The organism is Paucibacter aquatile, from assembly GCF_002885975.1.
Lineage (GTDB): Bacteria > Pseudomonadota > Gammaproteobacteria > Burkholderiales > Burkholderiaceae_C > Paucibacter_A > Paucibacter_A aquatilis.
This window is the reverse complement of record NZ_POSP01000003.1, coordinates 2,558,069-2,615,234: the sequence shown is the minus strand read 5'-3', so window position 1 is coordinate 2,615,234 and position 57,166 is coordinate 2,558,069. Positions and strand designations below refer to the sequence as shown.

The following is a 57,166-nucleotide window of genomic DNA, read 5'->3' as shown; positions in this document are numbered from 1 at the left end:
CAGGCGGCCAGCCTTGCGCTTGTCGGTGTCCACCGGGCGAGCCAGTGGATCACGAACGCCGACAAAGTTGTACGGCGGGCCCCAGCAACCAATTTCGGTAAACGCGGTGTTGATGTCAGCGACCGGCGGGCACTTCAGTGACTCGGCATTGCCGGCACGCGCGCCAGTGGTGCTCAGGCGCTGGTTCTCCGTGGTGCCCACCAATGCGGACACCGTCAGGTTGTCGGTCAGGTAGGCTGTGGCCTTACCGATCACGACCTTGCCGCCCTGTGTCTGCTCGCTGGCCTGCGCGGTGCCGTCCAAGCTCGTGGAGTATGGGCGAGCGCTCTGATAGTCGAGGAGCTCGAATCGTTCTTTGTTGCTGATGGCAGTCAGTTCAAAGTTGAACATCTCGCTCGGTGCGAAGTCCACTTTGATCATGCCGTTGGGTTTGTTCGACACCGTGCGCGTGCCGCGTGTAGCTTCAAAATTGGTGGTGACGTCCTCACGGCCCTCAACCAATGCAAAGACAAACAGCTTGTCCTTGATGATGGGGCCGCCTGTGAAGACGTTGTAACTGAGCAAGTCACGCGTGTCGTCACGCTGGAACAAGGTGTAGCCCTCGGGGGGTAGGTTGGGCCCAGCGGGCTCCTTGTTCAAGACGTTCTGTCCCTTGGAGCGAAGTTGGGACGGGGAGAAGTACACCGCGCCGCCCGACTTCCACTCATTGCTGCCACGCTTGGTGACGAGCGACACCACGCCGCCCAGAGAGCGACCGTACTCTGCACCATAGCCGCCGGACTTCACCTGCTGCTCGGCAATTGCCTCGAAGGGCAGATTGGCATAGGACAGGAAGTTGCGGATGTTGGTGACATCAAAACCATTGATGTAGTAACCGTTCTCACCCACGGAGGCGCCCGCAAAGGACGGCAGCTTGCCGTCGCCGAGGCCATCGTCACCCTGCACGACGCCGGGAGCCAGGTAGGCCACGGCATTGACATTGCGCGACACCGGCAAAGCTGCAATCTGTTGTGCACTGAACACGGAATTGACCTCGGAAGTGTTGAGGTCAATCTTGGTGCGGGACGCACGTCCCTGAATCGTCACGGTCTCCAACTGGGTCGAGTCGGCCAGGCTCACTTGTGTGCCCGAACCGATTTGCACCACCACTTCACGCGTCACGCCATTGGCTGTGACGACATAGCGACCTGGAGCCAGCTTGGAAAAGTTGAATGCGCCCTTGTTGTCGGCCTTGACGGTCCGCGACTGGTTGGTGTCCAGATTCTTGACGACCACCGGCGATTCGGCCTTGGCTGTACCGTAGATGGAGCCTTCTGAGCTCTGTGCCATTGCCACAGAAGCCATCAGCAAGGTAGTTGCTGCGGCGATTGCGGAACGAGTGGTCAAGCGCAGTGCGCTTGTGCGATTGTGTTTTCCCATGGACGACCCTTGCTTTCTGAAATTACGACGCAGTCATGGACGGGTGCTCGGGGCACTCCAGTCGTGGACTGTGTAGAGAGTTTTGCGGTTTGTGCGATTGCCGGAATCTAGGGCTATGCCTAATGGCATGTGTCGATGGTGATAGGTAGAAAGTGAAAAAGTACCAATCTGGTTGATTTACCCAAGAGTCGCGCGCGTTTCGGCGCTGCATGCCCAGTCAGCGCGGGGGTGTTTTCTTCGTTCTTTGGACGACTTGTGTGGCGAAAACCCCCTCATTCGGTGGCTGGATGCTGCCTCATGTCCCGACCTTTGGCAGCTCTGGTTGCTGTTGAGTCGGACATCTAAGCCAACTCGGTCCGGACACTTGGCCGTTCGCAGCCAAAAACGCACCCATCGCACAAGTACGCGTTTACCCCTGAATGTTGCTGCTTCGCTTCGGGGGTAGTTCCGCATTCTTGAAATGAAATGCTCTACCCAGAATTCGCCCCAGCGCCCTGTAGAGCGTGACTTTCAACACTGGGCCAAAAGTCGAGTGTTTCAACCGTTTCGAGCAATCGATAGAAAGAGGGATACACATGTCGAATACTTCATTCCGCTCCATGGGGCGTCTGAGCCTCATCGCGATCGCAGCAAGCATGGCCCTGGGCACGGGTGTCGTGCACGCTCAGTCCAACACCACGGGTCAGGTGTATGGCGTGTTGACGCAAACGCAAGGTGCGTCCGTGCTGTTGGAAAACGTTGCAACTGGTGCCAAACGGACCATCACGCCCGGAGCCGATGGCCGCATCGTGGCCGCCAACTTGGCCCCCGGCGTTTACAAGGCCAGTCTGTTGCAAGACGGCAAGGTGATCAACGTTTTGTCCAATGTGGAAGTGCGTATTGGTCAAGGTACGGCGCTGGACTTCGGAAATCGCCTGGAGACCGTGACCGTGACCGGCACCCGCAAAGTGATCGACACGTCGACTGCCGATATCGGTACCTCTTTCAACGCACAACAACTGGCCGCCTTGCCGGTGGCTCGTAACTTGAATGCCATCATCCTGATGGCGCCGGGCACCACGGAAGCTGACTCGCGCTACTCTGGCGGTATCAGCATCGGCGGCGGCGCTCCGTCGGAAAATGCGTATTACATCAACGGCTTTCCCGCGACCAATCCGTTGACACAGCTGGGCTCGGCTGAACTGCCTTTTGGTGCAATTGCTGATGCGCAGGTGCTGATCGGCGGTTTCGGCTCGGAATATGGCCGTTCGGTGGGCGGCGTGATGAACGTCATCACCAAGTCGGGTACCAACCAATGGGAAGCTGGTGCGCAATATTCGATCACGCCAAACAGCTTCCGCAACAAGCCGGTGGATTTGTACTTTGGTAATACCGGCAAGAACCCTGCCACTGATGGAACTCTGCGCCTGCGTCGCGCTGAGAACAATCGCACAGAGTACAACTACGGTGGTTATGTAGGCGGCCCGCTGATCAAGGACAAATTGTTCTTGTTTGCCGCTGTTGAAAAGCGTGAGCTCCGGGCTGAGTCCGTCAATCAAACTCGCAACGCAAGTGCTGGCAACCTGAATCTGACTGGCTTTGCCGAAGACAAGGCCACGACCTTGCGAGCCTTGGCTAAGTTGGATTTCAACATCACCGACCAGCATCGCGTGGATGTGACCCTGATCCGCGACAAGCCAGAAATCACGCGTGATTACTACAGCTACAGCTATGCGACGGGCGAAGTTGGTGCGAACAAGAACTTCTCGGCCAATTACACCAACGTCGACAACCAGACGGCGCAAGGTGCCGATATGGGTATCCTGCGTTACTCTGGCGAACTGACCGATAACTTGACCGTCACCAGCTTGTACGGCAAGAGCAAGACCAAGCACCTCAACATCTTCACAGGTGGTGGCACCGAGGTGAAGGGCGTGCAGTTCAGCCCGTCGGCGGCTGGTGCTACACCTCCGGGCTTGACGATCCCCATCAAGAACCCGATTGGCGGTCAAAATGTCTTGAGTCCGAATTCCAAGGACAGCGTTGAAAGCTTCCGTTTCGACCTGGAATACCGCTTGGGCAAGCACACCATCAAGGCGGGTATCGACAACAACAAGCTGACATCGAACAACGCCGGTGTTCAGTTGGTCGGTGGATCGACCATCCAGTATTTCAAGACCACCGCCGCGAACGCCGCTGACCCCAACTACCAACCTCTGGGTGGTACGAGCGATAAGGTGTGGTTGGCGAACCCTGCTTACGGTCCGTATGCTGCACAAGGCTATTTCGGTCGCGAGCAGATTTTCACCACGACCACGGACGCTTACTCCAATCAGTCCGCTCAGTACATCGAAGACAAATACCAGCCGACCAAGAACCTGGCTTTGTCCTTCGGTCTGCGTCGTGAATCCTATGAAAACCTGAATGGTGACAAGCAGGTCTTCCTGGAGATGAAGAACCAGTACAACCCGCGCTTCTCCGCCGTGTGGGATCCTGTTGGTGACGCTTCGACCAAGGTGTACGGTAGTGCTGGCCGCTACTCGATCCAGATCCCGACGCACATTGCTGTTCGTGGTGCCAGCCGTTCGACCTTCACCCGTGAGTTGTTCATCTACACCGGCGTGGATGCCAACGGCATGCCGACCGGTCGCGTGAACATCGCCAAGCCTTATTCGGCCAATAACGAATATGGCCAGTCGAAGGACAACAAGGTTGTTGCAGCCATCGACATGAAGCCGTCCTACCAGGATGAGTTGACCTTGGGTATTGAGAAGGCACTGTTCCAAGACTACAAGGGCAGCGTCAAGTTCACCTATCGCAAGCTCAAGAGCACGATTGATGACACCTGCGATGCCGTGCCTTTCGAGAAGTGGGCCAAGGACAACAAGGTCGACACATCGGAATGGGATGGTTTCGGTTGCGCCAGCTTCAACCCGGGCGAGACCAACAAGTTCCTGGTGGACTTCAAGAATGCCGGCCCGAACGCTCGCAAGCAGTACACCGAAGTGACTTTGACTGCGGCTGATTTCAATCTGCCCAAGACCAATCGCACCTACACCGCCTTGGACTTCAGCTTGGAGCATCCGCTGCGCAATGGTTGGTACGGTAAGGTGACTTACACCTGGTCCAAGAACAAGGGCAATACCGAAGGCCAGACGCTGTCTGATGTCGCCCAAACCGATGTGGCTGCCACGCAGGTATGGGACCATTGGGAACTGATGGAGTACGCCAATGGCTACCTGCCGGGTGACCGTCGCCACATGATTCGCGCCAATGGCTTCGTTGAGGTCAACCCTCAGTGGAGCGTGGGTGGCAATCTGTCGGTGATGTCGGGCCGTCCCATCAACTGCTTGGGCCTCTACGGTGCAGCCCAGAACGATCCGGTGGGCTATGGTTCGTCCTACCACTACTGCAACGGTGTGCCTTCACCGCGTGGCACGGCGGGTCGTCTGCCCTGGACGCAGCGTCTGGATCTGCGCTTGACTCACAAGCCCGAGTTGCTGAAGGGTCTGGAGCTGTCGGTGGACGTCTTCAACGTCACCAACCAGCAAGTGACCCAAAACGTGATCGAGACCTACAACGGTGCTGACAAGTCGGCCATCAGTCCGGACTACATGCGCACGATCAGCACGTCGGCTCCTCGCCGCGTTCAGTTCACTGCGGTGTACAACAAGAAGTTCTGATCAAACCTGATAGGACCTCAGCGTCTTGAGTGGCGCTGGTTCAGATCGTTACTTAGGCCCGCTACCGAAAGGTAGTGGGCCTTTTTCGTGGCAGGGAGACCTGCCTCGAGACCTCGTGCTGAATAGAATGCGAATCCTCTCTTGAAGCCCTGCTGATGATTCACTCTGGCGCCGTTGGCGTAAGCCATACCCATGTTTCCTTGCTTCCGCCCGCTGCGTCGAACGCGCTGCCGGCGGCTTGCTCCATCCTCATCATCGGCGCCGGCCCCGCCGGCAGTGCCTGCGCGCGGGTGCTGGCGCAAGCCGGCCTGGACGTGGTGCTGGTGGACCAGCAGCCGCAGGGGCGGGACAAGATTTGCGGGGATGGCTTGATTCCGGACAGCCATGCGGCGCTCAAGCGACTGGGGCTGCTGGATCAGGTGATGGCGCGGGCCCAGCCAGTGCAGCATGTGGCATGCATCGGGCCGCGCGGGGGGCGCATCGAGGTGCCGGGCACGCTGGCGGTGCTGCCGCGGCGTGAGCTCGATGAAATGCTGTGCCAGGCGGCGCAGGATGCGGGCGCGCGCTTTCTGGCGCCGGCGCGCTTCGAGGCGCCGCTGGAGGATGAGCAGGGCCGGGTCTGCGGGGCGCGGCTCAAGATCGGCGATCAGTTGCACGAGATTCGCGCGGACTGGGTGATTCTGGCCACCGGTGCCGTGCCCAAGGCCTTGACCGCGGCCGGCCTGTGCGAGCGCCACACACCCAGTGGCGTGGCTCTGCGCGGTTATGTGCGCGCACCCTCGATGGTGGGGCGCATCAAGGCCATGGATGTGGTCTGGCATGAGTCGGTGCGCCCGGGCTATGGCTGGATATTCCCGGCGCCCGATGGTTGCTTCAACATCGGCGTCGGTGTGACCGACAGCCACAAGGCCGTCGGCGGCAAGGGCGAGAAGAAAGAGCTCAATCTGCGCGCCATCTTCGACGCCTTCGTCGCCCACTACCCACCGGCCGCCGAGCTGATGCGCGAGGGTGAATTGGTGGGCGAGCTCAAGGGCGCGCCGCTGCGCTGCACCCTCAACGGCGCGCGCTGGAGCCGCCCGGGCTTGCTGGTCACCGGCGAAGCGGCCGGCAGCACCTACTCCTTCACCGGTGAAGGCATTGGCAAGGCCATGGAGACCGGCATGCTGGCGGCCGACGCCGTGCTGCTGGGCCGCAGCCGCGATTGGCAGGATGCCCAGGTCCGTGCGGCCTACGAGGAAAGCCTGCGCGCGCTCAAGCCCAAATTCGATCTGTACGAGCGGGCCAACCGTGTCAACGCCCACCCCTGGCTGGTCGATCTTCTGATCTGGCGCGCCAAACGCAGCCCGCGCCTGGTGCAACGCATGAGCGGGGTCTTGAATGAAACCAGCAACCCGGGCAATCTGATCAGCCTGCGCGGCTTCAAGCGATTGTTTTTGGAGTGAGTGGAGCGAGGTGAACAAGTGAACCGGTGAATGAGTGAACAAGTGAGTACGCCTCACTCACTGGCATCCCAACCTCAGTTCACGCCTTCACCTGTTGACTCCTTCACTTCATTCACCCGTTCACCCGTTCACCAAACTCCAACCATGTGCCAACTCCTCGGCATGAATGCCAATGTGCCGACCGATGTGATGTTCAGCTTCACCGGCCTGGCCAACCGCGCCGATGAGCACAAGGACGGCTTCGGCATTGCCTTTTTCGAAGGCCGCGGCCTGCGCCATTTTGTCGACCACCACAGCGCCCGGGTCTCGCCCCTGGCCGAGCTGGTGCAGCGCTACCCGATCCGCAGCGACAACGTCATTGCCCACATCCGCAAGGCGACGCAAGGCCAGGTCTCGCTGGAGAACACCCATCCTTTCGTGCGCGAGCTCTGGGGCCGCTACTGGGTCTTCGCCCACAACGGCAACCTCAAGGATTTCCAGCCGCGCCTGCATGCCGCCTTCCGCCCCGTGGGCCAGACCGACAGCGAGCTGGCCTTTTGCTGGCTGATGCAGGAGCTGGCCAAGGCCCACTGCACCGTGCCCAGCATTGCCGAGCTGAGCCTGACTCTGGCCGAGCTGATGCCGCAGCTGAACGTCTACGGCACCTTCAATATGCTGCTGTCCAATGGCCAGGCGCTCTGGGCCCATGGCTCCACCCACCTGCACTACCTGCTGCGCCGCCATCCCTTTGGCCGCGTGCATTTGCAGGATGAAGACCTGAGTGTCGATTTCGCGCCCCAGACCACCGAGCAGGACCGCGTGGCCATGATCGCCACCCAGCCGCTCACCCGCGACGAGCCCTGGGTGGCCTTCCAGCCCGGCGAGCTCAAGGTCTTTGTGGGCGGCGAGCTGCTCACTTGATCCGTCGCCGCCCTCGGGCCGCCCGCCATTCGCCGCAGGATCCTGCCATTCGCCGCCTGAGCCCGGCCTCGCCGTTCGGCCTCGCCTAGACTGCCGCCCATGCAGCAAGCGCCGTCATCCCGGGATCACCCCGCCCATCTCGCGCTGGACTGGACCCAATGGGTCTGGCCCGGTCCGCGTCGCGTCTTCAGCGAGGAGGAGCTGGCGCGTGCCGGCCAGCAGCCCTGGCCGGTGTCGATCGATCTGTATGTGCTCAGCAATGTGCTGGTGCTGCTGGCCATCAATGTTCCGGAGTTGCCGCGTCAATGGGCGGGCTGGATCAGTGCCGGCGTGCTCGCCGTCCTGGCTCTGGTGCTGGGACTGGCGCGCACCCTGTGGCGCCGGCCCAGCCGGCGGCGCCTGAACCTCATCAGCTATGCCGCGGTGCTGGCCTTCGTGCTGGCCACCCTCCCGATCTCGCACCCCGAGCTGGCCTCGCCCGAGTGGATCGCTAGACTCAAGGCGCACCGCGAGGCCGTGACGTTCTTGGCCATGTTCGGCATGTCGGCCTTCCTGGTCACCTACACCTCTTTCCTGTTTCTCACCGTCATGCGGGCGCAGCAAATTGAAGCGCGCCTGCGCGAACTCGACGAGCAGGCCCATGCGCTCAAGCTGGCCCGCCGTCTGGCCTCGGCGCAGATGCAGCCGCATTTCCTGTTCAACACCCTGGCTTCGGTGCAGCACTGGGTGGACACGCAGGACCCACGCGCCGGCAGCACCTTGCGCGCCTTCACCCAGTATCTGCGGGCCACCCTGCCCATGTTCGAGCGTGAGAGCCTCAGCCTGGCCGAAGAGCTGCAGATCGTGCGCAGCTATCTGGAGGTGATGCAGGCGCGCCTGGGCGAGCGCCTGCGCTGGGCGCTGGAGATCGAGCCCGGCCTGGACGAGGTAGTGGTGCCGCCGGGCCTGCTGCTGACCCTGGCCGAGAACGCCATCGGCCATGGCATCGAGCCGGCCCTGCGCGGCGGCCGCGTGGTCGTGCGGGCCTGGCGCCAGGATCAGCAGGTGATGCTGGAGGTGGAGGACGATGGCATGGGGCTGAACTCGGTCGAGCCGGTCGAGCGCCTGGGTCTCAGCAATTCCCGCGATCGCCTGCGTCAGCTGCATGGCGAGCAGGCGCGCCTGAGCCTGCTGCCCCGCGCGCCGGGCGCACTCGCGCAGGTGCAGATTCCTTGGGCCGCGGCCGCGGGAGTGCCCGCCGCATGAGCCCGTCCGAGCTGTGGCTGAGGGCCTGGCGTCGCGTGCGCGGGCGCTTCATGCCTTGTGAAGCGGCGGCGGAGCGCCTGCCCGACGAGGCCGGCATTCGTCGCCTGGGCCTGGCGCCGCTGCGCGGTCTCGCCCTCTGGTGGCCGATTGGTTTCACGGCGACCGTGCTGGCCCTCAGCTCGGTGGGGGCGCTGCACAGCCTGCAGGGGCGGGCCCTGCTGCTGTTCATGCTGGCCTGTGCCGGCCTGGGCTTTGCCTGGCTGGCACGCTGGGTCTGGGCCTGGCCCAGCAGCTCGCGTGTGTTTCGCAGCTCTTTGTCCGGCGCGGTGGGCATGGTGCTGGTGGCCCTGGTCATACGCCACGGTGCATCGGCCGATGAGGCCGAGTGGCTGCGCCTGGTGTTCATGGGCCTGGGCGTGACGGTCATGGGCGGTGTGAGCTTTGTGTCCATCTACCGCCGCCACCAGATCCTGGCTCGCCAGCGCGAGCTGGCCGAGCGCGAGCTGGCCCTGGCCGCCCAGGCGCAGCTGGCGCAGGCGCAAATCCAGCCGCACTTCCTCTTCAACTCCCTGGCTTCGCTGCAGCATTGGGTGCACCAGGGCGATGCGCGCGCGGCGCCCTTGCTGGATGCGCTAACGGCTTATTTGCGCGCCACCCTGCCGCTGTTCAACCGCCGCCAGCTCAGCCTGGGCGAAGAGCTGGAGGCCGTGCGCCAGTACCTGGCCGTGATGCAGGCGCGCCTGGGTGCGCGGCTGCGGGTGGACATCGAGGTGCCCGAGGCGCTGCGTGCCGTGCAGCTGCCGCCGGCGCTGCTGCTGACCTTGGTGGAGAACGCCATCGAGCATGGCGTGGTGCCCAAGCTCGGCGCCGCGTTCCTGCGCATCGAGGCCGAGCAGCAGGGCCCAACGCTGTACCTGCGCGTCATCGACGACGGCCCCGGCCTGCCCGAGCAGCTGCCGCCCGCGCGCGCCGGGCGCGGCGTGGGCCTGAGCAATTCGCGCCTGCGCCTGGCCCAGAGCTTTGGCGACGAGGCCAGCCTGAACCTGGAAAACTCCGCCGAGACCGGCGGCTGCGTCGCCACGCTGCGCCTGCCTTTGGCCATGGCCATGCCGCCCGGGGCGCCGGCGTGATGGAGGAAACAAGACCACCGATGGGAATGACACGCCGTTTGAAAGCGCGCTTGCAACAGGCCTGGGACGATGCGAAGGCGCTGGACTGGCATGTGGTGTTCATGCTCGGCCCGCGCCACAAATTCAGTGAGGCGCAGTGGGCCTTGCTCGATCAACGTTCGGCCATCACCGCCAGCGTCAAGCTCTGTGCCTGGCTCAACGCGCTGCTGCTGGGCGTGCTGGCCGCGTGGCAGATGCCGCCGCCGCTGCAGCTGGGGGGCTTTGTGGTCGGTTTCTTGATGGCGCTGGCTCTGCTCTGGCAGGCCGCCCGCCTGTGGCGTCGGCCGACCATGCGCACGCTGTACCTGGGCTATGTCTGGGTCTGCGTGATGGCCTTCGTCAGCACGTTTCTGATGGGCATGTTTTCCGGCGCCCTGCGCCTCGAGGAGAGCATCGGCAAGGAAGAAGCCGGACAGTTGGCGCTGGATCTGGTCTTGCTGGGCGTGGTCGGCATCTGGGTGCTGGCCATGGCTCGCAACGAGATGTTGGCCGGCTGGCTGCGCGAGCACGAGCAGCAGCAGCAGGCCTTGGCCCTGGCGCAGCAGCTCAGCAGCGCCCAGATCCAGCCGCATTTCTTGTTCAATTCCCTGGCCTCGCTGCAGCACTGGGTGCGCAGCCGTGACGAGCGTGCCGCCATTCTTTTGGATGCCCTGACTGCTTACTTGCGCGCCACCTTGCCTTTGTTCAACCGCCAGCTGCTCAGCCTGGGTGAAGAGCTGGAGGCCGTGCGCCAGTACCTGGCCGTGATGCAGGTGCGCCTGGGCCAGCGCCTGCAGGTGCAGATCGAGGTGCCCGAGGCGGTGGCTTCGGTGCAGCTGCCGCCGGCGCTCATGCTGACCCTGGTCGAGAACGCGATCGAGCATGGCGTGGTGCCCAAGCTCGGTTCTGCCCTCTTGCGCATTGAGACGGAGCAACAGGACCAATCGCTGCTGGTGCGCGTCATCGACGATGGCCCCGGCCTGCCTGAGGCGCCGGCTCAGCCCGTGCGCGCCGGCCGCGGCGTGGGTTTGAGCAATTCCCGCCTGCGCCTGGCGCAGACCTATGGTGAGGCCGCCCGTCTGAGCCTGCGCAATGCCGAGCTGGGCGGCTGCATCGCCGAATTGCAACTGCCCTGGTCACCGGACACGAGGGCCGCATCATGATGAACAAGCCGTGGGCGACCTTGCGCGGATTCTTCCGCGAAGTGGATTGGCGCCTGGTCTTTCTCCTGGGCCCGCGCTACCGCTTCACGCCCGAGCAATGGCGGCGCCTCGATACGCTGCCGGGCATCTCGCCCACCATCAAGGTGGCAGCCGTGGTGAATGTGCTGGCGCTCGCCGTGGTGGCCGCCCTGGAGCTGCCTTGGCCTATCGCACGTCTGGTTTTTTGCGGCACGTTGCTGCTGGGGCTGGTGACTTTGTGGGTCAGTGCCGATCTGTGGCGCCGCCCGACCCAGAAGCGCCTGCACCGGGCCTATGGATTCAGTGCCGTTCCACTCGGCGCGGTGTTCGGTTTCATGATGGCGTCCCAGCCTCAGCGGTGGCTGAAAGAGCCCTGGCATCATGAGTTGCTGATCCGCGGCTGCGCCATCGGCTTTGTCTACACCATGGCCATCTGGGCCGTGGCCATGTGGCGCAATGAGTTCATGGCCGACTGGCTGCACGACGAAGCCCTGCGCGAGCAGAAGCTGGAGCTGGCCCAGCGCCTCAGCAGCGCGCAGATTCAGCCGCACTTTCTCTTCAACTCCCTGGCTTCGCTGCAGCACTGGGTGGCGGTCAAGGACGATCGCGCCGCGCCGCTCCTGCAATCGCTGACCTCCTACCTGCGGGCCACCTTGCCCCTGTTTGACCGGCCCCTGCTCTCGGTCGGCGAAGAGGCCGAAGCCGTGCGCCGCTACCTGGAGGTGATGCAGGCCCGCCTGGGCGGCCGCCTGCGCTTTGTGCTCGACATCGCGCCCGATGCCGCCACCGCCCAGCTGCCGCCCGGTGTGCTGCTGACCCTGGTGGAGAATGCCGTCGAGCATGGGGTGCAGCCCCAGCTCAGCGGTGGCGAGCTGCAGCTGCGCGCCTACCTGCCGGCCGAGGGTGGCTTGTGCGTCGAGGTGCTGGACGATGGCCCCGGGCCCTCGGATGCGCTCTTGCAGCTGCCGCCGCTGGACCCGGCCGCCATGCTGCGCGACGCCCAGGCCAGCCTGGGCCTGCAGAACAGCCGCCTGCGCCTGTGGCAAGCCTTTGGCGACCAGGCCGAGCTGAGCCTGAGCCACCGCAACGAGGGGGGCTGTCGGGCGCAGGTCTGGGTGCGCACCTCACCGCCCGAAGCTCAATCACGAACCTGATGAAACCCTGCGAGGACTTTCGATGAACATCGCCAAATCTGCCATCACCGCCCTCATCGCCGACGATGAAGAAGGCCCGCGCGAGCAACTGCGCGCCGCGCTGCAGCGCCTCTGGCCCGAGCTGCAGATCGTGGCCGCCAGCGAGCATGGCGTCGATGCCTGGGACGACTTCCTGGCCCATGAGCCCCAGGTCTGCTTTCTGGACATCCGCATGCCGGGCCTGAACGGCATCGAGGTGGCCCGCCGCATGGCCGCCACCGCCAGCCCGCCGCAGGTGGTCTTCGTCACCGCTTTTGGCGACCATGCGCTCTCGGCCTTCGATGCCGGGGCGGTCGATTACGTGATGAAGCCGGTGGACGATGCCCGCCTGGGCCAGGCCATCGAGCGGCTCAAGGCGCGCCTGCAAAAAGACGGCGGCAGCGGCCCCGATCTGAATGCCCTGCTCAAGCAGCTGCTGCCCGCCGTGGCGGCCCCCAAGCCCAAGCCCATCCAGGCCTCGCTGGGCCGCGAGATCAAGCTGATCGCCCCCGAGGACGTGATCTTTTTCGAGAGCGACAACCGCTACACCCGGGTGGTGTTCGACGGCGGCGACGCGCTGATCCGCACCCCGCTCAAGGAGCTGCTGACCACGCTGGACACCGAGCTGTTCTGGCAGGTGCACCGCAGCGTGCTGGTCAACAGCCGCCACATCGCCAGCGCCGTGCGCGTGGACGAAAACTCCATGCACATCACGCTCAAAGGCCGCGAGGAGAAGCTGCCGGTCTCGCGCCAGTTCCAGGGCTTGTTCAAGGGGCAGTGAGCCCCGGGGCGAGGTGAGGCGCCGTGGCAGGGTCAGTCCCGGGGCCAGGGCCTCGGGGCTTTCGGCACAATGGCCCGCACCCGTACCTCCACGAGCAGCCATGGCCGCCTTGCCCACCCCGAAGTTTGACGAGTTCTACCGCTACGACGCGCTGACCGAGCTGCTGTTTGCCTACGCCGAAGCCCGGCCCAATCTGGTCTCGGTGCGCTCCATCGGCCGCAGCCATGAGGGCCGCGACATCTGGGTGCTGGTGCTGACCAATACCGCCAGCGGCGCCGACATCGACAAGCCCGCCTTCTGGCTGGACGGCAACATCCACGCCGCCGAGCTGACCGCCTCGACCACCTGCCTCTACTACCTGCACCAGCTGCTCAGCGGTTTCGCGGTCGACCCGCAGATCACCTATCTGCTCGACAGCCGCGTCATCTACATGGTGCCGCGCCTCAACCCCGATGGCGCCGAGCTGGCCCTGGCCGACCGGCCCCGCCATATCCGCTCCAGCACCCGGCCTTACCCCTACGACGAACACCCGGTCGATGGCCTGACGCCGGAAGACGTGGACGGCGACGGCCGCATCCTCAGCATGCGCGTGCCCGACCCGCATGGCACTTACAAAAAACACCCGACCGAGCCGCGCCTGATGGTGGCGCGCGAACCCGGCGAGTTCGGCGGCGATTACTTCCGCCTGATCCCCGAGGGCTTCATCAAGAACCACGATGGCCTCACCGTCACCGTCAACAAGGACCGCGAAGGCCTGGACCTGAACCGCAACTTCCCCAGCGAGTGGCGGCAGGAGTACAAGCAGCTGGGCGCCGGCCCCTTCCCGACCAGCGAGCCCGAGGTGCGGGCCATGGTGGAGTTCATCAGCAGCCACCCGAACATCGGCGCCGCCATCAGCTTCCACACCCACAGCGGCGTCATCCTGCGGCCCATGGGCACGCAGAGCGATGAGGACATGATTCCCGAGGACCTGTGGAGCTACCAACGCTTCTCGGCCCTGGGCGAGAAGCTCAGCGGCTACCCCGCCATCAGCATCTGGCACGATTTCAAGTACCACCCCAAGGAAGTCATCACCGGCACGCAAGACTGGGTCTATGAGCACTTGGGCGCCCTGTTCTGGGTGGTGGAGCTCTGGTCGCCCAACAAGGAAGCCGGCATCGAGGGCTACAAATGGATCGACTGGTACCGCGACCATCCCGTCGAGGACGACCTCAAGCTGCTCAAGTGGAGCGATGAGCAATGCGGCGGCCAGGCCCATGTGGACTGGAAGCCCTTTCTGCACCCGCAGCTGGGCCAGGTCGAGATCGGCGGCTGGGACAAGATGAACTACTGGCGCAACCCGCCACCCGCCCTGCGCGAGCGCGAGGCCGCCCGCTTCCCGGCCTGGATGAACCAGATCGCGCTCAGCCTGCCCAAGCTGGAGCTGCTGCGCACGGAAGTGCGCGCCCTCGGCCCCGACAGCTGGCGCATCCGCATGGCCGTGGCCAACAGCGGCTACCTGCCCGCCTACGTCACCAAGCGCGCGCTCGAACGCAAGGTCGTGCGCGGCGTGATGTTCGAGATCCACCTGCCCCCGGCCGACCCCACCGTCAGCCTGGTCAGCGGCAAGGAGCGCATGGAAGGCCCGCAGCTGGAAGGCCATGCGCCCAAGAGCTCGCAGCTCGCCTTCCTGTCCAGCCGCGAACTCACCGCCGACCGCGCCATCGGCGAGTGGGTGGTGCGCGCCCCCAAGGGCACCCGCCTGGCCCTCACCGCCAGCGCCGAGCGCGCCGGCACGGTGCGAACCGAGGTGGTGCTTGACTGAGATCGGACCGAGGACAAGCCAAGTGGCTTGTCCGACGCCGATCGAAGGCCCGACCGCCTGCCAGCGGGCGGGCTGAGCGCGCAGCGACTCTACGACGCCCGCTCCCTCAGCTCCCGCATGGCCCGGCCGGCAGCAGCGCGGCCGTGCTCTCCCTTTTTGTTTCCTTGATCAACCCTTCTCCTGCTTTCTGTTGCGATGAAATCTGTGCGCCTCTCGTCCCTGCGTTCGCTGGCCTGCGTGGCCGGGCTGTGTTCTTTCCTGGCCTTGCCGGCGCTCGCCGCGCCGGCGGTCTGGTCGGTGTCCGTCGAACAAGGCGGTCAGGTCTTGCCTGAGGCGAGCGAGCTGCGCCTGAAGAAGTCGCCGTTTTCCCTGATCTTCAACGGCCCGGCTGATCTGGGCTATGCGGTCCTGGCCAGCCACGATTGCGCCGATTTCGCCGGCCTGAAGACCAAGGCCCAGATCGCCGCCGTGATCCGGCCCGATGCCCTGGCCTCGGAGAGCGAGAAGCCTGAGGACAATCTCTTTCTGCTTGTCAACGGACCCGGCGCCATCAAGTCGGGCGACAACAGCGCCCAGGCCTGGTCCGAAGAGCCCGAGGCCGGCACCCACAGCTTCCAGGTTCTGAAGCCCGGTGCCGACAAGACCCTGCGCGCCACGCGCGAGATCCGCGAGATCCTGCTGCACCGCAACTACAAGGACACACCCATGCTGCCCTTGGCCCAGTACCCCTACGCCTCGATCTGCCTGTTCTTCACCGGCCTGCCGCCGGTGGGCCATATGGCCCACGAATCGCCGCGCATGCTGCAGCTGCGTTTTGACTGAGCCGCATCTGCTTCGCGTGATGGAGATCCGCCCCATCCGGCTTGAAGAGCACGAGGCCGCCCGCGCCTTGCTGGCCGCCAATGGCTGGGCCTCGCGCGTGGCCGATCCGGCGCTGTTCGCCCGTTTGCTGAGCCAGTCGCAGCTGGCGCTGGTGGCCGTGCAAGGCGAGGGCGATCAGGCCCGCGTGATCGGCTTTCTGCGCGCCCTCACCGATGGCATCTTCAATGGCTACATCTCCATGCTGGTGGTCGATGCCGCTTGGCGCGGGCGTGGCGTGGGCCGGGCCCTGGTCCAGCAGGCCATCGGTGAGCGCCCGGAGATGACCTGGGTGCTGCGCGCCGGCCGCGAGGGCGTGGCCGGCTTCTACGAGAAGATCGGCTTCAGCCGCTCCGAGGTGGCGATGGAGCGGCCGGGGCAGCGCGGCTGAGTCGATGAGCGCGTTTCAGGCTCAGGCCTGGCCTTCGTCACAGCGGCGGCGCTGCCGCAGCGCCGCCACGCCCAAGAGGCCCAGCCCCATCAGCGCCCAGCTGCCCGGCTCGGGCACGGCCGTTGTCACCCGCAGCGTCAGGCTGTTGGCGCCGTACTCGGTCGCGAAGCCGTAGCCGCCGGCCTGCGTCAGGTCCAGGTTGGCGAACTGGCTGTTGTTCAGGCGCTGGTTCCAGGTCATCACGGTGAAGCTGTCGCCCACATTGAAGTGCGCGCCGTGCAGCAGGTTCACGGCCAGGGTGCCGGTCAGCGAGGCTGCGCCGCTGACGGTGAGCACATCAAAACCGCCGGCCGCCGTGCTGCCCAGGTCGACCAGAAAGATGCCGCCGGTTTGCTGCGTCAGGCCACCCAAGAGGTTCAGCGTGCCCGCGTCGTTCAGGCCGCCGGCCGCCAAGATGCCTGTATTGCTCAGGCTGAACGCTGAGCCGACCGTGCGAACCGTGCCGTCGCCGGCCAGCGTGCCGGCGTTGGCAAAGTCCACGACGGAGCTGGCAACTTCCGCGCCGGCCGCCACGTTCAGCTGGCCTTGGTTGTTGAAGGCCTGGCTGATGCGCAGCGTGCCTGCATTGACCTTGATGGTGCCGGTGTTGTTCAGCACCAGGCCGTTGCCGATGTCGGTGACGAAGGCCGAGGTCTTGGTGAAGCTGCCGACGTTGTCGAAACGACTGAGCGCACCGCCGGCGAAGTTGCCCAAGCTGACGTTGCCGTTTGCCGCCTCGACCCAGCTGCCGAGGTTGACCAGCCGAGCACCGCCGCCGGTGTTGAGGCTGCCGCTGCCGGTCTGCGTGGTACTGCCGGTCAGCTCCAGCGTGTGGCCGCCGGTCAGGCTGCGGCCGTTGCTGCCCGACAGCGTGACGGCGCCTTCCATCCTTGTGCTGCCACTGCCGGTCAGGGTGGCGGTGAGCCATTCGGTGTTGCCGCTCAGCACAAGGTGGCCGGTGCTGTTGAGCGTGCTGCTGTTGAGCGTCGTCAGGCCACCTTGCACGGTGGCGCTGTCCGTCACCTGCACCGTGGCGCCGCTCAGGGCCAAGGTGCCCGCGTTCTGAACCGTACCCTTGAGTGCGATGTTGCCGCGGGCCAGGTCGAGCAGGGCGCCACTGGCGATCTGGATCTGCCCTGCCGTGAGGCTGGCGTTGTCGCTGATGCGCAGGGTGCCGGCATTGATGTTGATCGTGCCGGTGTTGTTCAGCACCAGGCCGTTGCCGATTTCGGTGACGAAGGTCGAGGTCTTGATGAAAATGCCGACGTTGTCAAATTGACCGGCGGCGCCGCCATTGAAGTTGCCGATGCTCACACGGCCGGGGGCGTCGTCCAGCCAGGTGCCGAGATTGCGCACGCGCGCGCCTTGGCCGATGCTGAGGCCGCCCGTGCCGGCCTGCCTGGTGGTGCCCGTCAGTTCCACGGTTTGCCCCCCGAGCACGCCTCGGCTGCGGTCGCCGATCAGCATGACCGGGCCGTCCATGCGGGTGCTGCCGCTGCCGCGCAAGGTCGACTCATGCCAGTCGACGCTGCCGGCGATGCGCAAGGCGCTGTCGTTGTTGACGATGCTTTTCACTCGCGTCAGGCCGCCGCCCTGCACAAGCAGGTCGCCTGCGATGGCGAGAGTGCCGCCGTCCAGGCTCAGCGTGCCCTCGTTGAACACGCTGCCGCCCAGGGTGGCATCCTGGCTCACCACGCTGAACTCGGCGCCGGCGGCGATGTTCACCGTGCCGGTGCTGCTGACCCGGCTGCCGCTGAGGCGCAGATAGCCAGCGTCGACATTGATGCGGCCGGTGTTCTCGAACAGCAGCGTCGAGCCTTCGCCAATCAGCGTGTTCGTGCCCGAGGCCTTGGTGAAGCTGCCCTGGTTGATGAAGCGGCCGATGCCACCGTTGAAGTTGCCCAGGGTGGTGTTGGCCGGCGCCTGGTCGACCCAGCTGCCCTCGTTGATCAGCGTGGCGCCATCGCCCACCGAGAGGCCGCGCCGGCCAGTGAAGGTGGTGCTGCCGGCCAGGGTCAGGGTGTGGTTGCTGCGCACGATGGGGGTGCCATCGAAGTCACTGCCGCTGATGGCCAGCGGCCCCTCGATGCGCGTGAGCCCTGGGCCGCGCAGGGTGGTGCTGGTCCAGCTGCTCGCCCCGGTGGCCACGAGCTGGCCGCTGTTGCTGAGATCGCCCTGCTGCAGAGCCAGGCCGCCGATGCGGCCGGGGCCACTGATCAGCAGGTGGCCGCCGCCCTCCAGGCGCAGGCTGCCGTTGCCGCTGAGCTCGCCCACCGAATGGACGCTGCGGATGCGCGTGTCGGCGCCGCCCAGCAGGACGGTGTCGCCCGCTTGCGGCAGGCCATCCTGGCCCTGGTTCCAGTTGTTGACCACGTCCCAGAAGCCGCCGCTGGGGGCCCCGGTCCAGACGAAGGGGATGGCGGTGACTGTCACGCTCAGGCTGCGGGTGTCGTAGCGGGTGGCGAAGCGGTAGCCCGAGGCCTGGCTGAAGTCCAGGCTGTCGAACTGGCTGTTGTTGCGGCGCTCGCCCCAGCTCATGACGGTGAACTCGCTGCCCCGTGCCAGGCGCTCGCCGCTGGCCACAGCGAACTGCAGCGTGCCGCCCAAGTTGACGCCGCCGCTGACGGCCAGCAGATCGGCCTCGCTACGGCCGATGTCCAGCAGCAGGCGACCGCTTTGTTCCAACGCGCCCTGCAGGCTCAGCTGGCCCCGCTGCCCCAGGCCGCCGGGCGCCAGGGTGCCGGTGTTGCTCAAGCTCTCCAGCGCCTGCACCGCGCCGCTGCCGGCCAAGGTGCCGGCATTGGCAAAGCTGGCGTGATCGCTTTGCAGCCTGGCGCCGCCGGCGATCTGGATCAGGCCTTGGTTGTTGAAGGCATTGAACAGGTGCAGGGTGCCGGCCTGGAGGTTCACCGTGCCGCTGTTGTTGAACACCCCGCCCGAGCCGCCCAGTACGGTGCGGGTGTGGGTGGTTTTGGTGAACACGCCCTCGTTGTCGAAGCGGCCGCCGGAGATGAAGGTGTCGCCATTGGCCTGGTCCTTCCAGCTGCCCAGGTTCAGGATGCGCGCGCTGTCGAACATGCGGATCTGGCCACGCACCGATTGCTCGGTCGTGCCGGCGGCGATCAGCAGATGGCCTGCGTTCATCTGCTTGAAGTCGCTGCCCAGCTGCAGCACGCCGGTCGAGCGGGTGCTGCCTGGGCCATTGAGGCCGCCGCCCGACCAGTTCAAAGTTCCCGTCACGACTTGGGCTGCCGATTGGCTGATGCTGCCGATGCCGCTGAGGCTCAGGTCGGTAAAGCTGCTGGCGCCGTCCAGGCGCATGCGCCCTTCGACCACGGTGCGTCCCGCCAGCTGCAGGCCCTGCGCTGCCGTCACACTGCCATCGAAGTCGAGCTTCACCGTGCCGGCGCTGCTCAGGGCCGGGCCCAGGGTGAAATTGGGCGCGGTGTTGCTGCCGGCCACGCCCGAACCGAAGACCAGGCTGGCGCCCTCGGCCACATGGAAGCTGCCGCCACTGTCACTGCTGCCGCCGCCGGCCAGGCGCAGCAGGCCGGCCGCCACATGCACGCTGCCGCTGTTGTTGAACTGGACGCCGCGTTCGAAGGTGGTGGCCGTGGCCGTGGCCTTGGTGAAGTTGCCCTGGTTGTCGAAATGGCCGAGGCTGCCGACGACCGGGTTGGTGTACGAGGTGTTGGCGCGGCTCAGGTCCAGCCAGGAGCCGGCATTGACCAGGCGGGCATTGCTGCTGATGCCCAGCGCATTGAAGCTGTTGAACCCTTCGGTGCGGACCTGGCTGCTGCCCTGGAGCAGCAGGGTGTGGCCGCCGCTGAGCACGCCGCCGCCGGCCAGGTCCAGGGTGGCGGCGCCGCTCACGCGGGTCAGCCCACTGCCGCTGATATTCCCCTGGCGCCACAGCAGCTGGCCCGAGATCACGGTGCTGGCGCTGCTGCTGAAGGTGCCGTCGTCCAGGGTCAGGCCGCCCAGCGCGCTGTCGCCGCTCAGGCTCAGGCCGTTGTTGCCAAAGCCGAAGATGCGCAGGGTGCCGGTGCCGCTCACGCTGGAGACCGCCACCGGGCTGTTGATCAGGGTGTTGAATGCGCCCAGGTCGACCGCGTCCAGAGGGCCGGGCAGGGCGTTGCCGCTCCAGTTCGAGCCCAGGCTCCAGACATCGCCATGGGTACCCACCCAGCGCACCACGGCCGCCTGGGTCGGGGCGACCTGGAAGGTGCTCAGCGCGGGTACGAGGGCCAGGGCGAGGCGGGTGAGGGCAAGGCGGTGCGGTCGGATCGTGTTCATGGCGGTGGGCGCGGTGGCTGTGAATGCCCGGCCATGCTGCGCTGCGGCCGTCTCAGCGGCGTCTCAGCGCCCGGCTCGAGGCGCCTGCTCCGGCCTCGGGCCACCCCCGCACGCACGGGGGGCGGGTGTACTCAGTCCCAGCGCGGTTCGCGGCGGGCGGCGGCCGCGGCATCGAACAGCGAGGGCTGCTCGTGGCCGCGCAGCAGCGCCAGGGCGGCATCGGCCTGCTGCTGCTCCGCGGCCGAACCGTCGTGGGCGGCCAGCCAGGCGCTGGCGCGCCAGTGCAGCTCGGCGTAGCTCTTGGCGGCGGCCAGGGCCTGAACTTCCTGGGCCAGCGGCCGCAGATCGGCTGGCGCTGCACCCAGCAGCATGCGCGCGCGCAGGGTCAGCAAGCGGGCTTCGGCCCACAGTTCCTGCAGGCCCGCGTCGCGGGCCAGGGCGGCCTGGCGCTCGGCCGCGTGCAGGGCGGCGCTGCCGTCACGGGCCTGCAGGGCCAGTTCGGCCTCGGCCCGTCTGGCCCGGCATTGCACCAGGGGGTGGGCGGGCTGCTGGCCCCGTTCGCGCAGCCAGGCCAGCGGGGCCGCTGCCGGCGTCTGTCCGAGGGCCGAGGCCACCAGGATCGAGTTCAGCATCCACTTGGAGCGGTAGATCGGCTCCGGGTTGTCGCCCAGGGTGGCCTCCGCCTCGGCAATGTGGCGGGCGGCCCATTCGGGCCGGCCACATTGCAGCATCAGGCGGGCCAGATTGAGCAGGCCCTCGGCGGCCAGCCAGTCGCTCGCTTGCAGGCGAGCGAGGCGCACGCCCGCTTCCATGGCGGTCTTCGCCTCGGCATGCCGGCCTTGTCCGGCCAGGAGCACGCCCAGCACGCCGTTGGAGCGGGATTCGACCTGGGCGAAACCGGCCCAGCGCTGCAAGCTGCTGCGCACCAGGGCCTCGGCTTGCGCCAGCTCCCCCAGCGTCCCCAGCATGACCGCCAGATCGTTCTCGACCGTGAGGCCACTCGTGTAGTCGGGGTGGCGCTCCAGCAGGCGCTGCAAGGCATCGTGAGCGGCACGCACCTGGCCGCCGAACCAATGAATATGGCCCTCGATATTGAGCAGCTTGGGCTGCTGCGGCCAGGCCTCGCGCAGACGGGCGAACCAGCGCCAGGCGGCGGGCAGGTCGCTGTCGCGCAGGGCCAGCTCGATCATCACTTCGCAGGCCGGGCCATGTTCGCTGGCGGGCAGCTCGGGCAGCAGCGCGTGCAGCCGCGCCGCATGGTGCCGGGCGCTCGGCACATCGCCGGCGTAGACGCGGTTGGCCACCAGGGCGCCGCACAAGCGGCCTTCGAGGTGCAGGCGCTGCTCGAGGTCGGCCACGCCCACCAACTGCGCCTGCACCGCCAGCAGGGCCGCATGGCCACGCGCCAGGTCGGTGTAGAAATCGCAGGCGGCGAGCTCCAGCCGGGCACGCAGCGCCAGCGCCAGGTCGTTGGCGTGTTCGGCCACCTCGCGCCAGGCGGCACGGGCCTCGTCGAAGCGACCGCGGGCCTTGAGCTGCTCGGCCCCACGGTGGCGCCAGATCAGCGCGGTCTGCGGCTCAGCAGCCGCCAGCCAATGCTCAGCGATGGTCATGGCATCGGCCCAGGCCTGCTGGGCCAGCCACAAGGCGGCATGCCGATGCAGGGCGGCGCGGCGCTCAGCCGGCAGGGCGTCGACCGTGGCCGCACGGATCAGATCGTGCGAGCAGGCCAGGCCGGGCGGCCGCTCGCACAGCATGCCGGCCTTCAAGGCTTCGCTGCGCAGCTGCTCCCAGGCTCGATCGCTTTCGGCATGCTCGGGCAAGCCCATCATCATGCGCAGGCCGGCCTCGGGCAGGGCCTGCACGCTGATGGCCGCGGCTTCAACCACCCGGCGTGCCGGCGCCGACAGCGCGTGCAAGCGCCGCTGCACCATCTGCTGCACCCGTTGCGGCAGCTTGGCGGAGCCTTCCAGCGCCTCGGCGCCGGCGGCCACCAGCTCGCCCAGGGCAAAGGGATTGCCTGCGCTGATGGCGTGCAGCCGGTCGAGCTGGGCTTCGCCAAACGCGCGCTCCGGCCAACGTGCCTGGCAGACGGTGGCCAGCGCCTGACGGTCCAGCGGGGCCAAGTCCAGCCTCTCCAGCCGGCCCTGGTCCTCCAGCAGCCTCAGGGTCTGGCCGAGTGCCGCCGCCAGCTCATGCGGGCGCGCCGCGCCGCGCCAGCGCAGGCGCTCGCCATGGGCCAGCATCAGCAGCCACTCGACACTGGCCGGATCGCACCACTGCAGATCGTCGACCAGCACGAGCGGGGTCAGCGCTTCGAAGGCGCGGGTCAGGGCCTCGGTCAGGCGTGCCTGGGCGGTCAGGGCGTCCAGCGGAGGGAGGGCTTCATCGGGGGCCAGTTCCGGCAGCACGCGGGCCAGGTCGAGGCGGTAGGGGCGCAGCGGGCTGCCCGACTCCTGCAGCGCGGCCTCCAGGCGGGGCAGCTGTGCCCGCAAGGCTTCCAGCAGAGGTCGGTAGGGCATGCCTTGCAGGCCCTCGAGCCCGCGCAAGCAGGGTGCGTGGGGGAAGGCGCTGCTCAGCAAGGTGCTCTTGCCGGCGCCCGGCTCCCCCAGGATCAGCAGTGCCGGCGCGCTGCTGTGGCGCAGGGCTTGGTGTTCGGCCTCGCGTGCCGGTGGCGCTGGTGCCGAGCTGCGGTGCTGGGCCGGCTGAGCTTTGCGGCTGAGTTGCAGCCAGCGCAGGTGCAGGCGCCGGGCCGTGGCGGCGCACCACTGCGCCATCCCCTCGTGCCCGGGCAGGCGCCAGCCCCGCGGCCAGTCCTCGGGGTCCAGGGGCGGCCCGTCGGCGGCGTTCAACCAGGCGCTCAGATCCGTGGGTAGCTCCAGCCGCAGCTGCGAACCCTGAGTCTCCAAGCGATCTGCCACCCCCCAGCGCTGGAGCAAGGTGCGGCAGCGGTGCAGATTGACGCGCAGATGGTGCAGGGCTTCGGCGGTCTCGCTATCGGGCCACAAAAGCTGGGCCACCCGCTCGCGCGCCTGCCATCCTTCACCCAGGGCCAGAACCAGCAGCAAGGCGCCAGGCAAGGTGGCAGGCAGGGCCTGGGGCGCTTCACCTGAGGGCGCCCAGGCGGGCAGGTTCAGTAGACACAGCATGTCTGGGCATGGCGCCGGTCGAAGCGGCAGGGCGGCTGGGGTCAGGTCTTGACTGTAGCGGAAGCAGCTTTTCTTTCTTGAGCGCTCAGCGGCCCTGCTCAGGCTCCGTGTCGTCCAACCAGGCCTGCAGCGCCTCCGGCAGGTCCTCGCGATCCTCCGCGTCCGGCCGGGGCGCGCCAGCGGCCAGCAGCAGCTGCAGCGAGGCCAGATAGTCGCCACCGGGCTGCGGCAGGTGGGCGGCGGCGTGGAGCAGGCTGCCCATCACATCGCCGCCATAGCCATTGCGCTCGTCCCAGCGGGCACCATGCGCCAGCAGCCGCTGAATCAAGGCCGCATCGCCGTTGAAGGCGGCCTGGTTCAGGGCGCTGGCCTCCCAGTCGCCGGGTGTGTTCACCGGCCAGCCCAGGGACAGCATCAAGGCCACCGACTCGTGCGCGCGGCGCTGGGCCTGGTCGGGCAGCAGGCGCAGGGTCTGCGCGTCCATGTGATGCAACAGATCGGGCAGCTCTGCGAGCAAGGCCCGCGCCCGGGGTGCATCGGCAGCGGCGCAGGCGGCCAGAAAGCGCTCGCGCACGGCGGGCAGCTCAGGCCGCGCGCCGCGGGCGGCCAGCAGTTCCAGCGCCGCGGATTCGCCCAGCAGGGCGGCCAGGGTGGCGGGCATGTGGCCTTGCGCGTCGCGGGCCGAGAGCTCGGCGCCCTGTTCGAGCAGCAGGCGCAGGCAGGCCGGCGATCGGCCCCGGCGCAAGGCGTGGTGCAGGGCGTGGCCGCCTTGCGGCCCGGCCTCGTTGACCTCGGCGCCCAGGCTCAGCGCCAGGGCCAGGCCCTCGGGGTCTTCGAAGTCCAGCAGGCGCAACAGGGCGTTGGTGCCGGTCCAGCGCGCGCCGTGGGCGCAGAGCTGGCGGATCTGCAGCGCCGCGCGGCCGCGCTCGGGGTCTTCGCAGGCGTGGTACAGCGACTCACCGTCGTTGGGCTCGGCGCCGGCGGCGAGCAGGGCCGCGGCCAGCTCGGGGCTGCGCGCGCGGGCGATGGCACCGTAGAGCAGGGGCAGTTGCAGCGGCGTGCCAGTGCCGGGCTCCTCGTCCGGCATGTGCAAGCGGTTCAGCGTTTCGCGCGGGGTGCCGGCCAGCAGGCTCTGCGCGCTTTGCCGCAGCTGTTCAGCCCAGGGTTCGCCGAGGCGATGCAGGCTGGAGAAACAGACGTAGGCCAGGGCCGGTGCGTCGAAGGGCGGCAGGCGCAGCGCCGCTGCGGGCAGGGGGCCGAGGGCATCGAGATCGCCCTGCACCAGCGCCAGGGCCGGGCGCAGCTCGGGCGGGCAGGCGCCGGCTTTCACCCGGGCCGCTTGCAGCAAGGCCAGGGCACGCTCCGGCTGCGGGCTGTCCCAGCCGCGGCCCAGGGCCAGCGCCAGGGCGCGGGTGATCAGGGCAGTTTGGCCGAGCTGCCGGGCTTGCGCCTGCGCCATGACCGCGCGCTGCAGGGCCGGCCAGCTGGCAAAACCCAGCTCGCGCGCGATCACCAGCTGGGCTGCGCTGAGCTTGGGCGTTTGGCCCGTCTTCGGGTGCTGAAAATAGGGCGCGGCGCGCGCCAGGCTGTCGGCCTCGCCGGCCTGCCAGGCGCGCAGCAGTTCGCGGGCGCGGCGTTTGAGTTGCTGCAGATCGGCCCGCTCCGGGAGCTGGGGCTGCAGGGCTTGGGGTGTGTTCAAGGCAGTCCTCCATGCGAGTTCATGCCCGTGATCCGCGCGACTGGGCCGCACAAAGGGGGATGCTGAGCGCTGAAGTTCGGCGTGATTCACGCCGCACCGGGTGGCCTCGGGCCTGTCTGCGGATCCAGCAGCGCCCCGGCGGGCGCTGTGGCAGCCAGTGTGCCACGAGGCTCAGGCCTTTTGCTCCTGCCGCAGCCGCAGCTACAGCGCTCAATGCCGGGGTTGAGCGTCCTCGTCGGCCGCAGCTTGCATGGCCTCGCGCCACATGCGCGCAGGCACGAAGGTGCGCAGCTGGTGCAGGGCGCGCTCGATCAGCTCGGCGTGCAGCTCGTGGCCGGGATCGGGCAGCACATCGGCGGTGACATCGGCGCCCAGATGGACCAGGCGGCGCGCGGCCGTGACCTGGTCCTGGAAGGGCAGCACCGGGTCGCGCTGGCCATGCAGGATGTGCACGCTGACCTCTTGCGGCGCATGGGCCGGCGGCGTGGCGTAAGCACCCGAGAAGGCCAGCACGCGGCCGGCCAGCTGCGGCTCGGCCTGCACGGCCTCCAGGGCCATCACCGCGCCTTGCGAGAAGCCGGCCAGGGCCACGCGCTCCCAGGCCATGTCGAACTGCTCGGCCCAGGCGCGCACCGTGGCGATGAAGCCCGGCAGGGCCTCGGCCACGCGCTGGGCATGGTTGTCGTCGTTGGCACCTTGCAGCGAGTACCACTGGTGGCCTTGTGCCGATGCCGCGTCATCCGTGACCTGGTCAAAGGCCTCGGGCGCATTGATGGACACCACGGCCGCCTGCGGGTACTGGCCGCGCAAGGCTTGGGCCAGCGGGCGCATCTGCGAGGCATCGCCCCCGGCGCCATGCAGCAGCAGGAAGAGCAGGTCGGGCAGGCCTTTGTCGGGCAGCAGGGCGAGGGCTTGGGAGCGTTGCGGGGTACTCATGATGGGCCGATTGTCCCTCGCTCCGCGGCCGCCCGGCGGCGGCTCAGGAACGCGTCTGGTCGTTGTCCTTGTGGCCGATCAGGCGTACCAGGGTGGCGCGCAGCTTGGGGGCGTCGATCGGCTTGGTCAGGAAATCGTTCATGCCGGCGGCCAGGGCCTCGTCGCGCTCGGAGACGAGCGCGGCGGCGGTCAGGGCGACGATGGGCAGCTCTTCGGCGCTGAAGCGCTGGCGCACATGGCGGGTGGCTTCGTGGCCGCTCATCACCGGCATCTGCACATCCATCAGCACGGCGTCAAACGGCCGGCCCATGCTGGCGGCGGCAAAGATGGCCTCCACCGCCTGGCTGCCGTCGTTGGCCTGCGAGACCTCCAGCCCCCATTGTTGCAGCTGGGCCACGGCAATCATCATATTGACCGGGTGGTCTTCCACCATCAGCACGCGCAGGCCTTGCAGGTCCTGGTTGTCGCGCGCTTCGCGCGGCTGGCTGCTGATGGGGGTGGGCGCGGCGGGCAGGGGCAGCTCGGCCCAGAAGGTCGAGCCCTGGCCCAACTGGCTGTTGACGCCGACCACACCGCCCATCAGGGTGGCCAGCTCGCGGCAGATGGACAGCCCCAGGCCCGTGCCGCCGTAGCGGCGGGTGGTGGATTCATCGGCTTGCGTGAAGGCTTCGAACAGGCGCTCGTGCAGCTCGGGGGCGATGCCGGGGCCGGTGTCGCTGACCTCAATGCGCACACGCTCGCCGTCCAGGGTGCTGACGCGCACCGCCACCGAGCCCGACTCGGTGAACTTCAGCGCATTGCTCAGGTAGTTGCTGAGGATCTGGCGGATGCGCACCTGGTCGCCCACCACCCAGGCGGGGATCTCGGGCGCCACGTCGATCTTGAAGGCCAGGCCATGGGCTTGGGCCAGGGTCAGGTAGGCCATGCGCATGGTGGACAGCATGTCGCGCAGGGCAAAGGGCGAGGCCTCCAGCGTCAGGCGGCCGGCCTCGATCTTGGACAGATCGAGGATGTCGGAGATCAGGCCCGAGAGGCTCTCGGCGCTGTCCAGCATCTGGTCCAGGTACTCGCGCCGCGTGGCCTCGGGCAGGTCGGGCTGCTGCAGCATGCGGGCCAGGCCCAGCAGGCCGTTCAGCGGCGTGCGGATTTCGTGGCTGGTGTTGGCCAGGAAGGCGCTCTTGGCGCGGCTGGCGGCCTGGGCTTCGTCCTTGGCCTGGGCCAGGGCGGCTTCGACCCGGCGGCGCTCGGTCACGTCTTCCATGATCCAGATGGTGCCGCCGCGGCTGGGGTGGTTGGGGTCGACCGCGCGGGCCAGCAGGCGGCAGAGGAAGGTGCTGCCGTCGCGCCGGCGCATGGGGCGTTCGGTCTCGACCTGTTCGCCCAGGGCCAGGCGCGGGCCGAGGTCGCGGCCGACGGCGGCATAGTCCTCGGCGCTGGGCCAGACCACGCTGCCATGCTGGCCCACCAGGCCGCCGGGCGGCCAGCCGAACATGGCTTCAACCAGGCGATTGGCCTGGATGAAATGCTGATCGCGGGTCAGCGTGATACCGATCGAGGCATTCTCCAGAATCGCCTGGTGGACCAGGCGCGTGCGCTCGGTCTCGGTCACGTCGCGGGCGTTGATGACCACGTACTGCTGGCCGTCCAGCGCAAAGGGCGCGGCCGACATCAGCATGGACAAGGGCTCGCCGGACTTGGTGACAAAGGTGACGGGCAGCTCCGAAACCCGGCCCTGGCTGCGCAGCAGTTCCAGCATGTGGTCACGCTCGGCGCGGTTCTTCCAGATGCCCAGCTCCTCGGCGCTGCGGCCCAGCACCTCTTCGCTGCTGTAGCCGCTCAGCCGCTCGAAGGTCTTGTTGACCATGGCGTAGCGGCCCGAGCTGATCTCGGTCAGGGTGATGACGTCGGGGCTGGTGGCCACCAGATGCGAGAGCAGGCCCTCGCTGCGGCGCAGGGCCTCCTGGGCGCGCGATTGCTCGGTCTGGTCGATGAAGAAGGACAGGGTGGCCGGGCCGCTGGCGGCGTCCACGCGCACGCTGGTGGCCTGCACCAGGCGGTGGCGGCGCGACAGGGTGCGCAGGCGGAACTCGGCCATGGGCAGCATGCCGCCCACGGGCATGGCCTCGATCTTGGCGGCGCGCTGGCGGGCACGTTCGTCATCGCCGGGCTCGTAATGCGAGAACAGGTCCTGGCCGATCATGCTCGAGCGCTGGGTGTAGCCGAACATGGCCATGGCGGCCGGGTTGGCGTCCAGCACCCGGCCCCAGCGGTGCAAGACCAGGGGGCTGGGCGAGCGGCGGAACAGCTCGCGGTAGCGGGTCTCGGTGGCGTGGATGGCCTGCTCGGCCTGCACCTCGGCGGTGACATCGCGGCCCACGCCCCAGTAGCCGCGGAAATTGCCCTGCGCATCGAAGCGCGGCTCGCCGCTGATCGACACGTACAGCACGCTGCCATCGATGGCGCGGCGGCGCGCCACCAGGCCGTGGAAGGCGCGGTGCGATTCGAGGTCGGCGCGGTGCGCGTCCATGTCCTCGTCGTTCAGGCCGATCTGCTCCACCTCCCAGGGCGTCTTGCCCAGGCGGGCCTGCAGGTCCAGGCCCGAGCTGCCAGGCTTGTCTTCGGCCAGGTGGGTGAAGCGGTAGTCGCGGTTCATCTCCCAGTACCAGTCGGCCGCCATGCTCAGCAGGCCGCGGAATCGGGCATTGCGGTCGCTGGCCGCCTTGGTTGAGCGCTTGACCATGCGCTCGGTCGCCACACCCACCAGCAGGCCCGAGAACAAGAGCAGGCAGTGGATGGCGATGCGCGTGCCCAGGGGCTCGATGGCGGCGGTGCTGGCCGGCCAGCCCTGGTACTCGGCCCAGGCCAGGCCCAGGATGGCCGCCAGGCTCAGCGCACTCAGGCCCAGGCCGATGCGCAGGCCCAGCATGCCGGTGCCGAAGGCGGCGATCAGGCCGACCACGGCCACGGCGATGGAATACAAGCCCACGCCGCGCGAGACGGCGATCAGCACCGCCACCCCGATCACCAGAGACAGCAGCAGCACCACGGCCTTGGGTCCATGCTGGCGCGGCAGCTTCCACAGGCTCAGCAGGCTCAGGCTGCCCAGCACAAAACAGGCGGCCGGTGGCAGCAGGCCTTGCAGGGGCTCGTCGCCAGGCCGGCTCAGCATCAGGGCCAGGGAGCCGGTCAGCATGATCAGCCCGCAGGTCATCAAGAACAGGCGCACCGCATGCCAGCGCACCTTGCGTTCAATCGCGGCCTGTTGCTCGGCCGGGCTCAGATCCTGGCCGACCAGGCTGCTCAAATCATCGAGGGAATCGGTACCGCTGCTGCTGCTCACGTCTGCGCCCTGGCTTGGCGGCATGAAAACGTGCCGCACACGACGGGGCCTGCCCCCGACAAACACCGCAGTCTCCCCGACTCCGCGCGGGCTGAACATCGGGACTGCACCGGTAAAGCGGCGCTATTTCGCCGCCGGGCCACGGGCGTGCGAACAGCGTGCAGGAAGTCGCGCGCGGGGGGGCTCAGCGGCGCGCGGCGTTCAGGGTCTCGCGGGTGGCCAGGGCCACGCGGCGGGCGGCGGCGGCAAAGTCCTCACCGGCGCTGGCGTAGAGCACGGCGCGCGAGCTGCTGACGATGATGGGGCCGCCCTGGCCTTCGCGGCCACCGGCACCGGCACGCCAGCCGGCCTTGACCGTGGCCTCGGCGTCGCCGCCCTGGGCGCCCACACCGGGGATCAAGAGGGGCACGGTCGGTGCCAGCTCACGCACGCGGGCGATCTCGGCCGGGTAGGTGGCGCCCACCACCAGGCCCAGCTGGCCGTTCTGGTTCCAGTCGGTCTGAGCCAAACGGGCCAGGTGCTCGTACAGGCGCGGCTGGCCGGCCACATCGGCCAGGCGCTGGTTCTGCCAGTCGCTGCCGCCGGGGTTGGAGGTGCGGCAGAGCAGGATGGCGCCCTTGTCGCGGTAGCGCAGATAGGGCTCGATCGAGTCGAAGCCCATGAAGGGCGAGAGCGTCACCGCATCGGCCTGGTAGCGCTCGAAGGCCTCGCGGGCGTACTGCTCGGCGGTGGAACCGATGTCGCCGCGCTTGGCGTCCAGGATGACGGGCACGCTGGGCGCCACGCGTTTGATGTGGGCCATCAGCTGCTCGAGCTGGTCCTCGGCGCGGTGGGAGGCGAAGTAGGCGATCTGTGGCTTGAAGGAGACCACCAGGTCCTTGGTGGCGTCGACGATGGCGGCGCAGAAGTCATAGATGCGCGAGGCATCGCCCTTCCAGGCGCCCGGAAACTTGCTCGGCTCCGGGTCCAGCCCCACACACAGCAGCGAGTCGTTCAGGGTTTGTGCGGCGTGCAGTTGCTGGATGAAGTTCATGGGGGCTATGACCTTGAGGTGGGGGCAGGGCAGGGTGGCATATTGTCCAATTTTTCAAGCAGGGAGCCCAAACATGCGGGTCTTGAAGACGGAAAGGCTGTGTCTGCGCTGGTTCGAACCCAGCGATGTGGACTACGTGCTGGAGCAGATCAGCGAAGCGGGCTGGAAGCGCAATATCAGCGACCCTGGCGTCAACGACCTGGCCGCCGCACGCGACTGGATGGAGGCCAAGCTCTTCAACTGGTACTGGCCCCAGGGCCTGGGCCTCTGGGCCATGGAGCGGCTCAGCGACGGCGTGGTGGTCGGCATGTGCGGCCTGCTGCAACGCGACCATCTGCAAGCGCCCGACATCGGCTACGCCTTGCTGCCGCGTTATGAAGGCGCCGGCTACGCCCGCGAGGCCGCTCAGGCCTGCCGCGCCTATGCCCATGATGTGCTGGGAGAGCCGCTCTTGTTCGGCACCACGGCCACCTTCAACGAGGCCTCGGGCCGGGTGCTGCAAGCCATCGGTATGCAGCGCCTGTCCACCGGCCCGCTGGGCGACAGCACGGAGGACAGCCACCTCTACGGCGTCGGCGAGGCCTGCCGCCTGAGCGAGGACGCGCAGGTGCGCGATTTGTTGGCCCGGTTCTTTGCCGTCTTCGACAACCGCATCGGCCGCCATGCGCCGCTGGCCGCCCTGCCGTACTTCTTCCTGCCCGAGGCGGTGATCAGCCGCGCCAGCCTGCCCGGTGAGGCGGCGGGCGTGCAGCGCATGAGCGTGCGCGAGTTCGTCGAGCCGCGCGTGCAGATGCTGGCTCCGGGTGGCCGCCTGCAGGAGTTTTCCGAGTGGGTGAGCGAGCAGCAGGTGCAGGTCAGCGGCCGCGTGGCCCAGGTCTGGCTGCGTTACCGCAAGAGCGGCATCCTGGACGGCCAGGCCTTCGAGGGCGGCGGCGAGAAAACCGTGCAGCTGGTCAAGCCCGGTCGGCGCTGGAAGATTGCCGCCATCGCCTGGCAAGACCGGGATTAAACCCGCCCCAGCGGCCGCAGCGGGCTGGCTACACTTCGGGCTCTCACGACATTCTGCCCTGAAGCCTCCGAACTATGGCCTCCTCCATCCTGCTTGTGGAAGATGACGAACGCCTGGCCGAGCTGGTGGCCGAGGCCCTGCGCAAGGCCGGCTACGAGGTCAGCCTGGCCGCCACCGGCCCCGAGGGCGAGCGCCTGATGCGCGAACAGCCCTTCGATGTGGTGCTGCTGGACGGACACCTGCCGGGCAAGGACGGCTTCGACGTGCTGCGCGATGTGCGGCCGGTCTTCCATGGCCGCATCGTCATGCTGACCGCGCGCAATGACGACATCGATCAGGTCCTGGGCCTGGAGGGCGGCGCTGACGACTACATCACCAAGCCGGTGGCGCCGCGCGTGCTGCTGGCCCGACTCAAGGCCTTGCTGCGCCGCGAGGTGGCGCCGGCCGGCGAGGCGGACGAAGACGCCGACTTGCGTTTCGGTGAGCTGCTGATCCGCCCGGCGGCGCGCGATGTGCTGCGCGCGGGCGAGCGGGTCGAGCTGACCACGGCCGAGTACGAACTGCTGCTCTTCCTGGCCGAACGGGCCGGCCAGGTGGTCAGCCGCGACGACATCATGCAAGGCCTGCGCGGCCTGGAGTTCGACGGCCTGGACCGCGCCATCGATGCCCGCGTCTCGCGCCTGCGCAAGAAGATTGGCGACGACCCGCAGGCCGCCGAGCGCATCAAGACCGTGCGCGGCCAGGGCTATCTGTTCGCGCGCGACTGATTCGAGGCCGGACATGCACACCGCCCCTGCTGTATCCGCCGTCTCGGTCGCCCTGCTGGACAGGCCATGCCTGCACTAAGCATGCGTTCGCCCATGACCCGGGTGGCCCTGGGTCTGGGGGTGTCGGTGCTGGCCCTGGTCCTGCTGGTGCAAGGGCTGTTGATGCTGGCCGTGGACGGCGTGACCGATGACTATGTGCGCCGTTTCATGCGCGGCACCGTGGACATGCTGCAGCATGAGCTGGCTCCGCTGGCGCCCGAACAGCGCGCGCGTCGGGTGCAGGTGCTGGACCAGCTCTTCGCCTATCCGGTGACCCTGGTGCCCGCGTCCGGCCTGCGGCCCGAGGATCTGGTGACCTTGAGCCGTGGCGAGCTGGTGGTGCAGGGTTTCAATCGCCGCATCTACGCTTCATTGCCGGGCCTGAACGAGGCCGGGGGTCAGGTCTTGCTCCTGGGGCCGCTGAATGCCGATGGCCATCCGGCCGGGCAGTTGCAGGTGCCGCGTGAGCTCTGGCTGCAACTGGCGGCCTCCGTGCTGCTGGGCCTGGCAGTGTTTGCCTTGGCCGCCTGGTTGTTGCGCCCGGTCTGGCGGGACATGCGGGCCCTGCAGCTGGCGGCCGAGGGCATGACGGCGGGCCGCTTTGACATCACCATCCGCGAGCCCGAGAGCCGCCTCTTCGCTCCGCTGGCCGCCGGTGCCCGCGCCACGTTGGAGCGCCTGGCCACGGCCCTGGCCACCCAGCGCGAGCTGACCGGCGCGGTCTCGCATGAGCTGCGCACGCCGCTGGCCCGCCTGCGCTTTGCCATCGACGCCCTGGTGGACGAAGACGATGGCGGCCGGCGCGAGCTGGCGGTCCAGGCCTGCGAGCGCGACATCGACGAGCTGGACGCCCTGATCGACGCCAGCCTGATGCTGGCCCGCCTGGACATGGGGGCGCTGGAGGTCAGCAAGACGCCGGGCGATCTGGCGGCGCTGCTGCAGCAGGAAGCGGCCAGCCTGGCGCCGCTGCTGGATGGCAAGCAGCTCAGCACCGACATCCGCCTCGGCAGCCAGGCCCTGCATTTCGACGCACGCCTTTTACCGTATGCCTTGCGCAATGGCCTGCGCAATGCCGCCCGCCATGCGCGTGAGCGCATCTGCCTCTCGGCCTGGCAGGACGAGGCCGGCCGCATCTGTCTGGCTGTGGACGACGATGGCGAAGGCGTGCCCGAGGCGCTGCGCGAGGCCGTGTTCACCCCCTTCAAGCGTCTGGACGGGCCCAAGGAGCGGGGCAGCCGCGGCTTCGGCCTGGGCCTGGCCATCGTGCGCCGCGTGGCAGAAGGCCTGGGCGGTGAGGCCTTGATGCAACAGGCCCCCAGCCTGGCCGGTGCTCGCTTGCTGATGCGCTGGCCTGACGGACAATAGCCACTGACCCCGAGCCCTGAACCCCGTGCGCTCTTGCACCGAGTTTTCACCTCAAGCACTGACATCATGACATTGACACTGACGCCCTACACCGATGTGATCAAGGACGAAATGCTGCGTGAAATCGCCCGGCGCGGCGATGTGCGCGCCTTCCCGGCGCTCAGCACCCTGCTGCGCGAGGGGGACACCACCGATGCCTTCTATATCCTGCTCTCGGGCCGGGTGAAGGTCTTCGGCACCGACAGCAAGGGCCGCGAGGTGGTCTACAACACCATGGGCCCAGGGGAGTACTTTGGCGAGCTGAGCCTGGACGGCTCGGCCCGCTCGGCCTCGGTGCAATGCCTGGAGCCGGTCAAGTGCGTGATGGTGCGCGGCACCGATATGCGCGAGTTTCTGGGCCAGCACCCCGATTTCGCCCTGCATCTGATCCGTCACCTGATCGCCCTGCTGCGCCGCTCGACCGACAGCGTCAAGAGCCTGGCCCTGGACGATGTCTATTCCCGCCTGGCCAAGCTGCTGCAGGAAATGGCCGAGCCCGATGTCAGCGGCCGCCTGGTCGTGCCGCACAAGCTGACCCAGCAGGACCTGGCCGAGCGCGTCGGCGCCTCGCGCGAGATGATCAGCCGCATCCTGCAGCAGCTGGTCAAGGGCGGCTATATCGAGCGCCAGGGCCGGCGCATGGTCTTGCTGAAGAAGCTGCCGCCGGGCTGGTGATCAAGCGTCCTGTTTAGCACCAGAGTTTGAATTTTTTGCAGCGAGCGGCGCTCAGGCTAGGCGGACGGCGCGCAAGAACCGGAACGTACTTTCTGTACGTGAGGATTCTGAGCATCGGACCAACGACGCATGAGGGTCGCGCAGCAAAAAAAGCTCAAACTCTCACACTGGCTGAACGGTGTGGCTGATGTTCAGCTTCAGCCATTGGCCCGGTTGCTGAGGCAGTTGAACCTGGTACTCCTGACCCTGGTGCTCGTAGCGCACCGTGTAGTCGCGCACCTGCTCGCGCTGCACGCTGACCGGGCGGCAGACCTGCACCTGCTGCTGGCTGTAGCTGGGATAGCTCGCCGTCGAGCCTGAGGGTTCGGCCATGCTTTTGCCGATCAGGGCGCCGGTGGCGCTGCCGGCGGCGATGGCCACATGCTTGCCATTGCCCTTGCCGATCTGGCTGGCCAGCAGACCGCCGGCCAGGGCGCCGAGCACCGCGCCGCCGGTGCCGCTCATGCCGGCCTGGCTGGCCGCGGGTGGCTGCACCACCTGCTGGGTTTCATAGCTGCATTGCTGACGCGTCTCGGTGATGCGCTCCAGATTCGGGGTGGACGAGATCACCCGCACCAGGGTGCTGCTGTTCGCCTGCGGGCCCAGGGATTGGGCGCGCACCTCGGCCGGCAGGCCGGCGAAGAGCACAGCGCTCAAGCCCAGGGCCAGGGCGCTGGCGGCGATGTTCTGGGCCGGGCTGCGTTCGGCGATGCTTTGCTCGGCCAGGGCCGGCAGCTGCTGCAGCGGGCGCGCCTCGGGGCGGGCGCGGCGGCTGTTGAACTTGCGCTGGAAGGGGCTGAGGGTGGCGGCCAGGGTGTGTTGCATGATGTCGGTCTCCGTTGCGGATCGCTGGATGGATCTGTTGTCGATGAACGGAATTGTCAGAAACCGGGGCCTCCACGTCTGTGGCGCTTGCGTGCGCCGAGTTTGACCGTCTGTGACGGCGGGCGAGGACGATATGGCTTTCGGCCCCGTCGCGACGGCCGGGCATGATGGCGCCCTGCTTGCCCGCCTTGCCTTCGGAGCCCACTCGATGCTTGTTCGCCCAGCCCTGAAACCCGTCAATCTTTTGAAACGCCTCAGCTGGACGCTGGGCCTGGCCACGGGTCTCTGCCTGATGACGAGCCCGTCCGTGCAGGCGGCCGATGCGGGCCCGATGCGCCAGCGGGTGGGGGCGCATGAGCTTTCATGGGAATGCCGGGGTGAAGGCCCGCGAACCGTGGTGCTGGTGGCCGTTATGGGCCTGGACGTGCGCGCCACTTTCAAGAACACCTACCGCCTGTTTCCGACGGAGCTGGGGCGCATCTGCCTCTACGATCGTGCGGGTGTGGGCCAAAGCAGCCCGCTCAGCCGGGCCCGGCCATTGCAGGCCCTCAGCGATGAGCTGGCAGCTCTGGCTGAGCTGCGCCAGTGGGGTGAGCTGGTGCTGGTGGCGCACTCCTTCGGCGGGCTGATCGTGCGCTCATTCGCCATGGACCATCCACAGCGTGTGCGCGGCCTGGTGCTGGTCGATGCGGTCCATGAGTCCTGGTTGGCTCAGCTGCCCCAGGTGCTCAGCCCCAACGGGTGGTCCACCATGGAGCGCATCATCCGCTGGGAGAAGGAACAGCATTCGCATGAAGACTTTGTCGAAGCGGTGCAAAGCCTGCAAGCCCGTGGCGCGCCTTCGGCGGCCTTGCGGGCCTTGCCGGTGACCGTGCTCAGCCGCGGCTTGCCACACACCCAGATCCGCCAGACCCGCATGAGCTATGCCGATGTGGACGCCTACAACGCGAGCTGGGACCTGGCCCAGGCTCGGCTGGCTCTCGATCACGTGGCGCCGCGCCGTGTGCGCATGACCCATGCCTCGCATTTCTTCGACGAACAGGACCCTTGGCTGGTGGTCGAGGAGATTGAGGGCCTGCTGAAGCGTCTGCCGCCACCCGCGCCGCGCTGAAGCGCGGTCTGGGGCAGTCGGTTCAGTTCAGCGCCGCAGCGATTTGCAGGGGTCTTCGCGTTCGGCCGGCGCGGTCAGCACGCGGCTGTCGAAGCGGCCCGGGCCTTCCTGGCCTTGCTCCAGATAGCCGATGGCGCGGATCTCGCTCGCCGGCACGCCGGCCGCTTCCAGATAGCGCGGCACGCCGAGCTCGCGGTCAACATGGCCGTTGCCGGCGATCAGGACCACGCGCTCGGCGCCGCCCTCGCGCGCGGCCAGCATGGCGCGGGCCATGGCTGCATCGCGGGCGCGCTGGGCCAGGGCCATCGGGGCTTGCATGGCCGCAGGCAGGGCGCCGCAATGGCCTTCGTCGATGGCGCGGATCATGGCGCTTTGCTGGGCCTCGCCCCAGGGCGTCTGCTCCAGCAGGCGGCGCAGATCGGCCGGCCAGGTTTCGGCCGACACGCCCTTCATCAGCGGGCGCAGCTCCTCGCGGCTGAGGTTGCCGCCGGCCACTGCGGCGCCGGCCTGCAGGCTGGCTTCAAACAGCGGCTTGTGCAGCGGCCAGCGCCAGTTCTTCTTGTCCAACTGGGCCAGCTCCACCAGGGCCTCGGCATCGTGGCGCGCTTCGGCCGGGAGGTTGGCCAGGGCGGGCGTGCGCTGGGCCGGGATTTGCTCGAACACGACCGTGCTGCGCCGCCCGTCCTTCATCAACTCGGCCAACCAGGCCGCCCGCAGGCGGTGTTGCTCGGCGTTGTCATGCACCTCGCCGAGCAGGATGAAGCGAGCCGAAGTGGCCGGGGCGTCCGCCGCGGCAGCAGGGGCGGCGTGCAGCCCACTCAGTGCGAGCAGTAGCAGGCTCAGTGTCAGGGTCAGCGCTTTCATCGGGTTCCTTGGCTTGAGACGGTGGGCGGGCTGATCTTGCCATGGGCGAGCCGCACTCAGCGCTGGCGAAACGCCGTGGGCAGCTCGCCCGACCAGCGCTTGAAGGCGCGGCGGAAGGAGCGCGGGTCGGCATAGCTCAGGGTCTGGCTCGTTCAGTTCGCGCTGCACGCGCGGGATCAGGACTCAGGTCTGTTGGCGCGACATCGGCACCGGTGTCACCGAGGGCTGCAGACTGGCCTGGCTGCGCGGCTGGATTGGCGTTGGGTCGCAAGTGAAGCCAAGTTCTCATGCTCAAATGCCTGTGAGAGCCTGGCGCCATGCTGGCTTCATCTCAGGGATGAGTTTCGCCGTGGGAACGCCTGGCGGAGCGAGATTGCAGGATAGAGAAAGAAAGATGAGATTCTTTGAACTTTTCATGGTCATGGTTTTGGCCGGCGCGTCCTCGTTTACCAGCGCGGCACCATCCAAATTGGAGCCCGGGCGCTGCCCGGTCAAACCGCCGCCGCAGCTGAGCGACAAGCGGCTGCCGAACGGCGAGTTCTTCATGACGGCGAGGTATCTGTTGAAGGCCGACGGTGCCATCGAGCAGATCACGGTGGAAGGCAAGGGCCCCGAGAGCTTCCGTCGTGCCATTGCGGACGCCATCCGCGCCTACGAGTGCGTGCCTGCTGCAGCAGACCAGGAGATCGAATCCGAGTTTCGGATCCGGATTTCCTAGGCCTCTGCACAGATCCCAAGTTTGCAGGGGGCTTCGTGGGTTCCCTGTCTCCGCCATGCATTTCATCGAGCCCGGCATGTACCCGATCCGCATCCTCACCGCCGCAGACGCCTCCGCCTACCGCAGCCTCATGCTCGAGGCCTACGAGCAAGCGCCGGATGCGTTCACGGCCACGGCGGCCGAGCGCCGCGCGGAACCCGAATCCTGGTGGATCCGGCGAATCGGCAGCGCTGACGGCCTGGCCACGAGCTTGGGGGCATGGCAAAACGAGCAGTTGGTCGGCACGGTGGCGCTTGAGTATTCGGCCAAGCCCAAGACACGGCACGCCGCGCTGGTGCTGGGCATGTATGTCCAGGCGGCGCAGCGGGGCCAGGGCTTGGGTCTGGCGCTGATGAAGGCGGCTGTGGCGGCGGCCTCGTCGCGACCTGAGATCCTGGCTTTGAACCTGACCCTGACCGAGGGCAATGAGCCGGCCCTTCGCCTGTATCGCTCGGTGGGCTTTGTCACCTGGGGTGTTCAGCCGCAGGCGATTCGCATCGAGGCGGGCCTCAAGGGCAAGGTGCACATGTCGCTGTCACTGTCCTGAGTGCGCCGCGCTGCCTGAGTGCGCGGCTCAGGGCTGCGAACTTGCTGCAAGGGCCGGTCTGTCGGCGCCTTGAGCGTCTGCAGCATGGGCCACCTTGCTGAAGAGCAAGAGGGCGCAGACGGCAGAGGCGCCCGACAAGGCCAGCCCTGCGGCAATGAGCGCCAGTGTCTTGCGGGCTGAAGCGGGCAGCTTGGCCCAGGAAAAGTCGAACTGCTTGTGGTGGTGGGTCAGGATTTTCATGTGCTGTCTCCGCACGCATGTCGCCCACGACGTGGACCCACAGCGTGCATCAGGAATGAGGGACACGCATTGTCAAAAACTGGGCCGGCTTTGTCCGTGGCCCTTGTGTGCCGAGACTTTGACGAAATGTGACGGCAGGTAGTGGGCAGTGGGCAGCAGGCTCAGCGCGGCAGAGTGGCGTCCAGCGCCGCCGGCCCTTGGTGCCGGTACACCAAGCCCTCGCCGCCGCGGAATGGGATGCTCCGCTCCAGCGTGGCGCCCAGGCGCTCAGCCACCTGGACCGATGGCCGATTGCCCGACGCGATCACGCTGACCGCCGTCTGCCAGCCGAAGTGGTGGTACGCGGCCCGCAGCGCCGCACGGGCAGCCTCGGTGGCATAGCCCTGGCCCTGGGCCTCGGGCAAAAGCGCCCAGGTGATCTCGGGCTCCAGCCAGCCCTCCGGGAACCAGAGCCCGGACAGGCCTAGAAACACACCGTCGGATTTGCGCTCCAGCGCCCAGGGCCCGTAGCCGCGCAAGGCCCAGTGGCCGAAGTAGGCCGCGAACTTGCGCCAGGCCTCGTCGCGCCCGCAGGGCCCGCCGTAGCTGGCCGACACGGGGTCGGCGAAGAAGCGGGCCATGCCTTCGAAATCCGCCTCGGCAAACGGCCGCAGCCGCAGGCGCTCGGATTCGAAGCTGGGGATGGCGGCGATGAAGTTGCTGAAACGAGGGGCGGTCATGTGGGCTGCGGGTAAAGCTGGACGTTGTCGTGCTGCAATCGAGCCCGCATTCTGTCGTTTGGCTCAATCGCTTGCTGCCCACAGCGGCCTACCCCTCGTTCACCTCGTCGATCAGTGGGCGCGCTGGCCGGACACCGTGCCGGTGGCCAGCGCGCTCGACCATTGCGCTTGTCGGGCCAGCTCAGAAGCCGTGGCTTCATCGGCGGTGACCAGGAACTCCGTGCTGCTGCGCTCGACGAAGTAAGCGCTCTTGAAACGCAAGAGCAGTTCACCCAAGGCCTGGCGAGCCTGACGCGGAGCGCCGTTGAAGGTGAGGGTCAGCGTGGTCATGGTGCTTTGGCTTTCTTTCAATCGTTGCTTCGAACTGCCGGCTCAAGAACATGGCGCCGGTGATTCAAGAACGTTGCAAATGAAAGCCGGTTGACCGTGCCTCTCAATCAGGCCAAGCTCGCCCGGCGCAGCTCAATCGCCTCTCTGACGATCGGCAGCAGTTCGCTGGCTGCCCCCGCGTCCTCCATCGCCGCCAGCAGCTCCCGCCGCATGCGCGGCTCCCAGAACTTTTGAATGTGGGTGGCGATGCCGTCCAGGGCTTCGGCGTGGTCGGGCATGGCCTGGAAGAAGGTGCCGATCTGGTTGGCCATGCGGACGAGTTTTTCAATGTCCATGGGAGGGCTTGGGCTGGGGTTCGGGGTCGTGGAGGTCGAGCCGCTCGGGGTGGCAGTAGACGACCAGGTCCTGGCGGCGGGCGAAGCCGACCAGGGTCATATTGGCGCGCGCGGCCGTGGCCACGGCGAAGGAGGTGGGGGCGGACACGGCCGCGAGCAGGGGCACACCGGCGCTGGCGGTCTTCTGCACCATCTCGAAGCTGGCGCGGCTGGTGACGGCGATGAAGCCTTCACCGGCCTTGACCTCATGCCGAGCCAGGGCGCCGATCAGCTTGTCCAGGGCGTTATGGCGGCCGACGTCTTCGCGCAGCCATTTCACCTCGCCCTCGGCCGAACACCAGGCAGCCGCGTGGACGGCGCCGGTGGCCTGTTGCAGGGTCTGGTGCTCGACGAACTGGCCCATGGCCCGGGCTATCGCCGCGCGGCTGAACAGCCGGCCCTGGCCCGGCGTGGCCAGCTCCGGCAGATGGCGCGCCACCTGGGCCAGGCTCTCGGTGCCGCAGAGCCCGCAGCCGGTGCGGCCGGTCATGGAGCGGCGGCGGTCTTTCAATCGGGCGAAGGCCTCGCCGGCGATGCGCAGGTGCAAGGTGATGCCTTGCTCGCTGCTTTCTTCCTCGACGCTGAACAGCTCATGCGGAGCACTGAGGATGCCTTCGCTGAGCGAAAAGCCGAGCGCGAACTCTTCCAGGTCCAGCGGCGTGGCCAGCATCACCGCATGCGAGATGCCGTTGTACTCCAGGGCCACCGGCACTTCTTCGGCCACCCAGTCGTCCACCGCGAAGGCTGCGCCCGCGCGCACGCCCTGCACGGGCAGCGCGCGGGCGCCTTCGCAGAAGCTGGGGCGCGAGGCCGGCTCGGCGCCGGCCTTGGGGGCCTCACTTGCCATGGGCGCCCTCGGGCTGGCGGGCCTGTTGCAGCGCGTCTTGCTGGGCCTGGTTGAAGCGGCTGTACTCGCGCTGCCAGTCGGACGGCTGCTGCACCGGCATCACCTGCACGGCGGTCACCTTGTACTCGGGGCAGTTGGTGGCCCAGTCGGAGTTGTCGGTGGTGATGACGTTGGCGCCCGACTCGGGGAAGTGGAAGGTGGTGTAGACCACGCCCGGCTGCACCCGCTCGGTGACGGTGGCGCGCAGCACGGTGTCGCCGGCGCGGCTGGCGATGCCCACCCAGTCATCGTCCTTGATGCCGCGCTCTTCGGCGTCGTGCGGGTGGATCTCCAGGCGGTCCTCGCTGTGCCACTGGTTGTTGGGCGTGCGCCGGGTCTGCGCGCCCACGTTGTACTGGCTCAGGATGCGGCCGGTGGTCAGCAGCAGCGGGAACTTGCGCGTCACTTTCTCATCGGTGGGCACGTACTGGGTGATGATGAAGCGGCCCTTGCCGCGCACGAACTTGTCCACATGCATGATGGGCGTGCCGGCCTCTTCGGTGTGCTCGTTGCACGGCCATTGCACGCTGCCCAGGCGTTCGATCTTCTCGTAGCTGACACCGGCGAAGGTCGGGGTCAGCGCGGCGATCTCGGCCATGATCTCCTCGGGATTCTTGTAATCCATCGGGTAGCCCAGGGCCTGGGCCAGCTTCTGCGTCACCTCCCAATCGGCATAGCCGGCCAGCGGCGGCATGACCTTGCGCACGCGGCTGATGCGGCGCTCGGCATTGGTGAAGGTGCCGTCCTTTTCCAGGAAGCTCGATCCGGGCAGGAAGACATGGGCGTACTTGGCGGTTTCGTTCAGGAAGATGTCCTGCACCACCACGCATTCCATGGCCATCATGGCCGCGGCCACGTGTTTGGTATTGGGGTCGGACTGCACGATGTCCTCGCCCTCGCAGTACAAGGCCTTGAAGCTGCCCGAGAGTGCCGCGTCGAACATATTCGGGATGCGCAGGCCCGGCTCGGGGTTCAGCGTCACGCCCCAGGCCGCCTCGAATTGGCCTCGCACGGTGCTGTCGCTGATGTGGCGGTAGCCCGGCAGCTCATGCGGGAAGCTGCCCATATCACAAGAGCCCTGCACATTGTTCTGGCCACGCAAGGGGTTCACGCCCACGCCTTCGCGGCCGACATTGCCGGTGGCCATGGCCAGGTTGGCAATGCCCATCACCATGGTCGAACCCTGGCTGTGCTCGGTCACGCCCAGGCCGTAGTAGATGGCGGCATTCGGCCGCCGCGTGACGGCGGCCGTTCCATCGCTCGCACCCGTGGCATACAGGCGTGCCGCGCCGCGCAGCTCGGCCGCCGGCACGCCGCTCGCAGCCTCCAGCGCCTCGGGCGAGTTCTCGGGCCGGGCCACGAACTCGCGCCACTGATTGAAGCTCTTGGGGTCGCAACGCTCGGCCACATAGGCTTCATTCACCAGCCCTTCGGTGACGATGACATGGGCCAGGGCGGTGATCACCGCCACATTGGTGCCGGGCTTGAGCTGCAGATGGTGGGCCGCCTGGATGTGGGGCGACTTGACCAGGTCGATGCGGCGCGGGTCCACGACGATGAGCTTGGCACCCTCCCGCAGGCGGCGCTTCATGCGCGAGGCGAACACCGGGTGCGCCTCGCTGGGGTTGGCGCCGATGACCATGATCACATCGGCCTTCTCCACCGACTTGAAGGTCTGCGTGCCGGCCGAGGTGCCCAGGGTTTGGCCCAGGCCGTAGCCGGTGGGCGAGTGGCAGACACGGGCGCAGGTGTCGACATTGTTGTTGCCGAAAGCCGCGCGGATCAGCTTCTGAACCAGGTAGGTTTCCTCGTTGGTGCAGCGCGAGGAGGTGATGCCGCCGATGGAATCCTTGCCATGCTTGGCCTGGATGCGGCGGAACTCGCTGGCCGCGTGGTTCAGCGCCACCTCCCAGCTGACCTCTTGCCAGGGGTCCTGGATGCTGGCGCGAATCATGGGCTTGGTGATGCGGTCCTGGTGGGTGGCATAGCCCCAGGCAAAGCGGCCCTTGACGCAGCTGTGGCCCTCGTTGGCCTTGCCGTCCTTCCAGGGCACCATGCGCACGACTTGCGTGCCCTTCATCTCGGCCTTGAAGCCGCAGCCCACGCCGCAGTAGGCGCAGGTGGTGATGACGCTGTGCTCGGGCTGGCCCAGCCAGATGACGGACTTTTCCTGCAGCGTGGCCGTGGGGCAGGCTTCGACGCAGGCGCCGCAGCTCACGCATTCCGATTCCATGAAGGGCTGGTCCTGCCCCGGCGACACGCGCGACTCAAAGCCGCGGCCCGAGATCGTCAGCGCAAAGGTGCCCTGCGTCTCTTCGCAGGCGCGCACGCAGCGGTTGCAGACGATGCACTTGCTCGGGTCGTAGGTGAAATAGGGGTTGGACTCGTCTTTCTTCGAGTCGCAATGGTGGGCGCCTGCCGCGGCCCCAACGCCATAGCGCACATTGCGCAGCCCCGTCACGCCGGCCATGTCCTGCAGCTCGCAATTGCCATTGGCCGAGCAGGTCAGGCAGTCCAGCGGGTGGTCGGAGATGTAGAGCTCCATCACGCCCTTGCGCAGGTCCTGCAGCTTAGGGCTCTGCGTCTTGACCTTCATGCCGGCCTCGGCCGGCGTGGTGCAGCTGGCGGGATAACCCTTGCGGCCCTCCACCTCCACCAGGCAGAGCCGGCAGGAGCCAAAAGGCTCCAGGCTGTCGGTGGCGCAGAGCTTGGGCACCTTGATGCCGGCGTCCACGGCGGCGCGCATCAGCGAGGTGCCCTTGGGCACGGTGACCGGGAAGCCGTCGATTTCCAGCGTCACTTCTTCGGTCGATTCCCGGCGCGGGGTGCCGTGGTCGATGTCTTGCTTGAGATGATCCAACATGGTGATCTGCTCCTGAGCGGGCCGTGTTCAGGCCGCGGCCTGGTCGGGCGCGGCAAGACCGAAGTCCTGCGGGTAGTGGTTCAGCGCCGAGAGCACCGGGAACGGCGTCATGCCGCCCATGGCGCAGAGCGAACCGTGGGTCATGGTGTCGCAGAGGTCGCGCAACAGGATCACCTGCTCGGCGCGGTTCTGGTCGTTGTTTCGGTTGAAGCGGATGCGGTCGATCACTTCCACGCCGCGGGTCGAGCCGATGCGGCAAGGCGTGCACTTGCCGCAGGACTCGATGGCGCAGAACTCCATGGCGTAGCGGGCCAGCTGGGACAGGTCGGCCGTGTCGTCATGCACGACGATGCCGCCGTGGCCGACCACGGCGCCCATGGCCGCGTAGGCCTCGTAGTCCAGCGGCACATCCCATTGCGACTCCGGCACGTAAGCGCCCAGCGGGCCGCCGACCTGCACCGCCTTGATCGGCCGGCCGCTGGCCGTGCCGCCGCCGAAGCCGTAGAGCAACTCGCGCAGCGTCAGGCCAAAGGCCTTCTCGACCAGGCCGCCATGCTTGATATTGCCGGCCAGCTGGAAGGGCAGGGTGCCGTGCGAGCGGCCCACACCAAAGTCGCGGTAGGCTTGAGCGCCGCGCGCCAGGATGATGGGCGCGCTGGCAAAGGTGATGACGTTGTTGATGACCGTCGGCTGGCCGAACAGGCCCGAGAGCGCCGGCAGCGGCGGCTTGGCGCGCACCACGCCGCGCTTGCCTTCGATGCTCTCCAGCATGGCGGTTTCTTCGCCGCAGACATAACTGCCCGCCGCCTTGCGCACTTCCAGATGGAAGGCCCGGCCGCTGCCGCAGACGCTGTCGCCGAGGAAGCCGGCGGCCGTGGCGCGGGCAATCGCCTCCTTCATCGTCGCGATGGCATGCGGGTACTCGGAGCGGATGTAGATGTAGCCGCGGGTGGCACCCACCGCCAGCGCGGCGATGGTCATGCCCTCGATCAGCATGAAGGGATCGCCCTCCATGGTCATGCGGTCGGAGTAAGTGCCCGAGTCGCCTTCGTCGGCGTTGCAGACCACATACTTTTGTGCCGATTGCGCCTCTCTGACGGTCTTCCACTTGATGCCCGCCGGGAAGGCCGCGCCGCCGCGGCCGCGCAGGCCCGAGTGCAGCATCTCCTGAATGATGGCGCTGCCGTCCAGGCTGAGCGCGCGGCGCAGGCCGGCCCAGCCCTCGTGGGCTTCGTAGTCGGCCAGCGAGAGCGGGTCGATGACGCCGACGCGGCGGAAGGTCAATCGCTCCTGCAGGGCCAGGAAGGGGATCTGCTCGGTCACGCCCTGGCGCAGCGGGTGCTCGCCGCCCTGCAGCAGGCCGGCATCGAGCAGGCCTGGCACATCGGCGGCCTCGACCGGGCCGTAGGCGATGCGGCCTTGCGGCGTCTGCACCTCAACCAGGGTCTCCAGCCAGAACAGGCCGCGCGAGCCATTGCGCACCAGCTCGACCTTCAGGCCACGGCATTGGCACTCGTGTCGCAGGGCTTCGGCCACCTCGTCGGCGCCCACGGCCAGTGCGGCGGAATCGCGCGGCACGAATACTTTCACGATGGCGCTCGTCATCACAGACCCTCCTTGGCCAGCAGGGCGTCCAGCTTGGCCGGCGTCATGCGGGCGTGCAGGCGTTCGTTGATCTGCAGGGCTGGGGCCGAGGCGCACAGGCCCAGGCAGTAGACCGGCTCCAGCGTCACCGCGCCGTCGGCCCGTGTGTGGTGCGAGGCGCAGCCCAGGCGCGCTTCGGCATGGGCCAGCAGCGCTTCGGCGCCGCGGGCCTGGCATGCTTCAGCGCGGCAGACCTGCAGCACCTGCTTGCCCGGCGCTGAGCTGCGAAAGAAATGGTAGTAACTGATCACCCCATGGACCTCGGCCCGGGACAGGCTCAGGTGCTCGGCAATCAGGGGCACGGCGGCCGGCGGCACATGGCCCAGGGCCTCCTGCACGGCATGCAGCAGGGGCAGCAGGGCGCCGTCTCGGGGCGGGTGTGCGGCCAGCAGTTCGGACAGGGAGAGATCGTTCATGGCTAGGGGCTGTTCAGACAGAGGCGCATGGCTGTGTGGCAGCCATGGCTGCGGGCGTTGCGAGGGTCGCTCAGACGGTTCAGATTGTCCAATTCAATCCGGAAATGGGGCGATCAATTTGGGGAATCAGGGCTGAGCGGTCTGTGCCTGCCTCCGAGCCGCCAGACTGCCGCTACCCCGGCTTGGCAAGCGCTCCGGAGTGCCATTTCCGCCGAGAAGACCGCGCGTCTGCTCAGGTGGCGGGTTCGAACAGCAGCCCACGGGTGCTCGAACTGAACTGCACAGCCAAGCCGACCTCAGGCTGTGATGAGAAGAAGCCCATGGCGGCGGAGTTGATGCAGTGCCAGGCTTCCGCATCGCCTGGGCTGCGCAACTCCAGTCCCAGCGAACGGCGGAACCACATCGTTCTGAACTGGCGCTGCGGCCAGCATTCAGGAGAAAAGGCCAACTGCGAGTTCAGCCCACACCACGGCGAGGCCGAAGGCAAGGGCAAGCACGAGGGCGAGCCGACGACCCACACCCGAGACCTGTCTCAGCCCCAAGACTGCGATGGAGCCGGAAGCAAACAGAAGAACTGCGGCAGCGAGGAAATCACCGGGGCCCCACGAAACCTCTGAGCTGATTTGCATCGCGACAGCTGGCACGAGAAGCAATAGTGCAGTTCCAAGCGCGACGCCGAGAAGTGAATTCTTCAAAGTTGCCATGGACATCGCCTTTCCTGAGCAGTCAGCACGCACCGCGCCAAGTGTAGAGGGCCGCTCCTGCTTGGTGTGTGCGGTGCCCGGGTGTCGCCTTCGCTGTTGCATGCACTCCTGGTTTCACGCTTGCGGGCTTCACAAGGCCATTCAACCGTTGGAAGTCGACAAGCGCTAGCGCTTTCAGCGCCCCTGCAACAAACCGCTGTGCTGCGCCGCCTCTGCCAACCATGCCGGGTCTTCCGCCAGCGCCAAGGCCGCTTCCAGTGTGCGTGAGGGGCGGCTGCCCTGATGCAGCATCAGGGCGATGGGCACGCCAACCAGAGGGGCCATCAGGGGGCGCGCCTGCAGGCCGCATGTAGATGGACCGTAGGCCTGGAGTTCGCCGAGCAGGGCGCCGGGCAGCACGCTGCTGACCTGGCCGGCCAGCACACAGCTGACCAGCGCAGCGGTGGAATTGGATTCGATCGCCGCCTGCACCTTGGGGACGCCGGCGTCGGCAAAGGCGCGGTCGATGATGCGGCGGTTGTGCATTTCGGCGCTGAGCAGGCACAGGGGCAGTGCGGCGGCGGCCTGCCAGCCCAGCTCTGCGCCGATGGACAGGCCGATCCCGCTGCGGCCCGGAGTTTCGGCATGCCGCTGCAGCAGGAAGTAATGTTCGATGTACTGAGGCAGCAGGCGCAGCTGGGCGCGGCTGCGCTCCAGGCGCTCGCTATAGCCCAGAGCCAGGTCGAGCGCCAGGCTTTCCAGCCCCGCCTCCAGCTCGACCGAGCTCATCGAGCGCAGCGTCGGCCGTATGCCCGGATGCAGGGCCTGCAGGCGCGCCACAAAGCGGGCCGCGATGGGCATGGCCGTGGGCACCGAGCCGATCAGCAGGTTCCCGCAGGGCGAGCCGCTGCGGCTGTCCAGCTCTTGCTGCAGCAGCTCCTGCTCGTGCAGCATGCGGCGCGCGCTGGCCAGCACGCGCTCGCCCTCTTCGGTGAAGCCGGCGAAGCTGCGGCCGCGTTTGACGATGGCCGTGCCATAGCTCTCCTCCAGCGCCCGCAAGGCGTTGGAGAGCGCCGGTTGGGTGACATGGCAGGCCAGCGCGGCCCGGCCGAAATGTTTGTGGTCATCGAGCGCGACCAGGTATTTGAGCGAGACGAAGAGGTTCACGCGGCCAGCCCTTGTTCGAACTCGCTGTCGATCTCGGCCTCGCCGCCCACCAGGCGGCCGGCGCGCAGCTGCAGGGCCAGGCCGCCGAAGAAGGCCAGGTCCTCGGGGTCGTGGGTGATCATCAGCATGGGGATCTGCAGGCGCTGCAGCAGGGCGGCCAGCTCCTCGCGCAGGCGGCCGCGCAGGGCCGGGTCCAGGGCCGAGAAGGGCTCGTCCAGCAGCAGGGCGCGCGGCGCCCCCACCAGGGCGCGGGCGAGAGCCGTGCGCTGGCGTTGCCCGCCGGAGAGTTGCTCGGGCCGCTGGCCGGCCACGGCGTCCAGCTCGAAGGCCTGCAGCCAATGCTCGACGCGTGGGTCGCGCCAGCGCCTGCTGGGGTTGAGCCAGCCGCGGCGCAGGCCAAAAGCCACGTTCTGCCGCACATCGAGGTGCGGGAACAGGGCGTAGTCCTGGAACAGATAGCCAAAGCCGCGCTGCGCCGCCGGCACATCGATTCCACGCACGCTGTCGAGCAAGACCTGACCCTGGCAGCTGATGCGGCCCTGGTCGGGGCGGTTCAGGCCGGCGATGGCTTGCAGCGTGAGGCTCTTGCCGGCGCCCGAGGGGCCGTAGAGCACTGTGTGCATGGCCTCGCTGCGAAAGCGCAGGTTCAGGCTGAAGCGGCTGCCCGAGCGCTCGCGGCTGCGCAGGGTTTGCTGGATCTGCACATCGAAGCAGGCGCTCGGTGTGTTGCTGACTGTCGTGCTCATGCCGCGCTCCGCGAGGGTTGCAGCCGGCCGGCGGCCAGCAGCACGGCCACACAGGTCAGCGAGGTCAGGCCGACCAGCAGGCTGGCGCTGCCGTCCTGGCCCGCCTGCACCGCCTCGAAGATGGCGATGGACAGGGTTTGCGTCTGCCCCGGGATGCTGCCTGCCACCATCAGCGTGGCGCCAAACTCGCCGAGCGCGCGCGCAAACGCCAGCAGCAGCCCGGCCAGCACCCCGCGCCAGGCCAGCGGCAGGCTGACGCGGAAAAACAGCGCCCAGGGCCCCAGGCCCAGCACGCGCCCGGCCTGCTCCAGCTGGCGGTCCACGCCCTCGAAACCGGCCCGGGCCGATTTCATCACCAGCGGAAACGACACCAGGGCTGCGGCGATCACCGCACCCTGCCAGGTGAAGATCAGCTGGATGCCGAGATGGGTGTCCAGCCACTGGCCGATCGGCCCGCGCCGACCCAGCAGCACCAGCAGGTAGTAGCCCAGCACCGTGGGCGGCAGCACCATGGGCAGGGTCAGCAAGGCATCGAGCAGCTCGCGCCCCGGAAAGCGGCGCCAGCGCGCCAGGCCATAGCCGGCCGCCGTGCCCAGCACCAGATTCACGGCCGTGGCCCAGCCGGCCACTTTGAGTGACAGGGCCAGGGCGATCCAGGCGGCATCCATGGGCAGGGGCGGGGAGGGCGAATCCGGGAGAAAGTGGCGGCGGGGTGCGGCGCAATATAGCGCAGGCCTCGTCCGCGCTGAGCCTGTGGCCTCGTTCAAACGCCTCTGGCCTTACAGTCGCGGCCCGAGGAGTCGATGCATGAGCCCCACACATCATGACTGAGCTGTCTTCTTCGTCAGATCACCCACCGCGCCACAAGCTGGGCCTGGCCCTGGCCGGCGGGGGCTTCCGTGCCTCGCTGTTTCATGTCGGCGTCTTGCGCCGCCTGGCGGAGCTGGACCTTTTGCGTTATGTCGAGGTGCTGTCCACCGTGTCCGGCGGCTCGGTGGTGGGGGCGCTGTACCTCATGCATCTGAAGGCGGAGCTGGAGCAGCCGATGCTGGCGCAGCTGCCGCCGCGTTTGGGCGGGCTCAGCCGCTATGCCTATCTGCAACTGGTGCGGCGTGTGGAGCAGGACATGCGCCGTGCCGCCCAGCTCAATCTGCGCACCCGCTTGCTGATGCATCCCTGGACCTTGTTCAAGGTGTGCCTGGGGCCCGACTCTCTGGCCACGGCGATGGCCAAGCTGTACGACGAGCATTTGCTGAATGGGGTGGCGCAGCGCCTGCGCAGCACAACGGGGCAGGCCAAGTCAGATCGTCTGCCTTTGTTGGCTTTGCGCCTGCGGGCGGACGCATCGTCCCGCGCCGGCGGATCGGAGAACTACAACCACCAGGCCTTGTGGGAGGGCTCTGCCGACGCCAAGCCGGGCTCGGCCCTGACCCGCTGGATCATCAACGCCACCTCGCTCAACTCTGGCGCGCGTTTCTGGTTCTCGCACGCGGAGCTGGGCGAGTGGTACTTCGGGCATTTGCGCTACGGCGAGATCGAGAGCGAGCTTTTGCCGCGCAAGGTGCTGCTGTATCCGGAAGACACTGCCTTGAAGCCGCGCGTGACATTGAGCGCGAAGGACAAGGCATGGGCCGAGTCGGTGCTGTCGGTTTGGAGCCGAAGTGATGCTTCTGGTTTGCGCCAGCGCTGCCGGGCTCTGCAAACGTTGATGGACCAGCTGGCACCGGGTGTGACGCTGGAGACGCTGGTGCAGTGGCTCAGCGATGCCGAATCGGGCCGATTGCGTGCGCTCAAAACGCCCGCCTGGTTTCTGCTGCGAGGCCGCCGGCTCCGCCCCAATGTCACCGATGGGCTCAGCCTGAGCCAGCATGTCGCCAGCTTGCGCGAAGCGTTTTTCAGCCTGCTGCCGGACGGCCAACGAGATTCGCAGTTCAACTGGGACCAACTGCGCGCGCTCCATCCCATGCGTCTGGCGCGGGCGCAGCAGCAGGCCTGTCGACTGATCCTGGAAATCTACAACCTGCGAGCTGCCTGGATGGTGTCCCCGCAGGCCAGCCAGGAATGGCAGCGGCTGCCGCTGGCCCAGGCCGTCACGGCCTCGGCCGCCTTTCCGCCGGTGTTCCCGCCCTATTTGCTGTCGGACTTCTACGACGACCGCCGCGTGCGCACCCTGGGCCTGACCGATGGTGGCGTTTTCGACAATATGGGCACGACGGCGCTGCTGGATGAGCAATGCAATCTCATCATCGCCAGCGATCCCGGCGGCATTTTCGAGACCGAGCAGCAAGAGGCCTCCGTCGGCCGCCTGGGCCTGAGCGCGCGGCTGACGGCCATCTTGTCCGAGCTGCCGCTCAATCTGTTCCGCCATGAGTTGCGCGAGCGCGTGCGTCTGACGGAGCGGCTTTCGGGGGAGTCTTTGGGCTCCACCGCGAAGGAGTTTCTGAGCCTGCGTGCGCTCAAGGTCTTGATCAACTTCCGCATCGATTCCGGTGTGCCTCTGTTGCGCGGGCGGCAGATGCTGGAGGAGCGGGCGCCGGGCGAGCGCTCGCCGGAGCCAGCCCTGACCCTGGCCCAGGCCGACGAGCGCGAGCGCCGCCTGCTGGCGCGCCTGCGCACCGATCTCGATGCCTTCAGCGATCTCGAAGCCGAGGCGCTGATTCGCCAGGGCTATCTGCAGGCCGAGGAGAACCTGGCGCCGCTGCGTCAGGCGGGCTCGCCGCTGGCAGATCATCTGAGCGTGCAGCCGGATGCTGCGGCGCCGTACGAGCCGCCGTTTCGTGACGAGGCGGCCATGCGTCGCCGCGAACGCTTGCTGCGCGCCGGGCAGCATCGCTTTTTGCGCCTGCTGGCGGCGTGGGGCACAGCTTGGCGGCAGGCGGCTCTGAGTTTGGCCCTGCTGGCGCTGCTGCTCAGTCTCAGCCGAGAGGGTGTGTGGGGGTGGGTGGCGGACGCTTTGCTGCCGTGGGCCCAAGAGGCTTGGCAGCAGGCTCAGCCCGGCGCGCTGCGTTGGTGCGCCGGTTGGTTGTGGGCCTGGGTCCCCTGGGCCGCGGCGGCCTTGGTCTGCGCCCTGCCCGTGCTGGTACGCTGGCGCAGCGCGGATCGTGCGCGTCGGCGTGAGTTCGGCTTGCCGCCACCGAAACCTTGGCTGTTGCAAGCTCTGTGGCGCCGCCACATGCCCACCCGCCTGCGTGTCATGGCCTACTACCGCAACACCGGGGTGTACCTCGGCATGCTGCTCTTGCTGCCCATGAACTGGGTGCCATGGGCTCTCGGCGTGACCGTGACTTTGATCGTGGTGGTTCCGCTCCTGGCATGCCTGGCCGATGCTTGCTTCAGCAAGCCCTTGCTGCGCCTTGCTCGCCGAGGCACCGGCGTGCAAGGCATCCCCGACAGTTACCCCTGAAACCGATGCCGACTCCAACACCTGAAGTCACCCTGCAGCCCGTCACCCGCGCCAACTACGAGGCCGTCTGTGACCTGCCCTTGAGCGAGGCGCAGAAGCCCATGCTGGCCAGCAACACCTGGTCCTTGCTGGAGGCGGCTTACAACCCGGGCTACCAGGTGCGGGCCATCCATGCCGGCGCCGAGCTGGTGGGCTTCATGATGTGGGTGCCGGTGACGGCGCAGCGCGCGTCCATCTGGCGCTTCATGATCGCCCTGCCGCATCAGGGCCGGGGTCTGGGCAGCCTGGCCTTGCAGGCGGCTATCCGCGAGATCGCGGCTGACCCGGTGGTGCGCGAGGTGGAGATCTGCTACCACCCCGAGAACGAGGGCTCGCGCCGGCTCTACGCCCGCCATGGCTTTGTCGAGCAGGGCCTGGACGAGGAGGGCGAGGACATGCTGGCGGTGTTGCCCTTGCCCTTGCCTTTGCCTTTGCCTCTGACTTCCCCTCTGGCGCGCTGAGCGCCACGCCGGCGCTTTCCGCTGAACGCCCGGCAGGCGCTCTCCTTTCACAGCACCGTCACAGGCGCGGCAGAGACTGGCGGCCCCGTGCTGCTGGGCACGCTTGGCGGCTGAGGCATGAAGCACAGCTGCCGCATCGAGCGCCACTGCCATGAAGTACCCCCGCAAGACCGATTCGGGCCGCGAGGCCCTGCGCCTGCGCGACCCCGCGCTGAGCGCCCGCGACCGCCAGATTCTGGTGCTGGCCAATGGTGAGCGCGCGTTTCAGGAGCTGGCCGGCATGGTCGGCCTGGGCGGCGCGGCCGCCATGGAGCGCCTGGCCGAGTTGGGTTTCTTGAGCATCGAGTGGCCCGCGGCCACGTCGCCATCCGCCGAGGTGAGCGCCGCCGAGGCAAGACCTGACCCTCAGCCCGAAGCGCCCGCGCCCGAGCGCCGCTCCTCCGCAGCCGCCAAGATGTACCTGATCGACATGCTGGCCATGATCCGCGGCCCCGAGGCCAGCACCCTGGCCGCCCTGGTGCATGGCAGCCGCAGCGAAACGGAGCTGCTCGATCGCCTGGAGCCGGTGCTCGAGCGCATCGCCCAGCTGACCCGGCCCAGCTATGCCTTGCGCATCTGCCAGCATCTGCAAACCCTGCTGCCGCAGAGCGCCCAGGCGCGCCTGGCGGCCCTCGCTCAGGGCCTGGAGCAGGAGCACCTCAGCCTGCCGTGAGGGGCGTCGCCGCCGCTGCCTCCGGCGGAAAGGCCGTGGCCTGTGAGCGCAAAGCCAGCCATTGACCTTGGTGCAGGGCGTAGAGGTCGCTGTGCCAGCAGCGCAGCTGCCGCTCCGGAAAGCTCAGCAAAGCCTCATAGCGCAGCAGCACCAGCGTGTCCGAGAGCTGCAGTTGCGGCGCTTCGATCTGCCAGGCCCGGTAGTTCAGCCGGCCCTCGGCCACGGCCCGCAGATAGCCGGCCTTGTCCATGCACCGACCGCCGGGGGTGATGAGCTGGTAGTCGGGCGCATGCAGTCGCTCGGCGGTGGCCATGTCCTTGCGCACCAGGGCCTGGGTGCGCTCGGCCTCCAGGCGCAGGATCAGGGCGGAGAGATCGGCATGGGTGTTCATGCGGCTGATTCTCCTCGCGCCGGCGTTTTCCGGGCCGAAGTGCACATGCGGCGGCAGGTCCGCGCTTGCAACGGCGGCGTTTGCGGCGATGATGGGGCCTCGTTCTGGCTTTGTCCTTTGCACTCGACCCGACCCAAGCCACCTGTCTGTCTGCCAGCCTTCCTGTCTCATGGACCCCGCCGAACTCTCCCGCGACGATGCCGAACAGGCCTTGATCGCCCAGCGCCTGCTGGCGCTGCATGAAGCCAGCCCCAAGCTGCTGGCTTTGTTCGACAACCATGATGTGCTGCGCTTTGCCAATGAGGCCTTCTGCCAGTCCTTTGATGTGCAGCCCGACGGTTGCATCACCTGGTTGGACATGATGCGCCGCAATCTGGCCAGCGGCCGTGGCAGCAAGGTCAACGCGCCCGAGCCCGAGACCTGGCTGGCCGGTGCCGCCTCGCGCCGTGGCAAGCAGCCCTTCCGCGCCTTCGAGGCCGATCTGATCGATGGCCGCTGGATCTGGATGACCGAGACCGTGGATGAGCAAGGCTGGATGCTCTGCAGCGCCAGTGACATCACCGCGCTCAAGATCGAAGGCCGCGCCCTGCGCCAGGAGCGCGACCGCGCCCTGCGCGCCGCGCAGACCGACCCCATGACCGGCATCAGCAACCGCGCCCATGTGCTGCAGCAGATGCAGGAGCAACTCAGCCGTGTGCAGATCGGCGCCGGCCAGTTGGCCGTGGCCTTGCTGGACCTCGATCACTTCAAGCGCATCAACGACACCCTGGGCCACGGCGCCGGTGACGCCGTCATCTGCGATTTCGCCCGCCAGCTGCAAGCCAGCAGCCGCCGCGTCGACGCTTGCGGCCGCATGGGTGGTGAGGAGTTCGTGCTGCTGCTGGTCGATGTCAGCGCCGAGCAGGCCCAGGCCGTGGTCGAGCGCCTGCTCGCCCGCACCCGCCAGGCCAGCCCCCTGGCGGAACAACCGAGCCTGCACTACACCGCCTCCGCCGGCCTCACCCTGGCCCGCCCCGGCGACACCATCGCCGAGCTCTGCCACCGCGCCGACGAGGCCCTGTACCAGGCCAAGGCAGCGGGGCGGGATCGGTGGCAGTGGGCGGATTGATCGGCTGCGCTTGGCCTCAGCCGATGTATTCCTGCCGCCGGAACCTCAGCGCCGACCAGTCTTCGTCGATGGCGACCTGGCGCACGGTGTCGAAGCCGGCGGCGCGCAGCAGGGTCCAGTCGCTGTCGCGGTGGAACTCGCCGCGCAGGCGTTTGGAGCTTTGCTTGGGGTAGGCGATCCAGATCAGGGCGTCGCCCTCGGCCAGGGGCAGGAGCGCGCGGCAGGCGGCGTCCAGCTCGGCCTGGGTGATGGCAAAGGCCAGGGCAAAGTGCAGCGGCGCGGGGCCATGAGCTTCGCGCTGCAGCAGCAGGGTCGGGTCTTGCGCCACCAGGGCGGCCAGCTCGGGTTCGAAGCTGGCCGGGGCGTTCAGCACGGTGAGCTGGCGCTGGGCGCCCAGATTGAGCTTCTTGAACAAGGGCGTCATGGTGGGCTCCTGCAGCCGCTGAGGGTCAACGGGCGCCGATGCGATCGAGCTCGCGCTGAGCCATGCTGTACTCGTTGAACTCGACCACGCCGGTGGCCAGGCTCTTCTTCAAGTAGTTGCGGGCCTTGGGCAGGTCCTGGTCGAGCAGGGCTTTCTGCGCGGCGTAGAAGTAGAGCTCGCAGTCGCGGCCGCGGTCGGCCTGGCCCTCGGGCTTGCCGTCGCGGGCCATGGCCAGGGCGCCGTCCAGGTCCAGGCTGCCCTGCAGCATCTGCAGCACCGGGTAGGGCCAGGCCGGCTTGTCGGCGCTGGGGCGCAGATCGCGGATGGCGGCCAGTCCGTCCTGGCCCAGCTTGCGGCTGGTCAGGTAGAGCCAGATGCTGCCGTAGCTGCGCTCGACCTCGCTGCCCGATTGCAGGATCTCCTGCAGCTCTTTCTGCGCCTCTTGCAGCTGGCCGCCGAAGTAGCGGGCATAGACCCGAGTGTAGCGCGCGCCGGTGTCATTGGGCGCCAGGGCCAGGGCGCGATCGGCGTGACTGACGGCCTGCTCGTCCTTGCGCTGCATCAGCGCGTTGACGGCCATGGCCGCGTGCACCTCGGAGGACTCGTCGTGCAGCTGGGCGGCGTCGTAGAGCGAGGTCTGGGCGCGGTCGGACTGGCCCAGGTGGTCGAGCTGGATGGCGCGCTCGACGAGCGCGGCCGCGCGCAGCTTGGGCGGCAGGCGATCGGCGGCGAGGATGCGGTCCATCATCAGCAGGCGGGCATGGGCGCTGCCCTGGTTTTCGGTCAGCACCTTGAGCGAGCCATTGCGCATGCGATCGGTCAGGGCCGTCATGTCGCGGCGCAGGCTGACCAGGTCCTCGGTGCTGAGCACGGGCACGGTGAGGGTGTTGGCCAGGCGCGGCGCCACCTTGTTGAGCTGGTCGCGGTAGTTGCTCCATTTGCCGGCGGCCACCTGCTCGGCCTGCAGGCGCAGCTCGCCCTCGATCTGCTGCATCTTGGGCTCGCCGCGGTAGCGCAGGCGCAGCTCGAAATGCTCGTTACGTTCCTCGAAACGGCTGTCGCTGGGCTGGCTGTACAGCGGCTCGGAAAACTCGTAGCGCACGGTGTGTAGGTAGCGGCCGTTCATGGCCAGGCGCATGGGCTGAGTGCGCGGGGTCTGGTCGGGCAGGCGCAGCTGGGCGATCAGGGTGGGCAGGGCGATGGGGCCGGCCAGCCAGCGTTTTTCGGGGAAGGTCCAGAAATCGCCGCTGCGGTACTTGATCTCCACGCGCAGGGCGTTACGGCCCTCGGGGTCGCTGATCTCGGGCTCGCCCTCGACCGTCAGGCCGGGGTAGAAGCGCAGGGTTTCGGCCGCCAGCAGGTTGCGGAAATCAGCCGCCGGCAGGGCGGCGCGGGCCTCGCGCATCCACTCGGCCATGTCGCCGTGGAATGTGCTGACGCTGCGCAGCGTGCCGGGCTGGTCCAGGCGCGGGAAGCTGAAGGTGTCCACGGTCTCCAGGCGCAGGGCTTCGCGCGCAGGCGGCAGGCGGCTCAGCTCGGCGTTGCTGGCCTTGGCCAGCAGGCCCACACCCAGGCCCACCGATTGGCGCTCGGCCGGCGCGCCGCGCTGCTGGCTGCGGGTGGCGTCGAGCCAGAGCGTTTGCTCGCCCAGCTGCACGGCAGCAATGGCATGGTCAAAGGCCAGGGGGCTGGGCAGGCGCTGGGCAGCATCGCTGCGCAGGCTGGCGGCCACCAGGGCGGGCGTGGCCTCGATGCCCAGCTTCTTGAGCAGGGTCACCAGCAGGGCGGCCTTGTCCTTGCAGTCGCCGAAGCGCTGGCGCAGCACCTGCTCGGTGGGGGCGGGCTGGTGCGAGTTGGCGCCGATCTCGGTGCCGAAGTAGCGGATCTCTTTTTGCACAAAGTCCAGGGCCAGGCGCAGGCGCTCTTCGGGCGTTGAGGCCTGGGCCTCGATCTCGCGGGCGCGGGCGTCCAGCGCTTCGGCCGGCAGCATGGCCTTGGCAAACAGCTGCTCGGCCCAGCCGGCCACCT

At 67.7% G+C, this 57,166-nt stretch carries 46 protein-coding genes (2 of these 46 cut by a window edge); 22 read left to right on the top strand and 24 right to left on the bottom strand.

The window, feature by feature from the left end; translation table 11 throughout:
* Nucleotides 1-1,386, bottom strand: partial view of a TonB-dependent receptor gene (locus tag C1O66_RS14400; RefSeq protein ID WP_165794615.1) — the 5' portion only. The gene continues 1,581 nt to the left of window position 1, outside the view; only the first 1,386 of its 2,967 coding nucleotides appear in the window; it begins with the start codon at nt 1,384-1,386; the stop codon falls past the left edge of the window.
* Between the two features lie 608 nt (nt 1,387-1,994).
* Between C1O66_RS14400 and C1O66_RS14395 the strand changes: the two genes are divergently transcribed.
* The 11 genes from C1O66_RS14395 (at nt 1,995) to C1O66_RS14345 (ending at nt 16,003) form a co-directional block, all read left to right on the top strand.
* A complete protein-coding gene (locus C1O66_RS14395) occupies nt 1,995-5,081 on the top strand; it encodes a TonB-dependent receptor (RefSeq protein ID WP_243392802.1) in 3,087 nt (1,028 codons plus the stop codon).
* Between the two features lie 200 nt (nt 5,082-5,281).
* Entirely contained in the window at nt 5,282-6,523 is a 1,242-nt protein-coding gene (locus tag C1O66_RS14390; protein ID WP_243392801.1) for an NAD(P)/FAD-dependent oxidoreductase, read from the top strand.
* Nucleotides 6,524-6,667: 144 nt separating this feature from the next.
* On the top strand, nt 6,668-7,423 hold the full coding sequence (locus C1O66_RS14385) for a class II glutamine amidotransferase (RefSeq protein WP_102768514.1): 756 nt from the start codon (nt 6,668-6,670) through the stop codon (nt 7,421-7,423).
* 99 nt (nt 7,424-7,522) lie between these two features.
* On the top strand, nt 7,523-8,668 hold the full coding sequence (locus C1O66_RS14380) for a sensor histidine kinase (RefSeq protein ID WP_102768513.1): 1,146 nt from the start codon (nt 7,523-7,525) through the stop codon (nt 8,666-8,668).
* On the top strand, nt 8,665-9,798 hold the full coding sequence (locus C1O66_RS14375) for a histidine kinase (RefSeq protein ID WP_133155226.1): 1,134 nt from the start codon (nt 8,665-8,667) through the stop codon (nt 9,796-9,798). The genes C1O66_RS14380 and C1O66_RS14375 overlap by 4 nt, the downstream gene beginning before the upstream one ends.
* Before the next feature lie 20 nt (nt 9,799-9,818).
* Nucleotides 9,819-10,979 carry a sensor histidine kinase gene (locus C1O66_RS14370; RefSeq protein WP_133155225.1) on the top strand — a complete coding sequence of 387 codons (1,161 nt, stop codon included), beginning with the start codon at nt 9,819-9,821 and terminating at the stop codon, nt 10,977-10,979.
* Nucleotides 10,976-12,151 (top strand): sensor histidine kinase, encoded by a 1,176-nt coding sequence (locus C1O66_RS14365; protein WP_102768510.1) that lies wholly within the window; start codon nt 10,976-10,978, stop codon nt 12,149-12,151. The genes C1O66_RS14370 and C1O66_RS14365 overlap by 4 nt, the downstream gene beginning before the upstream one ends.
* Before the next feature lie 22 nt (nt 12,152-12,173).
* Entirely contained in the window at nt 12,174-12,950 is a 777-nt protein-coding gene (locus C1O66_RS14360; RefSeq protein WP_102768509.1) for a LytR/AlgR family response regulator transcription factor, read from the top strand.
* Nucleotides 12,951-13,050: 100 nt separating this feature from the next.
* The gene (locus C1O66_RS14355; protein ID WP_102768508.1) at nt 13,051-14,754 is read left to right on the top strand and encodes a M14 family metallopeptidase; all 1,704 of its coding nucleotides are present in this window, start codon (nt 13,051-13,053) and stop codon (nt 14,752-14,754) included.
* 195 nt (nt 14,755-14,949) lie between these two features.
* Nucleotides 14,950-15,576: a hypothetical protein gene (locus C1O66_RS14350; RefSeq protein WP_102768507.1), complete on the top strand. Its 627-nt coding sequence runs from the start codon at nt 14,950-14,952 to the stop codon at nt 15,574-15,576.
* Nucleotides 15,569-16,003, top strand: a complete 435-nt coding sequence (locus C1O66_RS14345; RefSeq protein ID WP_341476782.1) for a GNAT family N-acetyltransferase — start codon at nt 15,569-15,571, stop codon at nt 16,001-16,003. Before C1O66_RS14350 ends, C1O66_RS14345 begins: the two co-directional genes overlap by 8 nt.
* Before the next feature lie 21 nt (nt 16,004-16,024).
* Here C1O66_RS14345 and C1O66_RS14340 read toward each other — a convergent pair whose 3' ends face one another.
* From C1O66_RS14340 to pyrF, 6 genes are all read right to left on the bottom strand, one after another.
* A complete protein-coding gene (locus tag C1O66_RS14340) occupies nt 16,025-20,338 on the bottom strand; it encodes a PEP-CTERM sorting domain-containing protein (protein WP_102768505.1) in 4,314 nt (1,437 codons plus the stop codon).
* A gap of 131 nt (nt 20,339-20,469) precedes the next feature.
* Complete coding sequence (locus C1O66_RS14335) at nt 20,470-23,487, bottom strand: ATP-binding protein (RefSeq protein WP_102768504.1); 3,018 nt, start codon at nt 23,485-23,487, stop codon at nt 20,470-20,472.
* 85 nt (nt 23,488-23,572) lie between these two features.
* Entirely contained in the window at nt 23,573-25,186 is a 1,614-nt protein-coding gene (locus tag C1O66_RS14330; RefSeq protein WP_102768503.1) for an ankyrin repeat domain-containing protein, read from the bottom strand.
* A gap of 210 nt (nt 25,187-25,396) precedes the next feature.
* Nucleotides 25,397-26,122: an esterase gene (gene ypfH / locus C1O66_RS14325; protein WP_102768502.1), complete on the bottom strand. Its 726-nt coding sequence runs from the start codon at nt 26,120-26,122 to the stop codon at nt 25,397-25,399.
* A 43-nt stretch (nt 26,123-26,165) separates the two neighbouring features.
* Nucleotides 26,166-29,462, bottom strand: a complete 3,297-nt coding sequence (locus C1O66_RS14320; RefSeq protein WP_165794614.1) for a PAS domain-containing hybrid sensor histidine kinase/response regulator — start codon at nt 29,460-29,462, stop codon at nt 26,166-26,168.
* A 184-nt stretch (nt 29,463-29,646) separates the two neighbouring features.
* On the bottom strand, nt 29,647-30,495 hold the full coding sequence (gene pyrF, locus C1O66_RS14315) for an orotidine-5'-phosphate decarboxylase (protein ID WP_102768500.1): 849 nt from the start codon (nt 30,493-30,495) through the stop codon (nt 29,647-29,649).
* Nucleotides 30,496-30,568: 73 nt separating this feature from the next.
* Here pyrF and C1O66_RS14310 point away from each other — a divergent pair, with 73 nt between their 5' ends.
* The 4 genes from C1O66_RS14310 to C1O66_RS14295 all read left to right on the top strand — a co-directional run bounded on the left by C1O66_RS14310 (nt 30,569) and on the right by C1O66_RS14295 (nt 34,389).
* Nucleotides 30,569-31,504, top strand: a complete 936-nt coding sequence (locus C1O66_RS14310; RefSeq protein ID WP_165794613.1) for a GNAT family N-acetyltransferase — start codon at nt 30,569-30,571, stop codon at nt 31,502-31,504.
* Nucleotides 31,505-31,578: 74 nt separating this feature from the next.
* Nucleotides 31,579-32,271 (top strand): response regulator transcription factor, encoded by a 693-nt coding sequence (locus C1O66_RS14305; RefSeq protein ID WP_102768499.1) that lies wholly within the window; start codon nt 31,579-31,581, stop codon nt 32,269-32,271.
* Nucleotides 32,272-32,337: 66 nt separating this feature from the next.
* Nucleotides 32,338-33,675, top strand: coding sequence for an ATP-binding protein (locus tag C1O66_RS14300; RefSeq protein WP_133155224.1), 1,338 nt, complete (start codon nt 32,338-32,340; stop codon nt 33,673-33,675).
* Between the two features lie 66 nt (nt 33,676-33,741).
* Nucleotides 33,742-34,389, top strand: coding sequence for a Crp/Fnr family transcriptional regulator (locus tag C1O66_RS14295; RefSeq protein ID WP_102768497.1), 648 nt, complete (start codon nt 33,742-33,744; stop codon nt 34,387-34,389).
* 162 nt (nt 34,390-34,551) lie between these two features.
* On the opposite strand, the gene C1O66_RS14290 is transcribed toward C1O66_RS14295, so the two are convergent.
* On the bottom strand, nt 34,552-35,253 hold the full coding sequence (locus tag C1O66_RS14290) for a glycine zipper 2TM domain-containing protein (protein ID WP_102768496.1): 702 nt from the start codon (nt 35,251-35,253) through the stop codon (nt 34,552-34,554).
* 208 nt (nt 35,254-35,461) lie between these two features.
* Here C1O66_RS14290 and C1O66_RS14285 point away from each other — a divergent pair, with 208 nt between their 5' ends.
* Nucleotides 35,462-36,364, top strand: coding sequence for an alpha/beta fold hydrolase (locus C1O66_RS14285; protein WP_165794612.1), 903 nt, complete (start codon nt 35,462-35,464; stop codon nt 36,362-36,364).
* Nucleotides 36,365-36,391: 27 nt separating this feature from the next.
* Here C1O66_RS14285 and C1O66_RS14280 read toward each other — a convergent pair whose 3' ends face one another.
* Nucleotides 36,392-37,228: a ChaN family lipoprotein gene (locus C1O66_RS14280; RefSeq protein WP_102768494.1), complete on the bottom strand. Its 837-nt coding sequence runs from the start codon at nt 37,226-37,228 to the stop codon at nt 36,392-36,394.
* 394 nt (nt 37,229-37,622) lie between these two features.
* On the opposite strand from C1O66_RS14280, the gene C1O66_RS14270 reads away from it, so the two are divergent.
* Both C1O66_RS14270 and C1O66_RS14265 read left to right on the top strand, forming a co-directional pair.
* Nucleotides 37,623-37,946, top strand: a complete 324-nt coding sequence (locus C1O66_RS14270) for a hypothetical protein (RefSeq protein WP_102768493.1) — start codon at nt 37,623-37,625, stop codon at nt 37,944-37,946.
* A gap of 55 nt (nt 37,947-38,001) precedes the next feature.
* Complete coding sequence (locus tag C1O66_RS14265; protein WP_102768492.1) at nt 38,002-38,532, top strand: GNAT family N-acetyltransferase; 531 nt, start codon at nt 38,002-38,004, stop codon at nt 38,530-38,532.
* A gap of 27 nt (nt 38,533-38,559) precedes the next feature.
* Here C1O66_RS14265 and C1O66_RS14260 read toward each other — a convergent pair whose 3' ends face one another.
* The 12 genes from C1O66_RS14260 to modB all read right to left on the bottom strand — a co-directional run bounded on the left by C1O66_RS14260 (nt 38,560) and on the right by modB (nt 49,268).
* Nucleotides 38,560-38,772 (bottom strand): hypothetical protein, encoded by a 213-nt coding sequence (locus tag C1O66_RS14260; protein WP_102768491.1) that lies wholly within the window; start codon nt 38,770-38,772, stop codon nt 38,560-38,562.
* A gap of 161 nt (nt 38,773-38,933) precedes the next feature.
* Nucleotides 38,934-39,491 carry a GNAT family N-acetyltransferase gene (locus tag C1O66_RS14255; RefSeq protein WP_102768490.1) on the bottom strand — a complete coding sequence of 186 codons (558 nt, stop codon included), beginning with the start codon at nt 39,489-39,491 and terminating at the stop codon, nt 38,934-38,936.
* Between the two features lie 111 nt (nt 39,492-39,602).
* Nucleotides 39,603-39,821 (bottom strand): hypothetical protein, encoded by a 219-nt coding sequence (locus tag C1O66_RS23935; protein ID WP_165794611.1) that lies wholly within the window; start codon nt 39,819-39,821, stop codon nt 39,603-39,605.
* A gap of 107 nt (nt 39,822-39,928) precedes the next feature.
* Nucleotides 39,929-40,156 (bottom strand): formate dehydrogenase subunit delta, encoded by a 228-nt coding sequence (locus C1O66_RS14245; RefSeq protein WP_102768488.1) that lies wholly within the window; start codon nt 40,154-40,156, stop codon nt 39,929-39,931.
* Complete coding sequence (fdhD, locus tag C1O66_RS14240; RefSeq protein ID WP_102768487.1) at nt 40,146-41,042, bottom strand: formate dehydrogenase accessory sulfurtransferase FdhD; 897 nt, start codon at nt 41,040-41,042, stop codon at nt 40,146-40,148. The genes C1O66_RS14245 and fdhD overlap by 11 nt, the downstream gene beginning before the upstream one ends.
* Nucleotides 41,032-43,944, bottom strand: a complete 2,913-nt coding sequence (gene fdhF / locus C1O66_RS14235; RefSeq protein WP_102768486.1) for a formate dehydrogenase subunit alpha — start codon at nt 43,942-43,944, stop codon at nt 41,032-41,034. The genes fdhD and fdhF overlap by 11 nt, the downstream gene beginning before the upstream one ends.
* A 27-nt stretch (nt 43,945-43,971) precedes the next feature.
* Nucleotides 43,972-45,549, bottom strand: a complete 1,578-nt coding sequence (locus C1O66_RS14230; RefSeq protein ID WP_102768485.1) for a formate dehydrogenase beta subunit — start codon at nt 45,547-45,549, stop codon at nt 43,972-43,974.
* Nucleotides 45,549-46,004 (bottom strand): formate dehydrogenase subunit gamma, encoded by a 456-nt coding sequence (locus C1O66_RS14225; protein ID WP_102768484.1) that lies wholly within the window; start codon nt 46,002-46,004, stop codon nt 45,549-45,551. The genes C1O66_RS14230 and C1O66_RS14225 overlap by 1 nt, the downstream gene beginning before the upstream one ends.
* 431 nt (nt 46,005-46,435) lie before the next feature.
* Entirely contained in the window at nt 46,436-46,708 is a 273-nt protein-coding gene (locus tag C1O66_RS14220; RefSeq protein WP_102769652.1) for a hypothetical protein, read from the bottom strand.
* A 174-nt stretch (nt 46,709-46,882) separates the two neighbouring features.
* On the bottom strand, nt 46,883-47,854 hold the full coding sequence (locus tag C1O66_RS14215) for a LysR family transcriptional regulator (RefSeq protein ID WP_102768483.1): 972 nt from the start codon (nt 47,852-47,854) through the stop codon (nt 46,883-46,885).
* Complete coding sequence (locus C1O66_RS14210) at nt 47,851-48,600, bottom strand: ABC transporter ATP-binding protein (protein ID WP_102768482.1); 750 nt, start codon at nt 48,598-48,600, stop codon at nt 47,851-47,853. The genes C1O66_RS14215 and C1O66_RS14210 overlap by 4 nt, the downstream gene beginning before the upstream one ends.
* Nucleotides 48,597-49,268: a molybdate ABC transporter permease subunit gene (gene modB, locus C1O66_RS14205; RefSeq protein ID WP_102768481.1), complete on the bottom strand. Its 672-nt coding sequence runs from the start codon at nt 49,266-49,268 to the stop codon at nt 48,597-48,599. Before modB ends, C1O66_RS14210 begins: the two co-directional genes overlap by 4 nt.
* Before the next feature lie 155 nt (nt 49,269-49,423).
* Here modB and C1O66_RS14200 point away from each other — a divergent pair, with 155 nt between their 5' ends.
* The 3 genes from C1O66_RS14200 (at nt 49,424) to C1O66_RS14190 (ending at nt 53,215) form a co-directional block, all read left to right on the top strand.
* On the top strand, nt 49,424-52,003 hold the full coding sequence (locus C1O66_RS14200; protein WP_102768480.1) for a patatin-like phospholipase family protein: 2,580 nt from the start codon (nt 49,424-49,426) through the stop codon (nt 52,001-52,003).
* A gap of 5 nt (nt 52,004-52,008) precedes the next feature.
* Nucleotides 52,009-52,503: a GNAT family N-acetyltransferase gene (locus C1O66_RS14195; RefSeq protein WP_102768479.1), complete on the top strand. Its 495-nt coding sequence runs from the start codon at nt 52,009-52,011 to the stop codon at nt 52,501-52,503.
* Nucleotides 52,504-52,654: 151 nt separating this feature from the next.
* Entirely contained in the window at nt 52,655-53,215 is a 561-nt protein-coding gene (locus tag C1O66_RS14190) for an AsnC family protein (protein ID WP_102768478.1), read from the top strand.
* On the opposite strand, the gene C1O66_RS14185 is transcribed toward C1O66_RS14190, so the two are convergent.
* Nucleotides 53,202-53,606: a nuclear transport factor 2 family protein gene (locus C1O66_RS14185; protein WP_165794610.1), complete on the bottom strand. Its 405-nt coding sequence runs from the start codon at nt 53,604-53,606 to the stop codon at nt 53,202-53,204. The two genes, C1O66_RS14190 and C1O66_RS14185, sit on opposite strands and share 14 nt — an antisense overlap.
* Before the next feature lie 169 nt (nt 53,607-53,775).
* Here C1O66_RS14185 and C1O66_RS14180 point away from each other — a divergent pair, with 169 nt between their 5' ends.
* The gene (locus C1O66_RS14180; protein WP_102768476.1) at nt 53,776-54,714 is read left to right on the top strand and encodes a sensor domain-containing diguanylate cyclase; all 939 of its coding nucleotides are present in this window, start codon (nt 53,776-53,778) and stop codon (nt 54,712-54,714) included.
* Between the two features lie 16 nt (nt 54,715-54,730).
* Here C1O66_RS14180 and C1O66_RS14175 read toward each other — a convergent pair whose 3' ends face one another.
* A complete protein-coding gene (locus C1O66_RS14175) occupies nt 54,731-55,138 on the bottom strand; it encodes a hypothetical protein (RefSeq protein WP_102768475.1) in 408 nt (135 codons plus the stop codon).
* Nucleotides 55,139-55,163: 25 nt separating this feature from the next.
* Nucleotides 55,164-57,166, bottom strand: the 3' portion of a protein-coding gene (locus C1O66_RS14170) for a DUF3857 domain-containing protein (RefSeq protein WP_102768474.1). 844 nt of this gene lie beyond the right edge of the window; the window shows 2,003 of its 2,847 coding nt (coding positions 845-2,847); the start codon falls outside the window, past its right edge; it ends in the stop codon at nt 55,164-55,166.

Excerpts from the sequence above, each read along its gene's own strand:
- C1O66_RS14395 (WP_243392802.1), top strand. The coding sequence starts at position 1,995 with ATGTCGAATACTTCATTCCGCTCCATGGGGCGTCTGAGCCTCATCGCG.
- C1O66_RS14385 (WP_102768514.1), top strand. The coding sequence starts at position 6,668 with ATGTGCCAACTCCTCGGCATGAATGCCAATGTGCCGACCGATGTGATG.
- C1O66_RS14380 (WP_102768513.1), top strand. The coding sequence starts at position 7,523 with ATGCAGCAAGCGCCGTCATCCCGGGATCACCCCGCCCATCTCGCGCTG.
- C1O66_RS14375 (WP_133155226.1), top strand. The coding sequence starts at position 8,665 with ATGAGCCCGTCCGAGCTGTGGCTGAGGGCCTGGCGTCGCGTGCGCGGG.
- C1O66_RS14370 (WP_133155225.1), top strand. The coding sequence starts at position 9,819 with ATGGGAATGACACGCCGTTTGAAAGCGCGCTTGCAACAGGCCTGGGAC.
- C1O66_RS14365 (WP_102768510.1), top strand. The coding sequence starts at position 10,976 with ATGATGAACAAGCCGTGGGCGACCTTGCGCGGATTCTTCCGCGAAGTG.
- C1O66_RS14360 (WP_102768509.1), top strand. The coding sequence starts at position 12,174 with ATGAACATCGCCAAATCTGCCATCACCGCCCTCATCGCCGACGATGAA.
- C1O66_RS14355 (WP_102768508.1), top strand. The coding sequence starts at position 13,051 with ATGGCCGCCTTGCCCACCCCGAAGTTTGACGAGTTCTACCGCTACGAC.
- C1O66_RS14350 (WP_102768507.1), top strand. The coding sequence starts at position 14,950 with ATGAAATCTGTGCGCCTCTCGTCCCTGCGTTCGCTGGCCTGCGTGGCC.
- C1O66_RS14340 (WP_102768505.1), bottom strand. The coding sequence starts at position 20,338 with ATGAACACGATCCGACCGCACCGCCTTGCCCTCACCCGCCTCGCCCTG.
- C1O66_RS14335 (WP_102768504.1), bottom strand. The coding sequence starts at position 23,487 with ATGCTGTGTCTACTGAACCTGCCCGCCTGGGCGCCCTCAGGTGAAGCG.
- ypfH (WP_102768502.1), bottom strand. The coding sequence starts at position 26,122 with ATGAGTACCCCGCAACGCTCCCAAGCCCTCGCCCTGCTGCCCGACAAA.
- pyrF (WP_102768500.1), bottom strand. The coding sequence starts at position 30,495 with ATGAACTTCATCCAGCAACTGCACGCCGCACAAACCCTGAACGACTCG.
- C1O66_RS14310 (WP_165794613.1), top strand. The coding sequence starts at position 30,569 with ATGCGGGTCTTGAAGACGGAAAGGCTGTGTCTGCGCTGGTTCGAACCC.
- C1O66_RS14305 (WP_102768499.1), top strand. The coding sequence starts at position 31,579 with ATGGCCTCCTCCATCCTGCTTGTGGAAGATGACGAACGCCTGGCCGAG.
- C1O66_RS14300 (WP_133155224.1), top strand. The coding sequence starts at position 32,338 with ATGCCTGCACTAAGCATGCGTTCGCCCATGACCCGGGTGGCCCTGGGT.
- C1O66_RS14295 (WP_102768497.1), top strand. The coding sequence starts at position 33,742 with ATGACATTGACACTGACGCCCTACACCGATGTGATCAAGGACGAAATG.
- C1O66_RS14290 (WP_102768496.1), bottom strand. The coding sequence starts at position 35,253 with ATGCAACACACCCTGGCCGCCACCCTCAGCCCCTTCCAGCGCAAGTTC.
- C1O66_RS14285 (WP_165794612.1), top strand. The coding sequence starts at position 35,462 with ATGCTTGTTCGCCCAGCCCTGAAACCCGTCAATCTTTTGAAACGCCTC.
- C1O66_RS14280 (WP_102768494.1), bottom strand. The coding sequence starts at position 37,228 with ATGAAAGCGCTGACCCTGACACTGAGCCTGCTACTGCTCGCACTGAGT.
- C1O66_RS14270 (WP_102768493.1), top strand. The coding sequence starts at position 37,623 with ATGAGATTCTTTGAACTTTTCATGGTCATGGTTTTGGCCGGCGCGTCC.
- C1O66_RS14265 (WP_102768492.1), top strand. The coding sequence starts at position 38,002 with ATGCATTTCATCGAGCCCGGCATGTACCCGATCCGCATCCTCACCGCC.
- C1O66_RS14260 (WP_102768491.1), bottom strand. The coding sequence starts at position 38,772 with ATGAAAATCCTGACCCACCACCACAAGCAGTTCGACTTTTCCTGGGCC.
- C1O66_RS14255 (WP_102768490.1), bottom strand. The coding sequence starts at position 39,491 with ATGACCGCCCCTCGTTTCAGCAACTTCATCGCCGCCATCCCCAGCTTC.
- C1O66_RS23935 (WP_165794611.1), bottom strand. The coding sequence starts at position 39,821 with ATGACCACGCTGACCCTCACCTTCAACGGCGCTCCGCGTCAGGCTCGC.
- C1O66_RS14245 (WP_102768488.1), bottom strand. The coding sequence starts at position 40,156 with ATGGACATTGAAAAACTCGTCCGCATGGCCAACCAGATCGGCACCTTC.
- fdhD (WP_102768487.1), bottom strand. The coding sequence starts at position 41,042 with ATGGCAAGTGAGGCCCCCAAGGCCGGCGCCGAGCCGGCCTCGCGCCCC.
- fdhF (WP_102768486.1), bottom strand. The coding sequence starts at position 43,944 with ATGTTGGATCATCTCAAGCAAGACATCGACCACGGCACCCCGCGCCGG.
- C1O66_RS14230 (WP_102768485.1), bottom strand. The coding sequence starts at position 45,549 with ATGACGAGCGCCATCGTGAAAGTATTCGTGCCGCGCGATTCCGCCGCA.
- C1O66_RS14225 (WP_102768484.1), bottom strand. The coding sequence starts at position 46,004 with ATGAACGATCTCTCCCTGTCCGAACTGCTGGCCGCACACCCGCCCCGA.
- C1O66_RS14220 (WP_102769652.1), bottom strand. The coding sequence starts at position 46,708 with ATGGCAACTTTGAAGAATTCACTTCTCGGCGTCGCGCTTGGAACTGCA.
- C1O66_RS14210 (WP_102768482.1), bottom strand. The coding sequence starts at position 48,600 with ATGAGCACGACAGTCAGCAACACACCGAGCGCCTGCTTCGATGTGCAG.
- modB (WP_102768481.1), bottom strand. The coding sequence starts at position 49,268 with ATGGATGCCGCCTGGATCGCCCTGGCCCTGTCACTCAAAGTGGCCGGC.
- C1O66_RS14200 (WP_102768480.1), top strand. The coding sequence starts at position 49,424 with ATGACTGAGCTGTCTTCTTCGTCAGATCACCCACCGCGCCACAAGCTG.
- C1O66_RS14195 (WP_102768479.1), top strand. The coding sequence starts at position 52,009 with ATGCCGACTCCAACACCTGAAGTCACCCTGCAGCCCGTCACCCGCGCC.
- C1O66_RS14190 (WP_102768478.1), top strand. The coding sequence starts at position 52,655 with ATGAAGTACCCCCGCAAGACCGATTCGGGCCGCGAGGCCCTGCGCCTG.
- C1O66_RS14185 (WP_165794610.1), bottom strand. The coding sequence starts at position 53,606 with ATGAACACCCATGCCGATCTCTCCGCCCTGATCCTGCGCCTGGAGGCC.
- C1O66_RS14180 (WP_102768476.1), top strand. The coding sequence starts at position 53,776 with ATGGACCCCGCCGAACTCTCCCGCGACGATGCCGAACAGGCCTTGATC.
- C1O66_RS14175 (WP_102768475.1), bottom strand. The coding sequence starts at position 55,138 with ATGACGCCCTTGTTCAAGAAGCTCAATCTGGGCGCCCAGCGCCAGCTC.